This is a genomic window from Affinundibacterium baiyunense (assembly GCF_018139645.1).
Classification (GTDB): Bacteria; Pseudomonadota; Gammaproteobacteria; order Burkholderiales; family Burkholderiaceae_D; genus Undibacterium; species Undibacterium baiyunense.
Genome location: NZ_JAGSPM010000007.1, coordinates 227,303 through 275,995 on the forward strand (window position 1 = coordinate 227,303; position 48,693 = coordinate 275,995).

Genomic DNA, 48,693 nt, shown 5'->3' on the forward strand with positions numbered 1-48,693 from the left:
GTTGATTTGTGGCGACGGAAAGAGTTAGCTTGTGCGCCGGTTCTTGTGGAACGATTTTCATGGTAAGAATGAGTACCTATAAGTCGCATTTCGGACTGCATGAGACCCCGTTTGGGATTACACCGGATACCAGTTTTTTCTTTTCATTTGGTAGCCATTTGGAGGCACTAAATACCTTACTGGTGGCGGCGCAAAATGGTGAAGGGTTCATTAAGATAACAGGTGAAGTTGGCACTGGTAAGACTTTATTGTGCCGCCAGTTTTTGAAGGTGCTCGGCGATGATTTTGTTAGTGCCTATATTCCCAATCCTTTTTTAGAGCCGCGCACCTTGTTACTCGTGTTAGCAGACGATCTCGGAATTCCGCAAGAAAAAGATAGCGAGCAACACGAGGTATTAAAAGCGATCAATTTACATTTGGTGAATTTGGCCAAGCAAGGAAAGCGTGTGTTAGTCTGCATCGATGAAGCACAAGCCTTGCCGATAGAGACGCTTGAGGCAATCAGATTACTAAGTAATCTAGAGACCGAGAAACGGAAGCTGTTGCAAATCGTTTTATTCGGTCAACCTGAATTAGATAGGCATTTGGCTAGAAATGACATCCGCCAACTTGCTCAGCGTATTAGTTTTCATTACCGACTACGATCACTGAATTGGGAAGAAACGAGTTTCTACATACAGCATCGACTTCGTGTGGCGGGCTTTAGTCAAATTCGTTTGTTTTCACGATCTGCGATCTTCGTTCTTTGGTTAGCAAGTGCTGGCGTGCCAAGGATGCTGAATATTTTGGCGAATAAAGCGATGATGCTTAGCTACGGTGAAGGGCGTGCTGAAGTCGGAATGCGACAAGTCATCGCTGCGATTCGAGATACCGAGGCCGCACCTGGATGGAAGCGTATGTCATCAACGCTGGCTCTGTTCAGCCTTGCACTTGTGGTTGGCACTACTTTACTCATTGGGTTTAATTGGAAGTTTGGGCTATGAGTCTGATTAATCAAATGCTGCAGGAATTAGAGAAACGCGGCGATGCTGAAGATCAACAGCCTATTGCTCGGTATACCCAATTAGGTAATCACGCGCCTAATTCTGCATCGAATAAGACTTGGTTTTTTGTTTGCTTTGCTTTGGTTGTGGTGTTCGTCCTGGTTTGGTTTCGTGATTCTCTATTTTTGAAATCCAATGTGGTAAGTCAAAAAACATCGGTGCCGGCACCTGTGGTAGCTGCATCGCAAGCGTCCAGTCCATCTGCTTCATCCAACGTGCCAGCGGATACTATGGCAAGGACGGCAGAAGTGGCTTCAGAAATACAAGCTAACGCTGGACAACTTGGCCTTAGCTTAAAGTTGAGTACGCAAGTAAATGCACTACCGACAGCGAGTTCATCCTCTTCCACCTTATCAAATGCCACATCAGAAAATGCAGCATTAGAAATGGGAAAGCGAGATCAGCGTGCTGAAGCCAGTGACATGTCGAATAATGGGTCACGAAATGCTCAGCAACGCGCAAGTGATCCCTTATTATCGAAAGCGCCAGTGGCGAAAACAGACGAGATATCGAGTGCTGAGTCGCAGAAAACTCTAAAAACCAATACACCCAATTTAGCAAACAAATCGCTCACGCAAGTGGGGGGCCAAGCGTCAGCCAACAACAGTCCAAATTCCCAAACAGTGATGATCAAAGAGGTGTCGGCGCAACAGCGCGCAGAGGGAGAATATAGACAGGCGACAGTCTATCAACAGCAAGGTCGTCAAAACGAAGCGCTACAGGCATTGGAGGCAGCGCTAAAGTCAGATCCTTTGCATAGCGCTGCACGGCAACTCAAAATATCACTGTTGTTAGAGGCAAAGCGCCACGAGGATGCGATACGTGAATTGAAGCAAGGCTTGTTGGTGGAGCCAAGTCAATTAAATTTTTCAATGATCTTGGCGCGATTATTAGTCGAGCGCGCGAAACTTAACGATGCGATTGAGGTGTTACAGAAGAATCAGGGACTGGCACAAGATCGACCAGATTACCTCGCTTTTCTTGCAGCACTTCAACAAAAGACTGGGCATCATAAAGAGGCAGTTCAGCTATATCGCCAAACTTTAAAGAAGCATAGCCAGAATGGCGTGTGGTGGATGGGACTCGGTATCTCTTTGCAAGCCGATGGTATGAATCAGGAAGCGATTGAAGCTTTTAAGCAGGCAAAGATGCAAGGTGGAATTAGCGCGGAGTTGCAAGCGTTTATCGAGCAAAAGATAGAGGCCTTGCAAAAATAGTTGTCTCAGAGGATGGTTAAAAACACTTGGTATTTTAACTTCATGTAAATTTGAATCCCGCTGCAATCCACATAAATTGAGCCGAATTTCTGGCAATTCATCCAAAAAGTCAGTGAAATTGAATAAAAATCGCAAACTATTGCCGTCTGCATGCCTGCAAGTCCGTAAAATAGCGCTTTAAGTTATTTTCGCAAAAGAAGAAAAAGTATGTCTATACAATGGTTCCCCGGTCATATGAATGCGGCGCGCAAAAAAGCGGCCGAGACGATGGAGAATACCGATCTGGTGATTGAAGTACTGGATGCGCGTATTCCACAAGCTAGCTGCAATCCTATGGTGGAGCAACTTCGTAGCTTTCGTCAGCGTCCTTGTCTAAAAATTCTCAACAAAAGTGATCTTGCCGATCCTCATGCAACTAAAGCATGGTTAGCGTTTTATAACGCACAAAAAGGCGTTAAAGCGGTGGCAATGAGTTGTAAAAAGCCCGCCGATGTTGCCAAGGTACCGGGTTTTGCATTGGAGATGGCTCCTCACCGCGGTGTGCCGACCAAGCCTTTGCGTATGATGATTATGGGCATTCCGAACGTCGGCAAATCGACCTTAATGAATGCGCTGTTGAAAAAACGCGTTGCCAATGTCGGCGATGAGCCTGCCGTGACCAAAGTGCAGCAACGTTTGTATCTTGGTAAAAATATGATTTTGACTGATACGCCTGGTATGTTGTGGCCGAAGATTCAGCACCCAACTGATGGTTTAATGCTTGCAGCGAGTCATGCGATCGGTGTGAACGCTTTGATCGAAGAAGAGGTTGCTACATTTTTGGCTGAACTTTTATTGCAACGCTATCCGCAATTTTTAGCGACGCGCTATGGCTTCTCAACCGAGGGAATCGATGCGGTTAGTGTGATTGAGGCCGTTGCTAAAAAACGCGCTTATCGCTTGAAAGGCGGCGATTGGGATTTTGAAAAAGCGGCACATACTTTGTTGCTCGATTACCGTAGCGGTGCGCTTGGTCGCGTTAGTTTAGAGACCCCTACAAGTCGTGAACATTTATTGGCGACTTACGTGCCCCCTGTTTTGCTAGGCCAAGGTAAGAGCGTGGATACTGGCATGATGGAAGATGCACTGGAAGATGAGGACGAATAATCTAGTCAGATAAGTTTCTTCATCATTGCATGACACCACATAACTTCCGAAATTAATTGCCTCGTTGTATTGATCTTTAATCGTTCTCTATGGAAGAAAATAGACTAGCTCGTTTCATCGCTAAACTCATTTTTAGTGCAGGTATTTCTTACCTAGCTTGGCATGGTTTCGAGAAATTATCCCCCGGCTACGGTCCGATTGGCTTGCTGTTGGTTAGTATGATTTGGGGACGTTTATTTCCGCGAGAAATTATTAGTGTATTCTCGTTTATCAAGCGATCCGCCTATAGCTCTGCGCTGTTGCCTTGGCATGGAAAGTATTTTAGTTTTGATGGTCGACAAATTCGATTTTATTTAGTTCTTAGAACTGTTTGGATTCCGATAGCAGATGTTGAGCGTATTCTTGAGCCCAAATTGCAGCCGCATGAAATTGTGGCTTTAGGTCTTCAATACGGGAAAATTCCTGAGCAAAATATGCATGGAGTGACTGAGGGTGGCTTATTAGAACTGCTTAAAACGCGCACAGAAGGTGGGCATACCAACTATAAGATGATTCGTTTTAAGCGCTGGCTTTTATCGAGCGCATTTGTGAATGTCAAACGACTACCGGAGTCGGCGACTAAGAGCATCAAATAAATGTACCTGATTGGTAGTCTGGTTGTGTATATGAAATTGGTACATCAAATAAGTGTGTTAAGGAAGCACATCGAAAAAAATGATAAGGATAATTTATGCGTCTATTAATTAAGTTGACGTTTGCCTCATTGGCATTTTCTGCGCAAGCACAAATGCTGCAAGCGCCCATCGTTAAAGAACCCGTATTGCGAGCACATTTGGCATTCTTAGCCGATGATTTATTAGAAGGGCGAGGAACTGGGCAGCGTGGCGGTGATTTAACTGTCGCTTATCTTGAAACGCAAGCAAAATTAATCGGACTACAGCCGCTGTATCCTCAGCTAACATCACCGTATCGACAAGCAGTCAAGTTGATCGGTTCACAAACATTGCCGTCCAGCCGAGTCCAGTTGTCGGTTGCTGGGCAGACGATTTCGCCTGAACTTGGGACTGAAGTATTGGTGAGTGCAACCAATGGAAGCACCCAAGGAATAATTAAAGCCCCAGTGGTATTTGTCGGCTATGGTGTGCGCGCACCAGAGGAGCAGTGGGATGACTATAAAGGGCAAGATCTGCGCGGAAAGTTTCTGATCATGTTGGCGAATGATCCGCAGCCAACAGCTGAACATCCTCAACGTTTCGCTGGGAAAGCCATGACTTATTACGGTCGTTGGACGTATAAGTTTGAAGAAGCCAAACGACAAGGTGCGGCTGGTGTACTGATTCTACATACAACGGAATCTGCCGCGTATGGATGGAATGTGCCGCAGACTAGTTTTAGTCATGAGCGATTTAATTTGGCGGGTGCAGGAAACGCGGTTGAGGGTTGGTGGCGTGAAGAAAGTGCGAAAAGCTTTTTTCAACTTGCTGGTTTTGATTTGGCAAGTTTGAGAGTGGCTGCTGAACGTAGTGATTTTAATCCTGTGCTATTGCCGGCACAAATTCAGATCAATTTGCTGAGCAAAGTGCGGCAAGTTGAGCAATTTAATGTGATGGGAATGGTGCCAGGCACTGATCCAAAATTAAAACATGAGGCGGTAATTTACTCGTCACATTGGGATCACTTGGGAATCGTTGAAGAGGTCGGCAAACCAGCACAGATTTGGAACGGTGCAATTGATAATGCAAGCGGAACCGCGGCTTTGCTAGCGATGGCGCAAGAAGCTGTGAGACGACCAGCTAAACGCACACAGCTTTTTTTGTGGCCAGCAGCGGAAGAGCAGTATCTACTTGGTAGTCTGGCTTATGTACGTGAACCAGCATGGCCTTTGAAGGATACCATCGCAGATTTAAATTTAGATAGTATGAACTTTGTTGGCAAGACCAAGGATATTGGAATTGCAGGCAGTGAACGCAGCACACTTTATGATAGCGCAGTGAAAGTAGCGAAGAAAATGCAATTGGCAATTGCGCCTCCTGTACTCGATTTGGGTGGTGCTTTTTATCGTGCCGATCATTTTAGTTTTGCGCGGGTTGGTATCCCCGCATTTAATGTTGGTTCTGCAGTTTTTTCTGGTGATGGCCATTTTCACTATCAACACGAACCAGAACAATCGGCAAAGAAAATGAAGCACTTTAAAAATGATTATCACACGCCACGTGATCGTTATGATGCTAGTTGGGATTTAGACGGTATGCAACAACAAGCGCAATTTACACTAGAGCTTGGATATGAATTAGCCAATGCGAAGACTAAACCAAAATGGCGTGTCGGAGATCCATTTGCAAAATTGCGCCCTTAGCGCTTCTCCTTGTCGCTAGTGCTTGCGTGGATTCTAAAGCTACCGCCAGACAAAAAAGCTGCACAAGTTGGAGAACTTGTGCAGCTTTTTATTTAAGTATTTGCTTTGGTCGGTAATGAACTATCTAAGCTCTCGAAGCTAGCTTATCCATTGATCACTTTGCGTGTGTACGACTCTAAGTAGTCCATTAAGTTATCAGCACCTTGTGCCGCAGCGGCTTCATTTCCATCTGCGATACCTTGCGCCAATAGCATATGGCAGCGTGCTGCTTCATGCATATCGCCTTCGTGCTGATACGCGTACCAGAAACGGCGACATTTGATGATCAGTGGGATCACCGCGGAAACTGCTGAGGGATTACGGCAGGCTTCATGAATAACTTGATCTAGTGCCATATCGGCAGCCATAAATTCATCTAATTTGCCATGGCTGGCGGCTAACACCATTTGTTCGCCACAGGACAAAATACTTTCGCGCAATTGCGGATTGGCGCGTCTAGCGGCGCTGCCGGCGATGAGTTTTTCGATCACTCTACGTGTCTCGATCAAGGTCACGTGTTCGGCGGCCTCGATGTCTTTTACAATCAAACCTCGTCTTGGCAATTGCACGATCAAACCATTGGATGACATACGCATCAACGCTTCGCGTAAGGGTGTTCTACCAAGTCCTGTAATTTCAATTAGCTCAGATTCTACAATCGGTGCACCTGGCTTGAGTTGCAGGGTCACGATCATATTTTCTATCGCATCATAAGCGATATCAGCGGCACGCATTTTGGCAGGAGTTGAGGCTTTAGTTGATTGCATACAATGATTGTTGTGAAATTTATCATTGGATTATAAGTTATTCGCCCCATTTTCCTCAATTTTCTTTTGAATTTATCCCCTTTTTTCATACAAAAAAAGCGACAAAGGAGTTTTTCGGTGTAACACAAGCGCTAGATAGCGGTGTTTTAAAGTAAATCTTGCTATTAAAGCAGTAAGTTCATGTAAGTTGGGTGAGATAGACAGATTTTGTAACTGAAGACTCTGACGTGAAGAGTAGAAGAAATTACCGCTAGACTCCATTCGCACTAGCAATATGAAGGAAAGTAGATTCACGAAAGCATTTCAGATAAGCGCTTACATCAGGATGATTGGTATGTGTGTATTTGTCTTAATTTGGCGATGTTTGTTGCATTCAAGTTACTCAATTTAACTAATTTGGGATAATATAAATTGAAATTTAAATAATGATTTGTGCGCTTGGTATTTGCGCGTATTTTATGAATATATGCGTCATATGCGGTACTTATATTAAACTTGGTTCTTATTTATGTCACAAAATACTATGCGAACTAAATTGAGTTTGATTGAAAACTCTGGAAAACAACTTTTAGCCAATCATATTGCGGATGTGTTCTTTGTTGAACCCTTGTTTGATGCAATGCCAGATTTGGTTTTTTTTGTTAAAGACACACAAGGTCGTTATGTGGTGGTCAACCAAACCCTGGTGTCGCGTTGCGGCTTTAAAGATAAAGAGCAACTAATCGGGCGTACCGCAGCAGAGGTTTTTCCTGCATCTTTAGCAGAAAGCTACAGTGAACAAGATGAGCTTGTTTTGCAAAAAGGCTATGATGTTAAAGATCAGCTAGAACTTCATTTGTATCCAGATCGTGATCCTGGCTGGTGCCTTAGCAATAAAATCGCGCTGCGCGACAAAAATCATCAAATTATCGGTTTATGCGGTACTTCACGCGATTTGGGTATGCCAGATCAACGACATCCGGTTTATCACCGAATTGCTGCAGCGGTTCGGCACATACATACGCATTTTGGTGAAAACGTACCGATGGTGGAGTTAGAACAAATTACCAATTTATCGGTGGCACAAATTGAGCGTTACTTCCATAAGATTTTTTCATTAACGCCGCGTCAATTCATGATCAAGGTGAAGCTAGATGCTGCGACGGCAATGCTGGTTGATCGTCAGCGCAGCATTACTGATATTGCCGCAACTTGTGGTTATCAAGATCACAGTGCATTTTCTAGAATGTTTAAATCGACGGTTGGTATGACACCTTCTGAATACCGAGAAGTGTTGTTGTCAACAACAAAGTGCGAGTGATGTTGTATTTTGTTAGTTCCCGCATTTGATCTTTCCGCTCGCCATTGAGCACGCATACAATCAATTTAATTTTCTACATGATGGTTTGGGAAACAGGGAATTTATTCCCTGTTTTTATGTCCAAAGACGCTTTGCAATATTTGGTGATCTAGCTAAATTATTGTTTACGTAGAAAAAATCAAAACGGATCATCGCTCGGTTTCTTCGCCTTGATCTGGCAATTTATTTTATTCATGATTGACTACATGATTCACCCAACACTAAGTTCAGTGAATGGGTTTCGTGATTTTGCTTCCAATTGAGGAGACTATATGCAAGTTCGTTGGCGACTAAAGCCTGTTTCTGTTTTTATTTTGAGTGCACTGAGTTTGGCATCAATCGGTGCCAGTGCCCAAATCTCTACCTCGAGAGTGGAAGGGCTGCGTGAAAGTAATCCGCGTTGGCACGCCTTGACGGGGGCGCGACTGGTGGTCGCTCCGGGTAAAGTGATCGAGAATGGCACTTTAGTGTTGCGTGATGGCGTGATTGTTGCAGCTGGACCCAATTTGCCAGTACCGAATGGTGCAAAGGTCTGGAAATTAGAAGGTAGGACGGTTTATCCCGGCTTTATCGATATGGCGAGCACGGTCGGCGTGCCAGCGGGATTGTTACCTGCGCCAGTCGTCTCTGGACCAGCCGCTGCAGCGCGGCCGCCAGCACAAAGAGTTTTAAATAGTCGCGCGTTAGCCAGTGAGAATTTCCGTGTTCGTCCGGAACAAGATGTTGCTAGTCAATTAGAGCTACGCGCTGATGAAATAAAAGCAGTGCGTGAACTTGGTTTTACCACTGTGTTGGCGGCGCCAAGTGCTGGTATTTTCCGCGGACAAAGTGCTTTGCTAAACTTAAATGGGAACGACAACGCAAAATCAGTCGTGCTCAATGCGCGCGTTGCACAGCACATGGCGAATGAGTTGGAATTTGGGCGTGGTGCGGGTTATCCAGGTTCATTGATGGGCGTAATCGCACAGGTTCGACAAACTTTTTATGATGCTCAATGGTATCAACGTGCGACCGAGAGTAAGTTAAAGCAAGAGCGTCCTCAATTGAATGAGTCGCTAGATGCTTTAAAACCTGTACTCGCAGGCCGGCAACCGATTATCTATGCAACCGACAATGAACAAGCGTATCAACGCGTTGCCAAAATTCGTGATGAATTTAAACTGCGCGTTATTTTGCAGGGCAACGGTTATGAATATCGTCGGACTCAGCATTTGAAATCCGGCGGCATGCCTGTCATCGTTCCTTTGTTGTTCCCGAATGCACCGGAAGTCGACAATCCAGATATGTTGCTTGATACCTCGTTAGAGGCGATGCAGCATTGGGAACAAGCACCAGCAAATCTTGCCATGTTGGATAAAGCAGGCGTTGAATTTGCGATTACCTCAGCTGGCTTAAAAGATCCTAAAAAGGATTTTTGGAATCGTCTACGTCAAGCGATTCGCCGTGGCTTAAGTGTCGAGCAGGCATTGGCGGGTTTAACTACGACGCCAGCGAAATTACTCGGTGAGCAAAAGCGACTCGGTAGTTTGACCCCTGGCCATTTAGCGAATTTGGTGGTCAGCAATGGCGATATGTTTAGTGATGATAAAGCGAATATTGAGATCACTTTTGTTGATGGCAAAGCTTTCGTGACCGAACACTACAATCGATTCGAATTGCGTGGCAGTTGGAATGTCAGCAGCAATGGCAAATCACAAGTCTGGAATATCACAGGCAACGCTGCAAAGCCTATGCTAAATATCGATGGCGTGAATGTTGATCTGAGCTTACGTGATAATCAATTATTGGCACGTTATGGCGATACAGCGATTATCGCCGAAGGACGTGGAGATCAATTGACTGGCACGATACAACAAGGGCAGGGCAAAGCGCTTAGTTGGAGTGCGACACGCGTGAAAGCCGTTACCGCCGACACCACGCCAGCAAAAGTAGAGAAAGCCGCCGCTGCATGGAATCAACTGTATCCAGCTGGACCATATGCAATCAATGCACCAGAACGTCCAGGCGCGGTGTTAATTAAAAATGCAACGATTTGGACCAGCGGAAAAGCTGGCAAGTTAGAGCAAAGTGATATGTTGGTCGTCAATGGAAAAATCAGCGCAATTGGTAAAGACTTAAAGGCACCAGCGAATACTGAAATCATTGATGCCAGCGGCAAACACCTCAGCCCAGGTATTATCGATGCGCATTCTCATACTGCAATGATGCAAGGTGTGAATGAGGGGAGTAGTTCGATTACTGCTGAAGTTCGTGTTGGCGATGTGATTGATGCAAGTAGTATTAATATTTATCGCCAGTTAGCAGGTGGTGTTACGACCGCCAATGTGTTGCATGGTTCTGCCAATACTATCGGTGGACAAAATCAAGTGATCAAGATGCGTTGGGGTTCAGATGCAGAAGGCTTGAAATTGGATGGTGCATTCCCTGGAATCAAATTCGCACTGGGTGAAAACGTCAAGCAATCGAATTGGGGTAATGAGGCAACTGGACGCTACCCGCAAACGCGTATGGGCGTTGAACAAATCTTGCGTAGTGGATTCTTGGCGGCACGTGAATACAAAGCTGAGCGCGAAGCGTGGCGTAAATCACCCACCACGATGGTTGAACCACGACGTGATTTGCAAATGGATACCTTGGTCGAACTGCTTGACCGTAAGCGTATGATCCATATCCACTCTTATCGTCAAGATGAGATTTTAATGTTTGCACGTGTAGCAAAAGAGTTTAATTTATTGGTCGGCACTTTCCAACACGTGATGGAAGGTTACAAAGTGGCTGATGAAATCGCTGCGCTCGGTGCTGGTGGCTCTACTTTCTCCGACTGGTGGGGCTACAAAATGGAAGTGAGCGACTCAGTTCCTTTCAACGGTGCTTTGATGCATAAAGCAGGCGTGGTCACGAGTTTCAATTCGGATAGTGATGAATTAGCTCGACACCTCAACACAGAGGCAGCGAAAGCAGTGAAATATGGTGGCTTGTCTGAAACTGAGGCATTGAAATTTGTCACCTTAAATCCAGCAAAACAATTGAAAATTGATGACAGAACCGGTTCTTTAGAAGTTGGTAAAGATGCAGACTTCGTGATCTGGAACACCAGTCCATTGTCTACCTTTAGTCGCGCTGAACAAACATGGATTGAAGGTCGTCGTTATTTTGATTTGGCAAGTGATGCGCGTCTGCGTCAACAGGCGCAAGAAGAACGTCAACGTATTGCATCTAGCGTTATTGCTGCGCGTACGCCCCAAGCGGCAGCTGCCAATCGCGCCAAAGATGCGATTTCAGAGAAAGTTAGCGCACCAAAATCAGCAGCTGAAATGTTAGAAGCGAATCGCGCTTATTTGGAGTTGCAACATTGGATGCACATGCTCAGTAAGCATCGCACAGGATATTGGGTGGGTGCTGAAGAACACGAATGTACAGGAGCAGAATAATGAATCAATTACAAAATCGTTTCTCTGCCAGTTCAACTCTACAATCAAAAAATATGATGAAGAAAACTTCACTCTCACGTCGTTTCACTATTGCATTTGGTGCTAGCGTATTTTTAGCTTTTAGTTCGAGTATTGCTCAAGCATCCGACAATGTTCCTGCAGCAGCGCAGAAAACACCTTTGTTATTTAAAGGTGCAACCTTGCATACCGTCAGTGGTGAATCGATTGCCAATGGCAATATGTTGGTGGATAAAGGGAAAATTGTCGCGTTAGGCTCACAGCTGACGGTCCCAGCTAATGCAAAAGTAATCGACGTGAGTGGCAAGCATATTTACCCCGGCATGATTGCCGCAAATACGGTGATGGGACTAGCCGAAGTACAGTCCGTTCGCGCAACTTTAGACTATGCGGAAGCAGGTGCAATAAATCCAAATGCACGTGCTTTAGTTGCGGTCAATCCTGATTCAGAATTAATTACCACGGCACGAGCAAACGGCGTATTAGCCACTTTATCGGTACCAAACTCACCGGCGGGCTTAATCAATGGCACATCGGCATTGATTCAATTGGATGGCTGGACTTGGGAAGAAATGTCGGTGCAATCTGAAGTTGGTTTGCACATCAGTTTGCCAAATTTGCGCTTTAATCCTGAGTTGTTTCCTGCACCATTTGATTCTCGCTTAGAGGAAATTCGTAAAGCGAGTGCACAGCGTTTAAAAATGTTGGAAGACGCTTTTGATTCTGCAATCGCGTATCGCGAAGCGCGCGCACAAAATGATGGCACCAAGATTGATGTGCGTTGGGAGGCGATGCTGCCAGCCATTGCAGGAAAACGTCTGGTGTTTTTCCACGCGCAAGATGTGAATCAAATTCGTTTTGCCCTTAATTTCGCCAAGCGCTATCAATTGAAAGCGGTGATTGTTGGTGGTGCCGATGCGCCTGAGTTAGCGGATCTACTCAAGCGACAGCAGGTACCGGTTATTGTGACTGGTATCCATAAATTGCCTATGCGTCGTGGCGCGGATTATGACGCTTACTACACCGTTGCTGCGAAGTTAGCCCAAGCTGGCGTGCAATTTTGTATCGCTAGAGCAGGTACCGATGATGATGCGCCAAATGAGCGTAATTTGCCGTATGAGGCAGCAGTAGCTGCTACTTTTGGTTTGGACGTGAAAGAAGCTTTGAAGGCGATTACTTTGTATCCTGCACAGATACTTGGTGTCGCTGACCAATTGGGTTCCTTAGAGGCAGGGAAGTTTGCGAATTTCTTTGTCACCAATGGAGATCCTTTGGAAACGACAACGCAAGTTGAACAAGTCTATATTCAAGGTCGGGCAGTCGATACAAGTACCAAACAATCTCGTTTAACCGAGAAATATCAGCAGAAGTATTTGCAAAAGATACAGCCTTAAGGTCTTTTCAATAAGCTTAATTAATATGAGTTAGATTCGCTTGATCGTTTGCTTAGATTGGCGATCTTTGCGTTTAAAGCCCCTAGCATTTTTATGGTTCCAATAAATGCTAGGGGCTTTTTGTTTTTTGAGACGGAATGCTCGAACTTTGATTTACTTTCGTGGCGTCTAAAGCTTGTCTGTGAGAAACTATTGAAAATTATATTGAATCCGTATTTTTGAATAGTCAGAATAAACTATCCCGATTTATTTTTGGTATTAAATAAATATGCCAAATTTGCTCTCTAATTTAACTAAGATTATCAATGACAATAGCCTGCATCATGCATTCGCCGAATGTCTGAAGTTAATCTCTTTAGATGGCCGATTATTGCAAATTAACACAGCTGGCTTGGCGATCATCGAAGCTGAATTTTTTGAGCAGGTGCAGAGCATTGAAGTGGCGCAGTTAGTCGACGTGGAGTTCCGTGCTGATTTCATCGAGATGCTTGATTGTGTTTGTAAAGGCGAATCAAGAACACTGTCTTTTCGAATTACTGGCTTGAAAGGGTGTTCAAACTGGATGGAAATGCGCGCCAGCCCAGTACGGTCAGAGACGGGCGAAATCGTCGCTGTGTTTGGTATCAGTCGAAACATCACAAAGAAAAAGGCGATAGAACAAGCGCTGTTAGAGAGCGAGCAAGGCTTTCGTACATTGATTGAAACCATTCCTCAGCAAGTCTGGACGGCAGATGCGAATGGCGAGATCACTTATGTCAACCAGCGAACCGTAGATTATTTCAAAGTTTCAGCCGAAAGTATTTTTGGTCAAGGCTGGGAGCATTTGATACATCCCGATGATTTGCCTGAAGCGAGAAGGCGTTGGCATTTAGCGGTGTCGACTTGTAGTCCCTATGAGGTCGAATTCAGATTGTTGCGCCATGATGGCGAATATCGTTGGCATTTGGCATCAGCATTAGCGCTACGTAATCAGCAGGGTTCGGTGTCGCAGTGGTTCGGTACAAACACCGATATCTCACTGAGCAAGCAGCATGCCGCAGCATTACGCGATAGCGAGCGTAATTTAATAGCGGCGCAGGCTCGTGCAAAAATTGGTAGTTGGCAACGAGACATACAAACTAATACAGCGATTTGGTCAGCCGAGATGTATCGCATTTTTGGCTTTGATGCTGACCATGCTCCGCCAACACTCGAACAATTAATTGCGCGCGTGCATTTGGATGATCAAGCATCGTTTATTCGAATGTATCATCAATATCGAGATCAATTTGAAGCGCATCAATTGGATTTTCGTTATTCACCACGTGAAGGTGAAACCTTATGGATAGAGGCAAAAAGCGAACCTTTGTTTGACGCAAATGGGAACCTGATCGCGTTAACCGGCACTGCACAAGACATCAGTGAGCGTAAGCAGATTGAGCAAGATTTAGAAGTATCTCGACAGTTTCTCGCAGAGTGTCAATCAATCGCCCAAATCGGTGGCTGGGAAATCGATTTGATTTCAAGAAAACTGACTTGGTCAGAAGAGACATATCGCATTCATGACACGCATCCAGAAGAATTCACACCGACCTTAGAAACTGGATTGAGCTATTTTTTACCGGAATCCAGAAGCCGACTAGTCAATGCCTTGGCACGCGCAACCGAGTTTGGCGAAGCCTATGATTTAGAGCTTGAAAAGTTCACCCTAAAGGGGCGAAAGATCACGGTCAGAACGACTTGCCATGTCACGATGAACGATGGAAAAGCAGTGCGTTTAACTGGAATTTTTCAGGACATTACCGAGCAAAAAATGTCTCAGCTCGCGCTAAAAAATGCGTATATCGAGTTAGAGCGTTCAAACGGTATGCTTGAGCATATTGCTCACTACGATGCGTTGACGCACTTGCCTAATCGTGTGTTATTAGCAGATCGTATGCAGCAAGCCATGCTACAAGCGCAACGCCGTGGAAACTCTTTGGCAGTCGCTTTTCTTGATTTAGATGGATTTAAAACTGTCAACGATGTGCACGGTCATAGTATGGGAGATGAGCTGCTGATTGCGATTGCAGCTCGTTTGCGCGCCGCCTTACGTGAAGGCGATACCCTAGCGCGCCTTGGTGGTGATGAATTTGTGGCGATATTGACTGATCTCGAAGATGGTAGAGATTGTGAACCGATTTTAAGTCGGCTGCTGAGTGCTGCCGCAGAGCCATTAAATTTGCATCATATTGAATTACAAGTGAGCGCGAGTATCGGCGTCACGATTTATCCGCAAGATGGAGTTGATGCAGAACAGTTGCTGCGGCATGCTGATCAAGCTATGTATTTGTCTAAGCAGACTGGTAAGAACTGTTTTCATTTATTTGACGTTGCCCAAGATGCGGCGATCAAAGTCCAGCGCGATGATTTGACGCAGATGCAGCGAGCCTTAATGCACCAAGAATTTGTTCTGTACTACCAGCCCAAAGTGAATATGCGTACAGGGCAAGTATTCGGTGCAGAAGCCCTAATTCGCTGGCAGCACCCACAAAAAGGGCTACTCGCGCCCGCGAGTTTTTTGCCGGTAGTGGAAAATCATTTATTCAGTGTCGAATTAGGTGAGTGGGTCATTGCAACCGCGTTGGCACAAATTCACGTTTGGCAGAAACAAGGAATCAATGTTGCAGTGAGTGTCAATGTGGGTGCTATCCAATTGCAGCAAGCTGATTTCACGCAAAGATTAGAGAAGCTGCTATCGGCATATCCGCGTTCGGTATATTCGATGTTGGAACTAGAAATTTTAGAGAGTAGTGCACTGGACGATATCGATAAAGTTTCTAAGGTCATTTATCTGTGCCAAGGCTTGGGAATACGATTTGCCTTAGATGATTTCGGAACTGGCTATTCTTCTTTACGCTATTTGAAAAGACTACCTGCCGAAGTGTTAAAAATTGATCAAAGCTTTGTGCGTGATATGTTGGAAGACGAGGGCGACTTGGCCATTATTCACGGTGTAATCGGACTGGCTTCTGCATTTCAGCGTAGCGTGATTGCTGAAGGTGTCGAGAGTATTTCGCACGGTCAGAAATTATTAGCGATAGGCTGCGACTTGGCGCAAGGATATGGTATTGCAAAGCCTATGCCTGCAGACACATTTCCAACTTGGGTTCGTCAATGGCAGTCGCCGTTTTAATGTTCAGGTTTTAATATAAATTGAAGTGCGATTTGATTAGATCATGGAACAATTGGTAGCTAACAGCTAGCAATTAACACCAAAATGTATCCACACGAAATTTGTTGACGTCAAAATCATGCGCGAATTTAAACGGTGAGAGCAATTTTTGTAAGTGGTGTATTTTGATCAAGTAAAGAGTAAAACAAGGAGCCACAGATCGCCGCAATGCGACTTTCTGTGGCTATTTTTTTTGCGACTGCTTTTCCGTGAAGGGGATGAAAGTTTAGCTGATTTATTTGATCGCCCAAGTAAAACTAATCAGACGTGATGTCATGTTTTCAGGCAGATTGTTTGTATTGTTCGCTTGAATTGGATTGCTGCTATGAAAGCGGCAGTTTTTTAAAGCCGCCATCGACGCGCGATCCAATTTTGCGAAGCCGCTAGATTCTTCAATTTTTGCATCGACAACGTTACCACTGTTATCGGTGGTAAAGCGTAATTTGACGATACCTTTCTCTTCTCCACGCAACATACTGCTGTCGTATTCAGGTGCATTGCAGGCACTATTGGTCCATGGGTTATTCGTTTCGTTTGCGCTTGCAGCGATACTTGTGAAGCTCAGGCATAAAGCAAAGAAAGCGCGAGTGAAGATAGTTGAGTTTTTCATAGTAGCTCCATTTAGGTTAAGAAATAGGACGAATTCACATTAACTTTTGGTTAGGCTACGAGGTATTGTGTAATACATTCGTAGATTTTGTAGAGATCCTTGTGAAGTCGATGGAGCAAATATACGTGTGGATTTTGAATTGAAGAAATGACGATTTCGCATGTAGATTATTCGCAAATCGTATAAAGTGCAGCCTCAGTTATAGCCTGCATTTATCTGGTGCAAAAACAAATTGTCTCGTGGTGGCATTCCCAAAATGTGTGCAAATTTGATGGATATTTGCCCAGTGTTTTTTTGATTTGCGATTTTTTGGTGCAAGTTATTTTTTTTGCGTTTGACTAAATAAATTCAAAAGAATTGTATTTTTTTCGGAACATATTGCGCCTTTGTCTGATTTTAAGTTTAGAAAGCAAGGGCGTTTGTTAAGCGCGATGATGATATCGAAGATAATTTGTAGGTGATTTTGAGATTGGACTGAAAAATCAAAACGAAAAATCAGCACAAAAATTAAAACAAGAATTAAAACAAGAATTAAAACAAGAATTAAAACGATAAAAGAGGATGTGAATTGCAAAAGTATAGAAACCCTTGGCGACAACTCGTCGCAGAAATATTGATGATCATCTTGGCAGCGTTACTGGTGGCGATGAAATCCTACAAAGTCGTCAACGATGAAACGCGCTTAAGACTCACAGGTGAATTGAATTTGGCGATGCTTGAGCAAGTGAAAGCGACTCTACAAAAACGTCCAACGCTGATTAATACCTTGCAGTTTGAAGATTCGCCAGGCGCTGGTGCCGCCGCAACCATTATTCTCGATCAACTTGAGACGTTGATTCGTCGATATGAACTACGCACTGAGGCACAAGGATATTGTGCCTCTGCCTGTGCTGCTGCGTTTTTGCTAGGATCTGGACGAACATTGTTGCCCAGCGACGATGGCAAACCAACTTATTTAATGTTGCATGCGGTAAGACATCAAGGAAATGGTGAAGTAAATTATGGCAAGACCGAGGCGATCATAAAAAAAATCTCACGGAATAGTGGTGGCAAATTCCCTATGGCTTTGTTGAATCGTATTTTTGATGATGTACGTGGCAACGGCGATGGCGAGATTTATATCTTTCGTGTGGCACAACGCACGCCGCAAGGTCGACATCATGTCTTTGTCTGTGATGGGCGACCACGTGTCTTAATTAGCGAATGTGAAGCAATTCCCGATGTCACGCCGCAGAGTTTAGGTATCTTTGTTGAATAAAAAAATATCCCGATGCAAATTGGCTTTGCATCGGGATATTTGTTTTATCCAGCGTTTACTTTGTGTTTAATTCATTTCAAGTAGCTTATTTCTTTAAGCACTTTTCCAAGAATTGATCTTGTTCCCACAATAGATGCAAGATGTTTTCTTTTGCCGCGTAACCGTGACTTTCTTTCGGCAAAATCACCATACGAGCTGGCGCACCTAAGCCTTTTAATGCTTGGAAATAACGCTCTGTTTGCAGCGTGAATGTACCTGGATTATTGTCGGCCTCACCATGAACTAACAAGATAGGCGTTTTCATTTTGTCGGCATTCATGAATGGTGACATCTTAGTGTAGACCTCTGGCACTTCCCAATAATTGCGTTGTTCGCGTTGGAAGCCGAATGGTGTCAAGGTACGATTGTAGGCACCGCTACGCGCAATCCCACAAGCGAATAATTTTGAGTAGGTTAATAAATTTGCTGTCATGAAGGCGCCATAGGAGTGACCACCGACGGCCACACGTTTGCGATCGATATAACCGAGTGCATCGACCGCATCGATTGCAGCTTCAGCGTTATCAACTAATTGCGGTACAAAATTATCGTTCGGTTCGGTGTTGCCTTCACCAATGATAGGGAAAGCGGCATCGTCCAAAACTGCATAGCCACGTGTCGCCCAGTAAATAAACGAACCGTAACTAGGTGCAGTAAATGCGTTTGGATTATGTGTGCTTTGACCAGCTGAATCTTTATCTTTAAATTCTGCTGGATATGCCCAAATCAATAGAGGAAGCTTTTCCTTTTTGCTCTTGTCGTAGCCCGCAGGTAAGTACAAAGTGCCAGACAGTTGTACGCCATCTTTACGTGTGTACTTAATGACTTCTTTGGAAACGTCTTTTAAGCCTTCATACGGATTCTTGAACTGAGTAATCGCATTTAACTGATTGTTCTTGATGTTACGGAAGAAGAAATTTGGATACTCATTCTTTGATTGAATCTGCACCAAGACATCGCCTTTGGCGAAATCTTCTATCGATTGAATGTTTTCAATTTTGTCGGTGTAAGTGGATTGATATAGGCGAGTTTTCTCCAAACTATCAATCTGCATCGCGTCGATGAATGGGAATTGCCCTTTTTTACTGTGACCAGCGCCGATCAAGTAAGCTTTATTATCTTCAATTGCGAGCACACGACGATCATATTGATTGCGTTTGGTTTCGAAGCGACCTGGATTCGCGTAGATGTCTTGTGAATTGCGATCAAATACTAAACGCGCTTTTTCTGCAGGATTTGATGGATTGAAGAAATAAGTTTTTTCATTGCGCGTGTCATACCAAGAATCTGTAATGACGGCTAACTTATCATTGCCCCAGATAATGTTAGAAAATCGTTGTGCTGTTTTGATCAGCGATTTTGGTGCTTGATCGAACGGTGCGTCCCAGCTGAAGACTTCGTCGCGATAATCGACTTTTTTTGCCGGATCACCGCCATCCAGTGCAACCACATAGCTCAAGCTTGCAGGCTTATCTGCACGCCAAACCATATTGCGTTTACCTTCACGTGTCGCGCTAAATCCCTTTGGCATGGTTTCAGTCAGCGGAACTTCATTCACTGTTTTGATAGGTTTGCCTGAAAGATCAGTGACAATTGTTTTACTAGGAAAACGATTGACCGGAACAATATAAGAAAACGGTTTTTGAATCGTAGTCAGCATCACTAGCTTGCCGTCGGGAGAAAAGCTTTCGCCCGAATACATATCTGCTTTCTTCCACAGGCTGCTCGTGCCATTGATATTGACTTTGTGTAATTCAGAGCTGGCGATATTTTCGAAATTAATTTCGTCGTTACGATTCTTTAATAAATCTGGATAAGTACGGTTTTGCGAAACGCTACCATCAGCGTTTGAAATAATCGCACCAGTCGGCAAATCCTTGCTTGAATCAAGCAGAGCAGGACGATTTTTTGGTAATACTTTTACTAAAAGATTTTCACTATCTTTGAACCAGATAAAAGGATTGTCTAAGTTCGCATTCAGTTTCGCAGTACTTAAGCGTTTTGCTTGGGCGCTAGCGACATCAATTACCCATAGCTCAACAGCATTGCTTGTGGTGTGGGTGAACGCGATTTTCTTCTCATTTGGTGACCACGTTAAATTCGTAATAAGCGCATCCTTTGGCAAGCCTTTTACTTGCTGCTCCACGCTATCACTGACTTTGCGCAACTTCAGATTGTTAATGTAGTTGACTGAACTAGAAATATTGGTCACAGGATTAATTCGTAATCCACCCAAACGCATTTCCGATTGATTTAATTCATTGAGCGTTTTGAACGTGCTGCGATACGTCAACAACATGACATTTTTCTTCGAGTCCATACTCACCGCAGGCGCGCGCTCAACGTCAGCTAGCGCAAGAATTGATTGTGGTGGTTTTTGGTAAGGCAGATTTTCTTGTGCAATAACAGTTGAACTGATCCCGATACTGGCGATGCTGCTAGCCAGAATCAACATAGTAAGATTTTTTTTCATAGAGTTTTATCCTAGAAATGTGTGGAATTGATCGTATTCGAGAATATTATTTATCTTTATTAACAAGTCTCAGAGCTCAAAATGTAATAATAGTTCCAAAGAACAATTCAGTTTTACGTAGTTATTTACATGTCCATTGACATTTGGATGGTTTTTGTTAGTCATATTTATATGACTAAATTTAAATTGTTATTCGTTAGCTAAAATCGCGAGGTAGAGTTGGATTTGTAGTGTGTGATTGTGAAGCATATCGGCGCTTAGCGTAGGATTACCCATCTAGGAATGTAAATGTATTCTTGAAAAATAAGTTAATAGCTGTGATACGACACGGCTCGTGGTGTCACGCTATATTGGAGATATGTTTATTCTTTCGAGTTTGAAAGTGAAAACGTTCCAAAAGCATTGTCTATTTCAAAGAGTTTGAAAGTTGGGCTCAGATTTAAGAAACTGAATTAAGAAACTTAATTAAGAAACTGAAAAAAGTGCTTGATCCAGTCGCCACAAAAATTCTCTCGCATTGTCCACGCTAAACACCATCGGTGGTTTGAGTTTTAAGACATTGTCGTAAGGCCCATCGGTCGAAAGTAGAATGCGGTGCGCTTTTAAGAACTCGATGATGGTATTGGCTTCTGCGGTCGCCGGTTCGAGGCTGTGACGATCTTTCACCAACTCGACACCGATAAATAGTCCCATACCGCGAACATCCCCGATTAGGGCATGTTTCTGTTTTAATTCATTTAGCCCTTGTAAAAGAACATCGCCAACTTGCTTGGAGTGGGCTTGTAAGCCTTCTTGTTCAATCACATCCAACACCGCTAAGCCGATCGCGCACGAGACGGGATTTCCTGCAAAGGTGTTGAAGTATTCCATGCCGGTGATGAAGGCTTGAGCGATTTCGGGACGAGTGATGACTGCACCCATCGGATGGCCGTTGCCTATGGGTTTGCCCATGGTCACGATATCTGGCACCACGCTTTGTGCTTCAAACGCCCAAAAGTGATCGCCTGCTCGACCAAAGCCAACTTGGACTTCATCGGCAATGCAGACTGCACCAGCGGCACGTGCATGAGCATATGCTGCTTGAAGATAACCAGCTGGGAGTACGACTTGACCACCGCAACCAAGCACGGACTCACAATAAAAAGCGGCAGGTTTTTCACCACGCGCATGAATTGCTGCAATAGCGCGTTGTAAGTCTTGCGCATAACGCGCACCTGCTTGAGTATCATCTTTACGGAAACGCCCACGATAGTCATCTGGTATTTCTGCCACTTGGATGTGAGCTGGTCGACCGCGCCCACCTTTGCCGTCAAATTTATAAGGGCTCAGTTCTATCATGGTCGGCGAATTGCCGTGATAGGCATGATCGACTACGATAATGTCATTGGCTTGGGTATAGGTTTTGGCGATACGTAAAGCTAGGTCATTTGCTTCGGTACCAGAATTAGTGAGAAATACTACTGATAATTCTGACGGAAAAGTTGCACTAAGCCGTTTCGCGTATTCCACAATATTGTCATGCAGATAGCGCGTGTTGGTATTGAGTTGTGCCATCTGTACTTGACCCGCAGCGACCACCGACGGATGGCAATGCCCGACATGGCAGACATTATTTACCATGTCGAGATAGGCATTTCCATCTTGGTCGTATAAATATGCACCAGCACCGCGCACCATTTTGATTGGTTCTCTATACGACATACTCAAAGTCGGATTCAGATGCTGACGACGCAGTGCGATGATATCTTCAGGGTTGCGATTCGGAATAGGGGCGACAGTTGTAGGCATGATGGGTTATCAGTGAATTTAAAGTACGCTTAAAAATAAGTGTTGTAATTCTTGGTAATTCATGGCATCGAGTTGACGGATCAGACGGCGCACTCCTGTTTGTGAAACTAGAATGTAGTCGTTGTCGGGATTGCGGCGATATGCACGCGTTGCCATCAAAATACTTTGGCACAGACGCGCCATAATTAGTTGATACAAAACACGGATTTCTGCTTCGGTTAAGGGATATTGAGACTGATAACCTCGCAATATCGCTAAGATGCAATTACGTACCTCGGCATCTTCTTCTACATGCTGTAAGGCATAGACGATAGTGATCGCCAGATCAACGATGCGCAGATGTCGACACATATCACCAAAATCGATGATCGCATTGACACGTGGTTGAGTGTTTGTGTTGTTATTCACATCCGCGGCGACGATTACATTAAAGTCGTTAGCATCATTGTGAATCACCGACATCGGTAAAGATTGTTTCCAAGTCGCTTCATGTTCGGCAAAATAATTTGTATGGCGCGTTACTAATTCGCGTAGATCGTGTTCTTCTATGTAAGCAATCTCATCGCGTAGTGCTGGTAAATTGCTGATGCTCCAATCAACATATCTATCCATACTAGGATGTTCAAAATCTTGTAAACCGCGATCTAATTTACCAATTGCCACACCCAAACTGGTTTGTAGAGTTTGCTGATCAAGCTCTTTGCGTTTTGCGACATTTGCATAGATATCACCTTCGACAAAGCTAAGTAGACGCATATGACAAAGTTGTCCGTCTGCTGTGGTGAGTGGCAGAATGTGTAGGCCAGAGTGACTTACCATTACTTGCGGTAATGCCAAATCTGAACAGGTTTTGGCTAGGTGCAGTAAGGCGGCATTTTCAATATCAAGATCGGCATACGACCAATTTGGATTAGCTATTTTAAAAACGTAATTTGCCTGTGGGGTTTGAATCTTAAAATTGCGATCTGCGTAAGAAGGTAGTTCTTTGACGGTGCCTGTAATTTGCCAGTGTTTTTCGACTAAGGCTAATGCTTGTGCTGGGGTGATGGTTTGCATCGTTGGTGAATGGGTTAATGCTGTGGTTACTTAAAATAGCGATAGTCGTGTAAGTTAGAAACTCCCTTCTCCCGTAAGCGGGAGAAGGGCTGGGGATGAGGGGCGTTTTGGTTCGTATAAAGTAATGCAATATGAAAAATTAAAATTTATTGTTATGAGCTATTCAGGCCTTAATGTTTCTGAATCGCCCTCACCCTAACTCTCTCCCGCATGCGGGAGAGGGGATTGCAAACTTCAAGTGCTGTAGGTTTTAAATAAAAATTTCTGCTTACCCCATCATTTGTCGTTCAATTTTCTAAACTACCCCACATTCAAATATCAAAACTAATTCCTTGTGCCAAAGGCAAAGAATGGCTGTAATTGACGGTATTGGTCGAGCGTCGCATATAAGCTTTCCATGCATCCGATCCAGATTCACGTCCACCGCCAGTGTCTTTTTCGCCGCCAAATGCGCCGCCGATTTCTGCACCTGAGGGGCCGATGTTGACATTGGCGATGCCGCAATCGCTGCCTACGTCAGACATAAATAACTCGGCCTCGCGCATGTCGGTAGTGAAGATGCTGGATGATAAACCCTGCGGCACTTCATTGTTCCAGTCGATCGCTTGTTGCAAATCTTGGTAGCGCACAATGTACATAATCGGTGCAAATATTTCATGGTGCATGTGCGCAGTTTGGCTTGGCATTTCTACGATGGCAGGGCGCACGTAATAGCCGCCTTCTGAGCCTATGACGATCACACGATCTCCGCCAAATACAACGCCTTGGTCTGTCTTTGCTGCATTCAAGGCAGTTTGCATCGCTTCAAAGGCGGCTTGATCAACCAACGGTCCAATCAAGGTCGATTTTTCTAGCGGATTGCCAATTGGTAGGCCTGCGTAAATCTTCTTTAAACGTGGCACTAGCGTTTCGTAAATGCTGTCATGCACGAACAAGCGGCGTAAGGTGGTGCAGCGTTGGCCTGCGGTGCCGACCGCCGAGAAGGTAATTGCGCGTACCGCCATTTCTAAATCGGCACTTGGCGCAACGATCATCGCGTTATTTCCACCTAACTCCAAGATCGTGCGTGTCAAGCGTTTGGCGCAGACTTCAGCGACTTGACGTCCCATGCGCGTGCTACCAGTGGCAGAGACCAAAGCGACGCGCTTGTCTTCGACCATTTGTGCGCCGGTGTCGCGCGCGCCAATAATTAATTCTGCTAAACCGTCTGGCGCATCATTGCTAGTCGCATTGAAGCGAGCGACCGCTTTCATAAATAGGGCGTGCGTTGCAAGTGCAGTTAATGGTGTTTTCTCCGATGGTTTCCAAGTCACGCTATTGCCGCAAACAAAGGCGAGAGCGGCATTCCAAGCCCATACCGCAACTGGGAAGTTGAACGCAGAAATCACGCCCACTACGCCGAGGGGATGCCAGACTTCCATCATGCGATGGCCTGGACGTTCCGAAGCAATGGTTAAACCGTATAATTGGCGTGACAGACCAACTGCGAAGTCGCAGATATCGATCATTTCTTGCACTTCACCCAAACCTTCTTGCAGAATTTTTCCTGCTTCCAAAGTAACCAGTTGTCCTAATGCCGCTTTATGTGTGCGGAGTTCTTCACCAAATAAGCGGATCAATTCACCACGACGCGGTGCCGGTACTTTGCGCCACGCTAAGAATGCGTTGTGGGCGCGGTCAATTTTATGTGCAACTTGTGCCGCGTTGTCGGCGCGTAAGCTCGCGAGTGGCAAGCCATTAATCGGTGAAATACTGGCAATATCATTGCCTTCATAGTCAGCAAGCGCAACGCCAAGCTCGGTAAATAAATTTTGAATTGTGGATGTCATAGCGTTCATTGATTATTGATTTTGTAGAATAGTTATAGGATTGAGTTTAAAACCCATTAATAGCCCTTAAATAGCGATTAGATAGTAAATAAGTAGCCACTAAGTAGTCGCTAATTGACCACTAAGTAGTCAGTAGTATCAACATCGTTGTCGCATTACACAATGCAAATGTGTTCGCAGACATTTCTCTACCAGTGTAATCGAGCCTAGGCTTTAAACCAAAGTGTTGTTGATTTCTAGTGTAGCGATTTTAGTGCTTGGCAACAAAGGACATAAAGTTATGACTTGGTGACACAATGGAATTACACTTTTTCTGTTATTTAATCTTGTTTGTAAGGGACGCGACCAGTGGGCACGACACTTGAAGCATGTACACAATGACCATGCTGATCATCAAAAAACATATGCGGCTTGAACGCAGCGAGCACTGCCGATTTGTTGACACCACCCATAAAGAAAGTTTCGTCAATCGCGATATTCCAAGCACGCAAAGTTCGAATCACGCGTTCGTGTGCAGGCGAAGATCTTGCTGTCACTAAGGCAGTGCGTAAAGGTAAAGCGCGTCCATCTGGTGCTTTAAAGTTGTTTTGAATATACGATAGGGCAATTAGTAGGCGAGCGAATGGTCCTTCTGGTAGTGGTTTCTTTGCATTCTCGCGCTCATGTTGTTCAAAGGCTTCGATGCCCTGTGATTGGTAGATTTTTTCCGCTTCATCAGAAAAAATCACAGCATCACCATCGAACGCAATCCGAATTTGTTCAAGATCCACCACATTTTCTGCCAGTTGATACAGCAGCGCTGCTGCCACGCCAGCATTGATCGCCGCTTGTACATCATCTTCGTGCAAAGACAAAAATAGACTGACATTAAACGCTTGCAAATACGAAGATAAAGAAGCGCCACCTGCTAACACGGCACGACTAATATCCAAGCCATAATGTGCGATCGAATTGAAAATGCGCAACGAGGTTTCTGAAGAATTGCGCGACATAATCACCACTTCGACTAGTCGTTTATCCGGTGTCAGTTGATTGAGCTTTAATAATGCTTTCACCAAAGCGAAGCCAGCACCTGGTTTGAGGATTTCGTTTTCGTGCGCTAACTGGTGTTGGCGATAAGCGTCCAAACCTTGATCTTGAAAGATCGCTTCTTCGACTTCCAAATTAAACAAAGCCCGTGAAGAAATTCCGATCACTAATAATTTGTCGAGTGAATAAGGCATGCGTGTATTTGCTTAGGTAGTGGGAAGTATTTTGGTCAGATGAGAAATCAATAAATCGATTTCTTCGACGGTATTGTAGTGTGCAATTGAAACGCGTACGACGCCACCATGCTTTTCTAAATCTAGAGCAGTGATCAGATGGCGAGCATAAAAATCACCAAACCGTATGCCGATATGAAATTGATCGATATACCGAACAATACTCTCCGACGGCGTATCACGAACGACAAAGCTAATCGTCGGAACGCGCGTGTTTTCACCTTCATGAACTTGACGCATACCGATGATGCGCACACTCGATTTGGTGTTTAAAAAATCTAATAATCTTTGCGCTAAATAATTTTCGTGCGCCTCAAACTTATCGAAGGCGAATTGCATCAATTGACGACGATTACCTACACCACCAAATCGTTCGCCCATCGCGACCAAATAGTCAGCGATGCCTTGACAGCCATATGACAATTCAAAATTTACATTGCCTGGTTGTAGTTTGTAAGGCAGATTGTCTGCGGTGATAAAGAAATGGTTGAGATTGGAGAGCTTGAGTAAGAGATCATATTTTCCCCACAAAACGGCATAGTGCGGTCCAAATACTTTGTAAAAGCTAAAAACTACGACATCAGCGCCACTTGCTTGTACATCGACCAAACGATGTGGCGCATAGGCGACCGCATCGACACAGACACGTCCGCCAAGCGCATGCACGCGGCGCGCAACTTCGGCAATTGGATTGATTGTACCTAATACGTTCGATGCAAAAGTCATCGCCAACCATTTCGTATTGGCGCTAAGTAGTTTATCTAAGTCAACTAGATCGAGTTGCAATGTGTCGGTGTTCACTTGCCAGATTTTGATGACCGCACCAGCTTCTTGTAAGCGTTTCCAAGCGCCGATATTTGCTTCGTGATCGGTATTTGTGACGATGATTTCATCGCCAGTTTGGATGCTTGGTTGAATCGCGTGTATCAGTTGAAACATGAGGCCGGTAGTTGAACCGCCCATCACTACTTCGCGATCGTCTGCGGCGTTGATGAATTCAGCAATTGCCTTTCTCGCCTCTAACACTCTTGTGCTGGCAAGGCTTGAGGTTGCGTAACTAGCGCCTAGTTGCACGCTGCTACTTAATAAATAGTCGTGAATTCGATCTGCGACGATTTTTAAAACTTGAGAGCCGCCGGCGTTATCGAGAAAAACGCATTGTTCTGGAATTTGAAGCGCACGAAACTCTGCGCGAACAGCCTTGATTTCGTTCGGGGTAAATGCTTGCATGTGCTTGTCGATGCCAAAGTAGAAACGGGCATAAACATACCATGATTCAGCCAGCGAATGGAATCAGCGGAAATCGTTAGCAAGCATTTGCGATCAATAGCAATTATTCATAATCACGAAGGGAAGGGATAGCCTGATGGTTAACCCGCTTGCCCATCAGCTCTCGCCTTGATATAGATAGGCAACATCAAGCCAACCCAAGTAAGCAAAAGTAGTAACCAGACGCTAGCGGATAAGTTCATCATATAGGGAATCGTCGTCACACTCGCGGCGACCCGCAACAAAGCGGCAAGATGCAAGCAAATGTAAATCGCCCACAATAAATTATTCACTTGCAGCGGACGGCCACCATGCCCAAAGCTCACACGGCTAACAAAGCCAACTAACATAGTGCCCATAAACCCCAATGCCAAGGCATGTACCATTGCTGAACCGATTTGTGCACCGAACGCGCTTGCTGCCTGCAAGGCGAACACAATCGCAAGCCAAGCAAAGGATAAATGCAGCATCGCCAATAAACGATTATGCAAGCTGCGGAATAAACCCCAACGCCACGAAGTATTGGCAAAACTAAAGCTGAGCAAAGTCGCGATCATCGCTTCGATTACGTGAAGGCCTAAAATTCCAGCAATCGCCAAGCCCCAACAAGCAACGATCCAAGAACCTAATAACCAGTATGGACGCCACATGGTGTAAGGCTTGATCACATTGCTACTAAAGAAGGGCAGCATACGATGGCAGACTGTCAAAAAAACCGGTAACAAGAAGGCAAAAAAAGCTAACTGACGCGCTGCGATCCAAGCATCACTTGAACCAGCACTCCACAACAAGGCTGAGAATATCGCCGACACGCCGCCACCCATTGCCAACAATAATGCTTGTGGATGGCGTTTATCTTTTACTTGACTATGGATTACCAGCCGCGCCCAACGTAGAGTGACCGCGCACCAAGCCGCCAACATCAAGGCAAAGCCCGACATCCGCAAAGGTGGCAATTCTAAAGTGGATGCAATTAAGACCAACACTAGGCCACCAAAGTAAGTACCGCCATGTAATAAAAAGTTATGCGGTGGTTCATCTACAGCTAACCACTTTGGCCCAGCAGTGAATGTAAAACCCAAAATGAATAAAGGGAAAACGCCTAAAGGCATCAACAAGGCATGCAAAGGCACAGCTAAGTTTCGACCACTTTGTAGATGTAGCCACCACCATGAAAATAAAATTAATACGGCGATCGCGCCGAGAAAAAAATACAAACGGTGAGGGGCTAGGGCTAGGCGTTTCATGACGGTCTCTTGAGGCTAAGGTGATGCAAATAGAATGACGATCAGCATAATCTCAAATGCTCAGTCGAATTTTGACGGAGAACAAGAGAGATGTTGAAAGTGTAGTCCTCGTGCGGGGGAGTGCTAGAGACTGCGCGCTTGGGCGTGGATAAACTAGATGTTGGTCAAGTTTTGTTGAATTGTGTTTGATTTGCAAGTCGATGCAATTCGATGTAATTCGATCAAGCCTTGGTCGATCACCTTGCTGATATGGGCACGTTCATCCGGATGCGCTTCGGTATGAAAGCGTTTGCGCACGCCCTCTTGATTCAGAATCAAATGCACGGTGGCAGTCACTCCAGCTTGTTGCAAGCAGGCTTTGACGCAAGCAAGTGCGCAGCCGTCTAAAGCCAAAATTGGGCGACCTGAGCGAGCTAGCTTTTGCAAGGATGGAACGCCTCCACCAACGCCGCTAATGCAAGACATTTGCGCACGGCCAGTTCTATCCAAATCGAGTGCGCAATCGTTGGCGAGTTGTGCGACGCTAGAACAGCCGGAACAGGAATAGACCAAAGGTAGTTGCGCTGAGTTGGATGTGTTGCTTGACATGGGCGTGCAATTGAATACTTGTCGCTTAGGTCGCGCTCGCAGTCAATTTCTCTGCAAGCCGATTTAACCATGCCGGGCGTTCACTCGCGTCTATCCAATATTTCACCGCAATCCCCAATTCTGTGTCACCTTCGATTTTTAGGCGGCGGCGGAAGAATAGTGTATCTGCATCTTCCAATGCAGTGGCAAGTTTTAAGAAATCCATGGCACAGGCGCTGAGGCTAACGTCAGTAGTTTGAAATGGTATCGCCTTAAAACGGCCTTGGTCGCAACGGAAGCATAGACGTAAGCCGAGGTCTTCGACCTGAATTTGAAAGGTTCTGCCGTAGAGATTTTCTGGAGCGATCAGCCAACTACGTTGGCGCGCAAGTTCTAGCATCAACATCAAAGGCGCGCCCGCAATAGGCGAGGGCAGACGTTGACCGATTTTTTCGAAGACGGTGGGAAAGCGAAATTCAGTGAGGTTCATCATAAACTCGAAATTAAATTGCTTGAATCGGTATGGTTTGCCATTGCATGCCAGAGCTGCCGTTCCAGTATCCATTGCAGCGTTCTGCTTGTGGCGGTAAAAACTGCGCGTCAATTACAGCTGCTTGTTCGCGCCGGCGCGCGGTGTCGAAGGCGTGAACGATTTGTTCCATGTTTTTGGATTGAACTTGTAGGCGCAAAATATCCACCTGCAAGTTTTTCAACGTAGGAATTTGCAGGCTTAGATCGAGACAATTCGCACTTTGGGTTTGTATGCCGTTTATCGTTAAAAAATCGCTGTGCTCGCGGGTTTGCAAGGCCAAACCATCGGGATAATGTTCACAGCGAAATTCACAATTGTCTTTGCGCAGACGATGATGACGTGCAGTAAAACAGCGTGAAGAATAGGCCAGCGCCATGCGTCCCCAAACTTGTACTTCGGTTTCTAAACCTTCTGGACGTTGCGCCTGTAAAGCCGCAAGATCAGCACCACTAAGTTCTATTGGTGGCGTAAAACGCATTGCACCTAATTCACGTAGCCATTGTAAAGTGCCAGTGTGGTACACATTGAGATGTGGTCCTGCAACAAATTGTCGTCCTTGCATAGCACGTACGGCACTGAAATCATTCGCTTCGATCAATAAATCTTCTGCCGCTGCAGCATCGATTAATTTATGCATGGCACGCCGATCCGCTTCGTTATCGATTAAGGTCAAGGTAGAGAGAACAACCTGTTTCCCCGCATCACGACAAGCTTTCGCCAAACTAATCCAATCCAGCAAACGCATGACATGCCGACGCGAACACACCACTTCGCCTAGATAAATAATATCCACAGGCCAGTGCATCGCCTCCACATAAAACCGCATCGTGGCTTCTTTAGACCAGTAATAAGATAGTGGTGCGAGGGAGAGTTTCATAGGTTGTTTCGATTTATATTTTCAAACAAAAGACGGTGTATGGGGCGAAATAGTATTCTTTTTTAGGGCGGGTTTTACCCGTCCTACGATGTTTTGTGGATCTTAAAAACCGTGCATTTTCTGAATCACCCTCACCCTAACCCTCTCCCGCTTGCGGGAGAGGGGATTTCGAGTTCTCAATGAGCTTACAGCAGTACCAAGAGTAGTTTAGAAATTCAATGTCAGGGATGCAGTACAAGGCGCCAAGCGCAGCAATACGTCGGTATTGCGAGCATTGGCAACGCAGTAATGCGCCCTGAGATTGGATTTATAAACTGGCTCTTACTTCCAGGGACGTTCGAACGCCCCTTGCGTCACCTGCGCCCCCTCAGCATGTTTGGCCAAGGTCGCATTCCAATCCGGTCGTGCGGTATAACGTTCAGGATCACGCTCGGCAGAATCTAAAGCTGCACGCAGGGTGCCGACTACTTGTGACACATAATTCGGACTACGCTGACGACCTTCGACCTTGATTGCTTTCACGCCCATTTTGAGCAACTGTGGTAATAGGCCAATCGCATTTAAACTCGTCGGCTCTTCCAAGGCGTAATCCACTTGACCCTCAACCTCAAAGCGCCCCTTGCACAAAGTCGGATAGCCTGCCGCTTCATTTGGCGCATAACGATCAATCAAGGTACCGCTCAAGCGTGCGGATAAGACCTTATCTTTTTCTTCCCAACTGACTGCGTGACCGGGCGAGCAGACGCCTTTATTATTCGGTGAATCGCCCGTGACATAACTTGACAACAGGCAACGTCCTTCGGCCATCACACACAAGCTGCCAAAGCCAAATACTTCAATTTCCACCTCGGTCTGGCGTATGATTTTTTCGATTTCTGTTAGCGTTAACACGCGTGGCAATACGGCACGGCGTATACCAAATTGTTCGCGCATTAATTCAATCGCATCGACGGTGGTGGATGAACTTTGTACCGATAAATGCAAACGTACGTCGGGATAACGATGGCGTGCATAGGCCATCAAACCGGGGTCGGCCAAAATAATGGCATCGGCGCCAAGTAAAACCGCGGTGTCAATCGCAGCGCGCCATTCTTGCGCTTTTTGTGCTTGCGGATAAGTATTGATCGCGAATAGCACTTGCTTGCCGCGTTGATGTGCGTATTCGACACCAAGTCGGATATCTGCATCGGTAAAATTGAGACCACCAAAATTACGTGCATTGGTGGCATTGCGTAAGCCTAAATAAACGGCATCAGCACCTTTGTCTATGGCGGCTTTGAGAGCAACTAAGCTGCCAGCGGGCGCTACGAGATCGATTGTTTTCATGCGCAAGATGGTAGCGATACGCTGTAAGCCCGTCTTTGTCTTAGGTCAATGAAATGATGGATGCTTGGTGGTTCTGTTGTTCTAAGTGCAGTCTGCTTTATCGATAGTGTAGACAGATCTATAGCTTTGCCTATTTTTTAGGCTATGATGAAGTGCTTACTTGGGACGAATGTGTCGCCATATTTCTCACCGCATAGGCTGCGTCCATTTTGCAGTCATAGTTTGTTCAAAGTTCGTCACATCATGAAGTTTGTCGTTTGCCAACTTGAATGGAGTCAATGATGAAATCTAGCCGTTCTAATATTCGAATTCCGTATCGCATGACCACGCTCAGTTTATTTTTTATTGCTGCTGGTTTGTCGACTTTGTCACAGACGAGTTTGGCGCAGACAAAAAATAAAGCCGCCGCTCCGGTCAAATTCTCTGCTGCTAAAGAAGTCTCCCAAGTTGTGAAGCCGCCAATTGCGTTGGCGTATATCGATGTTGCTACTAGTGCGAGTGATATGCCTGGTGGTAATTTGATGGCTGGTGCTGCGCAGGGAGCGCAATCGGGTGGTGGATTTTTTGGTGCTTTGACTGGCATGGCGAAAGGAGCAATTGGTGGAGCCAGCGATCGAGGCAATGTATTTGGTAATACACATGGACTGGGTTTCGCTGGTGGCAAGTTCATTGATATTTCGGTCTATACCAGTAAAAATCCCGGATTGAGTGAAGCGAAGCAACTTATTCCTAGTGTCATGAGTTTAGGTGAGAGTTTGCAATTAAACGCACCAGTGCCAGAGAAGCCAGTGCACGTGCCGGTCGATGAAAATCCTATCGAACCGACTTACGAAAAACCGAAAGGGAAAATTTCTGTTTATTGGGGCTGCGGTGACACTATCCGTCAAGGTCAGCCACGTAGTTTGGATATCGCGACCGCATCATTAGACGATTACGCAAAATTTTTCGTATTGCGCGGCAAAACCACAAAAGGCGCGCGCTCGCAGCCGGGACATCCAGCTTGGCCGAATAAGGTCGATGACAGAAAAGTGCCCGATACCGCATCGTTGATTGGACAGCATCAGTTTGTCGGTAATGGTATTCCTGAGAGTTTTAAGGTGAATCTAGGTGCACCACAAGATTTGATGCCTGCGATAGAACTAAAGCAAATTAAAAAAGATGGTGCAATTGCTCTGGAATGGAAATCGATTCCGCATGCGCGTGGTTATTTTTTCGCAGTGATGGGTGGCAAATCGGATGGCAACACGGGTGAAGATGCCAGCGGTGAAATGATTGTTTGGACTTCGAGTGAACTTGCCGATTTTGGCTTTGGCTTGTTGGATTATCAATCGAATCAAGATATCGATAAATGGATTAAAGAAAAGGTCATTTTGCCAGCGAATGCGACGCAGTGTGCGGTGCCAAAGGGAATTTTTCCTGATGGTGGTGGCGGAATGTTGCGCATGATCGCTTATGGTTCCGATGCCTATTTCGCCTATCCACCACGTCCAGAAGATCCTAAGATTGCTTGGGAGCCAGATTGGCAAACTAAGGTGCGAGTGAAGTCGACGTTTATTTCGATTTTAGGCGGTATGGGTGACGTGGGCGAGAAGTCACAGCCAAAGAAAGAAGAAAAGAAAAGCAAGGCGACTGATTTGCTAAAGAGTTTATTTGGTAATTAATTAGGAGCGACTTTGAGCTTAATGCCAGTACCAGCATTGGTCTTAAACTCAACGTCAGACTCAAACTCAACGTCAAACTCAGAGCCATGCGCGCTGGATTTTCGATACTCCGTTTAGTCATCGCAACTGTTTATCTTCGGGTTCTATTTTCAGCGTGAGGTATGCTTCAAAAGCATACCTATCTTGAGTGTTCGTCGACGGTTTAGCTGGACGGCTTTTATGTCAGCCTCATGTATTCACTGACATGGTGAAAATAGTCGCGTCCAGCAAACTTTTATTTTTGGGCTCATAATCCACAGTCTCAAATTCTAGCCAAACACCATCGTTTGCAATTGGCATGATTTAGTGTCATTACCGTTTTCATCAACCTAATTTGGAGAGTGATTATGAAATTTCGTTTATCTAGTGTAGCTTTTGCTTTGGCAGCGTTGACTGCTGGCATGACTGTGGTAAGTGCGCCAGCCTTGGCTGATGCGCCGATGGCGAAGTCGGCAGCACCTGGTTATTACCGTGTGATGTTGGGTGATTTCGAAGTTACCGCTCTGTCTGATGGCGTAGTCGCTTTGCCTGTCGATAAATTGCTGACGAATACACAGCCTGAAAAAATCATCAAGGCGCTACAAAAACATCATCTGAGTACGCCAACAGCAACTTCGGTGAATGGGTATTTGATTAATACAGGAAGTAAATTAGTTTTGATTGATACTGGTGCGGCGACCTTGTTTGGGACAACTTTGGGGCGTTTGGCGAATAGCTTAAAAGCTGCTGGTTATATGCCGGAACAAGTCGATGAAGTCTATATCACGCACATGCATGGCGATCACGTTGGTGGTTTGATGAATGGTGATCAATTAGCGTTTCCAAATGCGATCGTCAGAGCTGATCAACACGATGCGGATTTCTGGTTGAGTCAAGCAAATATGGATAAAGCGCCAGCAGACGCGAAGGGCGCTTTCCAAGGAGCGATGGCATCGATAAATCCTTATGTCAAAGCAGGAAAGTTTAAAACCTTTAATGGCGATACGGAGTTGGTTCCCGGCGTAAAAGCAATCGCAGCGCGTGGTCACACACCAGGACATAGTGTTTATGCTGTCGAGAGCAAAGGGCAAAAGCTGATGCTATGGGGTGATTTGATGCACGTTGCGGCGGTGCAGTTTGAAAATCCAACTGTGACAATTTCATTTGATAGCGATAGCAAGGCCGCCATGGCACAGCGACTCAAAGCCTATGCTGACGCGGCGAAACAAGGCTATATGGTCGGGGCGACGCATTTATCATTTCCAGGTCTGGGCTATGTACGCAAAGAAGGAAAAGCTTACGCATGGGTTCCAGTTAACTATGTGCCTGTGAAATAAATCTAACAATTAATTTTTGCGTTAGCAAAGTTCGTATTTCTTAATTGAGTAGCGGCAGATATGATCTATATCTGCCGTTTTTTTATTTGCTGTTTTTTGCTCTCTTTTATTTCTTAATTATGACAAGTGCTTCAACCATACCAAATCAAGATGTTCCATTCATTCGTGAAATCCAAGAACAAGACAATGCTGCAATTGCGCGCGTGATTCGTAGCGTGTTGCTTGAGATGGAGGTACCCAAAGTCGGATCAGCCTATGCTGATCCATCTTTAGACTATATGTACCAACATTATCAGCGAGATAAAGGCAAGTATTATGTTGTCGAGCTAAACGGAGAAGTTGTCGCGGGTGGTGGATTTGGCAGCCTGCTAGGTGCACCAGCGGAGGTTTGCGAATTACAAAAAATGTATTTGCTACCCCAAACGCGTGGTTTAGGATTGGGGCAAAAACTAATCGAGCGATGCATCGAAGACGCCAAGAAAATGGCCTATACCCAATGCTATTTAGAAACCTTGCCCAATATGCTGGCAGCACAAACCTTGTACAAAAAAATGGGATTTGTCTATATTGATCAACCGATGGGAAATACCGGTCACTGCGCTTGCCCGGTATGGATGCTAAAGAAGTTTTAGTCGCTAGTTACGGCAGTCGCAAGCTAAAGCGCGCGCCTTGGTAGTTGGATAAAGTTATCTCGCCAGTGCGTCCTTGATTTGTATGCAGCGCCACAATCTTATGCGCTAGACGAAGTCCTAGACCAGTGCCAGCGGCACTGACTGGAACGTTTTCTATTGCCGTTTCTAGCATGGTAATCGGATAGCCATCACCATCATCCTGCAGACAAATTTCAAGATAATCGTCTTGCACGTTGACGCTGATGATAATTTTTTTCTTCGCGTAGCGTAGCGCATTTTGTAAGGCGTTTGCTAATACCATTTGAATCAGATTGGCATCGTAGAACCACAGTTCTGGCGCATGCGAAAGCTGGGTTTCGATTACGCACCCAGTCGGAACTTGATGTTGACTCGCATAGAGTCGAACGAGATCGGCAATCAACTCTTGTGGATCTTGCGCTTCGATTTGTAAGTGCAAGCTGTGAGTTTCCGAACGATAAAAGCACAGGAGTTGGGTCAGCGTTTGTGAAGAACGGAGGGCGAGTTCACGATTCTTCAAATCGCCACGAGCATCCGCTTCTGCGGCTAATTGCGCGAGATTATTTTTAACATCGTGAATATATAGAGCGGCGATTTCAGAAAAAATATCATGCTTAGTCATTCGCCAATTTCCTGTCGATATTTGCTTTGAATTTTAATTTGAAACGCGTTAATTTCAGCGAGCTTGGGATACTGATCATTTTGCGCGACGACCGCGTCTTGAAATTCCTTGGCGCGAGTAAACTTAGTTAGATCAAATCCATTTGTGAACACATCCATCAAAATCGATAGTGCTGCGTTGGATAAAATCTGTAAATTATTGGGTAAGCGCAGCGCCGCCTCTGTAAGCATCGCTGCAGCTTCAGTATATTGACCTGCACGTGCTTTTTGTACTGCATCATTGTTCAGGTTAATCACTTCTTTGACGGAACTCTCGATCAATTGTTTCGCGACATCTGCGCCGCCATGATCTTTAAAAATAGCACTGATATCGTCTTGCAGTTTGTTTGAGTCGGGATTGTTTTGCACCGCTGCTTTGAGGATGTTAAACGCCAGTTCTTGTTTGTTCTGTGCCAAGCAGGCTTTCGCCAATGCCAAGCTAGTTGCTTCGGTGGGAATGCTACCATCATCGGTTAGTGCAAGCTCTAAGGCTTTTTCTGCCAAATCTTTATTGCCCAATTTGCTCTGTGCAACCGCTTCGTAAGCCGCTAAAAATTTCATTTCTGTGGTTTCTTTGAAATGATCTTTTGCTTCTTTAATCACACTAACTGCACGCTCTAATTCGCCAGTTTCTGTTAGAGCATTGCACAGTTTGGCGTAATCTTTTGTGTCACGTAGTGGTGAATTCTTGGTTTGCTTGACGACTACGCTGAGCGCTTTATCTACTTTCGCAAAATCGCCCGTTGATTCTGCTAGATTCGCGATAGAGCGTTGGCGAGCGAGTGAGTGGGGAGCTATTTTGCAGGCACTGTCGAGTACGCTTAAGGCCTTTTCTGTATCGCCCGATTCGCTATGAATTTTGCCTAGCAAATCATAGGCCGCTAGTAATCGTGGATTCTCGGTTATCAGACCTTCCAATAATTGCCCAGCTTGTTCCCCGTCACCCTTGAACTTGAGTGCGCGCGCTAAACCAAGTTTGGCCCACGGCATTTCACGTATCTTTAATGCGTTTTGATAGAACAGAATTGCTGCATCGATTTGATGCAGCATTAGTAAGGCATTTCCTTTAATTCGCATCGCATCAACGATGTACTTATCTTTGCACGCAATAATTTCGTCACATGCTTTGATGATTTCTGGCCACGCGCCTTTGTCTTGTAATTTATCAATCGCGGCAAGTCTTGTTTTACGTTCCAATAAGCGTTCTAGCCGTAGCTTTAAGGTTTCACCCGTAAATGGTTTAAGCAAGTAATCATCGGGCATACATTCCGCTGCTGTGATGACGCTATTAAAGCCGGTTTCGGCGGTGATCATGATGAATAAAGTGGCGCGGCTAATCGCATTATTAGTGCGCAAATATTCTAAGAACTGCTGACCGTCAGTTGCTTCACCGAGGTAGTAGTCACAAAAAATAATGTCAAAACTCCTTTGTTGAATTTGATTCAGCGCTTCTTTGACATTCGAGGCGAGGCTAACATTGCTTACACCGAGTGATTGCACTTGATTACGCATAGTGGTGCGCATATCGGGCATATCATCGAGTATCAATACCTTTTTATCCGAGAAGGAAACGACTGGAGATTGGTTTGCTGTCGTGGTAAGCATTTGGTCTCATCTCGCCTTTACTATCTGTGTCGATTCGCGAATGCGCGCATCAACTATGATTCAATAGAGCGTCAACAAAAACACATCATCGCTGGTGATATAACGAACTACACTAGCTGGTGCAAATAGAATGATCAGCCAGGCAGTTGTGGTTAAAAGCATTTGCTTGGTTACAAGATATTAGTCACGATCAATTAGCCGAGCTAGGTAGAGTGCATTAAAAAGCAGTTAGAAATAATTGAAAACATTAGCATATAAACTGATTAGGTCAATAGGCAAGAGTTATCTTTGTAGAAACTTGCACAATTTTTTTTGATCAAATCAAGTTAAACGGTGTTTGGCTCAATCTTTTCGCATTTTGTCGTATGAATTGTTCTGCATCTTCTGCAAGTAAGGGTCTGCTAAATAAGTAACCTTGTAGTTCGTCGCAGCCTTGTTTTAGCAAAAAGTCTCTTTGTGCTTCAGTTTCTACGCCTTCGGCAATCGTGATGAAGTCGAGACTATGTGCGAGTTGAATAATCGCGCTGACAATCGCACTGTCATCTGCATCGGTCGCAATATCACGCACAAATGATTGATCAATTTTGAGTTTATAGATATTGAATTTTTTGAGATAGCTAAGTGAAGAATAACCGGTGCCGAAATCATCGATTGACATTCTGATCCCGCGTGAATGCAAGTCATCCATGATACCGATGGCATGCACAGGATCGCCCATCGCAACACCTTCAGTGAGTTCGAGCTCAAGATATTCAGGGGCAAGTTGCGCTTGCTCGAGTATGCTCGATACTAATCCCGGCAAATCTGGATGCTTAAATTGAATCGCAGATAGATTCACCGCCATCACCATCGGCGGTAAACCGTTGTCTAACCACTGTTTGAGTTGTTTGACCGCGGTTCGTATCACCCAAGTGCCAATCGCAATAATTTGCCCGCCATTTTCAGCAAGCGGGATAAACTCGGCAGGTGAGATCATGCCCAGTTCGGGATGTTTCCAGCGAAGTAAGGCTTCAACCCCAATCACACGATGATCTTTGATCGAGAGCTGCGGTTGATATTGCAAATAAAATTCGTTTCTATCTAATGCTTGGTGCATCGCGTTTTCGAGTGCGAGAACACGTGCAGTACGTAATTGCATATCGCGATTAAAGAAGCGGAAATCGTTGCGTCCTTCATGCTTCGCGTTATACATCGCAATATCAGCATGCTGGTACAAAGTTTCAAAGTCGTCGCCATCCCGCGGGAAACTGGCAATCCCGATCGATGCTGTCACAGTTAGGTTATGTTTTTCGAGTTGGTAGGGTTTAGAAACTTTGTTGAGCAAACGTTCGGCAATGCGGCTCAGCTCTTGATCATCGCAATGATTGATGATGACGACAAATTCGTCACCACCCATGCGCGAGATTACATTTTCTTTGAATAAGGTATCTCGCAAACGCTGGCTAATTTCTACCAATAATTCGTCACCGGTACGATGGCCCAAGGTATCGTTAATGTTCTTAAAGTGATCAATATCTAAGAACAGTAAGCCAAGCTGTACCGCATCTTTTTGCGCTTGAATAATTGCAGTTTGAACGGTTTCTTTGAGTAAGTGACGGTTAGGCAGCCCAGTCAAGGAATCAAAATAAATCAGTTGACGTATTCTGCGCTCAGATTGCAGTTGACTCGTTATGTCCACAATAGAAGCCAGAATATAGCGGCTTTCCTCTTTGAAGATCGGCGTTAAGCCAATTTCTACACGGAACTCGTGACCATCTTTATGTAAGGCGAATAGTTCTCGACCTTCCCCCATTTTTCTTTCGTTAGCATGCTTGAGATAGCCTTGAATATGTAGACCATGTTGATCTCGTAATCGACTCGGAATAAGTTCTTCGATTGACTTTCCTAGTAGACTTGAACTGGCATAACCGAACAGCGTGTCAGCCTCGGTATTGGTCAATACGATGAGCCCATTTTCATCGGTCATGATCATTGCATTTGGTGAGGCTTGAAGTGCGCTGCGGAAGCGATCCTCAGCGCGTTTAAATTCGGTTAGGTCGGTATGCGAGCCGACTAAACGTTGCAGACGGCCACGATGATCATATTGTTTTTCGCCACGCGCTAAAATCCAGTGATAGCTACCGTCTTTGTGTCGTAAGCGGAATTCACTTTCATAGATTTTCATATAATCGAACGCTAGAAAATCTTGCACTCTTTGTTGCGCGAGCTTTTTGTCATCTGGATGCAGCAGCGATTCCCATGTGTTGAAATGATTGTCGAGCTCAGCATCGGTGTAACCTAGTTGGGCTTTCCATACGCTGGAGTAGATGGTTTGTCCTGTTTGGATATTCCAGTCCCATAAACCTGTATTCGATGCTCGTACCGCCAATTCCAAATTTTGTTGTGCGACTTCTAGTTTTAAGTAGGGTTGCTCAATCGCTTCAACAACCACTGCGCGATAGATGAAGTAGTAACTAATGACCTTGTAAATATGCCCGAGCACATTGTAGGCACCGGTTAAGGTTGCATACAGCGTAAAAAAGAATTCACTCATCGCCATCGTACAAACCGCTGCAAATAATAGCGAGGCTTTAAACGACTGTGGTTGCCGCATCTTGATCCACAATACGATGGCTGTCGCTATGTTCATCAAGATGAAGACGTATTCGAGTAGTTTCTTCAGTGGTGTTAGACCTTGACTTGGGATAAACCAATGCGGAAACAAATCTTGGCGATAGACGACCAATGCAGCGAACAATGTTGTAACGGTGCAGGTCGCAGAAAACAAGGCGTATTGAAATTTCTTTGATACGCTAGTTTCCCAAGAACAGATACTTACAACCAGCAATGCGAGCGCCGCCACAAAACGCGCAGAGAGCCAAAAGTTTAAGTGTTTATCTGTATCGTTATGACTTAAGAATTCAGGCATGCCGGGATACGACACCATGTGCAAAAAATCCAGAATGCCGACCGCGAAAAACAAACAAGCAAGCAAGACCAAGTTCTGTGTATTACGCGATTGTCGATTGTTCCAACCAACCGCAACTACCATCATCGCCACTGCAATCGAAAGCGTCTCCATTAAAGTATGGAGCGATAAGTAGTAGGGAATGCCTTGATGATTAGGTGCGCTTGGAATTAACCAAGATAAAAACTGGATGAAGGCGAGGAGGGCAAGAAAAAGAACTAATTTGTAGGTTATAACTTCGTGCGATGGATGCAGTCGCCACCAATGATCTTGATGAAAAGACTGAGACGTTTCGAACTTGTTCATTCAATACCAAATCCTATTAGCTGTGCTGTCATATAAATTAGTAACTAATTTATTGTTTAATGATAAATTTCCATGTGGAAATATTTTATCATTGCTTGGGCGTGCGATAATAATTTTTGATGAGTAGAAATTTAACTGATTTTCTCTCGATGAGGATAAAAAATTAATTGCTTGGTTGCTATGGAAACTAGGAGAGCTAAGTCCGTTAAGCGTTTCGACAATAGTTGACTATACAAGGTGAGCGTCGGCTAAGTTGTTTCTTGAGAAAAGAGGTATTAGACCAAAAGAAGTTATCACACCAATGCAAATAAACACATGGAGCACTTAATTTTAAAAAATATTTCTTATATTTATGCAATTAATCTGTGTGGCTATGCGAGCTTGTGTTGTTAAAAGCCAATTTTTTAAATACACTTTGTTGTTATTTAGTTACTTATGACTGGATGCGTAATAAGTGGTGAGTTATGGTCATATTGAATGACGGGCTAGGTTTAAAACCAAACGAGATCAATACATTGATAATGTAAGTAGATTCTAGAGTATTGCTAATTCTCATGAACTACACTCGAGGAGGATGTCATCAAGGAAAGGTCACTCAATAAAGCGCAAAATTTTTTGGTTGCAATTTTGAATTATTAAGTTGGTATTTTTGGAGGATTGTTCCAAGATTGAATTTCTTATTAATTTGTTGAACGACCCCAGCCAACTTTGTCTTAGTTTTGCTTAAATTAAAGATAGTTGTTACATATGTTGCATATTACAATTGTTGTGTGATTTCGCATGTTTTCGATATGCTTATATACAAAATTTAAGAATCAATAACTGTTGTATCAGAAAGGTAATCAACTTCATATTTTTAATGAATTAATAGATATGACTCATTAAGTAATCGGAATATCCCGTGTGGAATTTTTCATAACAACATTTCAACCCCAACTCACATTTGATCTTATGAGTTGCTACAATTAGTTTACGGAAATTCGATTTTGTCACTAGTCGAATTCTGTTTAGTTCTTGATATTTTCGAACATGAATCGAAATTTAATGGAGTTACATGTTCAATGTCTATTCGAATTAGCTAACCACATTCTATATAGAGGTGATTCTTTGTTTGGTTTTGCTATAGAACTGATAAATTTGAATATTCAGTCCGAATGAGTAGAAAAGCTACGTTATATTGCTGTTTTGCGTAGCAACTTACAACCATATATGCAATCACTATCCCCGCTTATTCTTAATTTAGCACCGACCGGTATGATTCCTCAGCGTAGCCAATCACCTTTGGTGCCTTTAAATCCAGACGAAATAATTCTTTGTGTTTTGGAGTGTATTCAATATGGCGTTAGTATGGTTCATTTGCATGCCCGCGATAAATCCGGAGCTGCGAGTGAAGATCCAGCTATATACCGTGACATCATTCAAGGTATTCGTGCTGAAGCACCGCAAATAGTAATTGTTACGACTACCAGCGGACGCAACACACAAGATATCGAGCGAAGATCCAGTACTTTATATTTACATGAGTTGTGTAAAAATTCCCATCCAGATATGGCGAGCTTAACTCTGGGATCTATGAATTTTAGTCGGTCAAGCAGTGTCAATTCACCTAACGATATCATGGAATTGGCACGCATTATGCAGGCAAATGGCATAAAGCCAGAATTAGAAATCTTTGATCTAGGTATGGTCAATTTTGCCAAAATTTTGATAGATAAGGGACTCATCAGTGCCCCGTATTATTTCAATATTATTTTAGGAAACCCAGGAACTGCGCAGCTTCAACTTTCGCATCTCTCTAATATCGTGACAGATTTGCCTCCACAGTCAATCTGGTCGGTTGGGGGTATAGGTCGTTTTCAAACTCGCGCTAATTTGCTCGGAATGACTATGGGGCACGGTATTCGCATTGGTTTGGAAGACAATTTATGGTTCGATGATCAACGCACTCAACTGGCAAGTAACCAGCAGTTAGTGCGAAGAATGCATGACCTCGCCACTACCATGGGAAGAGATATTTCCACGCCCGATACGACTAGAACTCTGCTTGGACTAACACCTGCATGCCACACATTATGACGATGCCAGCTAATCCGCTTAATCATGTGCTAGTTATTTTTGGTGCCAGCAATATTCTCTCCGATCTATTCGATTGTGCTTTTGCAAACGGTTTAGGTATAAAAAAAATCGTTTTACACATGCCAGAACCTGAAGGTGATCGTGATCGGCCTTTGAAAGATCGGATTCAAAGTTGGGCGGCTTTTGGCGTTGTGCCGGAAATTATTTCGATCGACGCATTCCAGCCGGAACCAGGTGAGATGTATTTGCTTGGGCCAACGACTCCAGAGCGGATCAAGATTGTTGAATCATTAGAGAAAAAATTTACCCTAGAGTATACCGTTCTGATTCATCCGCAAGCTTATGTTTCGCCACTAGCCAATCTATCGCCAGGAGTCTTTATTGGTGCTAAAAGCGTTATCGGTCCAGGAGTGAGTTTGCATAATCACGTCTTTATTAACCGTGGCGTGACGATAGGCCATGATACTGAAGTTGGCGCATATTCGCGGATACAGCCAGGTAGCAATATTGGAGGGTTGTCGAAAATTGGTCACAGCGTTACCGTCGGTATGGGAGCAAGCTTATTAGAACGTCTCATGATCGGAGATCGTGCATTTATTGCAGCAGGTGCTGTCGTTACCAGTGATGTTGCGAGTTCTTCTTTGATGGTTGGTGTACCAGCAAAGTTTAAAAAACTGGTGAGTTCGTAAGTTGCATTTTGTTAGCGATTTTGCGCCTAACATTTTATTTTTGAAAGTTAAATCTTACTAGCGCTAACTCGCATGCCCTCTGTAAGCTCGGTGTAGCATGCGTTAAATCTAAAATTTGATTGAAGTGTTGTTCCTGTTGAATGCCTAGAGTTTCGCGATATTGAGAGTCTTGAATTAAACGTTGTAATAGGTCAAAGTATGCTCTTAAATCTGAAACAGCATCACTGCCTAATTTATCGCCCCCATCGGTATCACGCATACTTATTGCTGGTACACCTGCTGCCATTGCCTCAGCCACAGAAAAGCCGCCTCCCATCATAGGCGGATTGACATAAATATCGGTGCAACTCAAATATTTCAATACATCCTCACAAAATGGTAGGCACTGCACTTGCTCTGATACGTCTTGCAACGAGCTAGGTAGTTGCCCACTACCACCGACGATCAACCAACGCAACTTTGGAAAGTATTTTAGAGCATGACACATGCCACGTGCCCAAACACCACTTATTCTGGCTTCCGCTTCACTGACAAAAGTGCTAAGCACGATATGGTCACTAGTCCAATTTGAATTTACGGTACTCATGGCGTTTTGAATCGGTAACGCTTTGAGTGAGGACGGGCGCTCCAAACGATAAGGGTAATAAAAAGCGATACCACTATCGGTAGCCGAACCCCAAGGAGTTAAAGTACTTTCATGTAATTCTTCTTGTGCCGTTAACCACACGTCAGATGGTGTGATTGGTGCAAGAGAATTTACACCTAGGCTCAGCACTGGCCTTTGTTGATACATTAGAGCTGATAAACCACTATATAGACCAACCTGCATCACCAAGTCTGGGTCAAATTGCGCAATGTGGCGCGCTAATCCTTGCCAACGTTTGCAAATGAGATGCTGGGTATTTCCGGTGACTACTTGGTTATCTTCATCTAGGTAATTCTCCCACCCCTGTAGGGTGAATATTGGAGCCTGATGCACTATGCCATTCCCCAAATACTGTTGGCTATTTGGCCCTAACATTTCCTGCGCTGAGTATAAATTTACTTCGTATCCACATTGACGTAAACAACGAGCTTGCTGCAAAGCCATTAATGTTGGTGGATGTTTTAAGTTGCTTAACAAAGGTGCGATCAAGGCAACTTTTCGAATCGTTTTGATATCGCGAATAGGTAGCTTAATTTCTGTCGAAGCCAGTAAGTTTTTTATTGTATTTTGATGTAGGCGACCAGCGATTTCGGGTAAAGCAATCGCAGATAGTCTTGCGTAAAATGAGGTTCGATCAGGAATATCTATCAATACTCTCTGCCAGCTACTCTGCAAGAAAATTATCGCTCGATCTGGATCAAACTCAGGTAAGCCTAACAATGCTTTTGCTGCTTGAATTAAATACTCGGGACGTCCGGTTAATATATCCAAAAAGCCAGCACGCAAAAAACCAGCATAGCCGAACTGAGGTACCTTGGACAAAATGATTTGTTCTATCTGTAAAGATACTTGAGGATTGGCTAATTGGCGCAATAAAAAAACCATTTTGTGCCATCCAAGACTGCTGGAGGGGGTGTGTAGCGTCTGGGCTAGTGCATTTTCTAAAAGATGCAAATTTTCTTGTTGGGTGTCGGTCATGTAATTTAGCTCACATGTGAAGATGGTACGATGGGCTAATAGTGAAATTAGTTACTTGTTGAATATACTGTATGCAGATAAAAAAACCCACGTCTTTACAGGCGTAGGTTTTTTATTTGGCACAATAAAGGAGAATGTTGTCTAGTAACTGTTCCGCTTATTTACTTTCCAATTTGGCTTACTCCATCTTGTTAAGCAACAAAGTCGCCAACGACAATTGATCCAGTTATACCTATTAACTGAACAATAAAATCGGTGGCATCCACCGCGCCAACTGTACCACCGATATTCTGGAAGACGTAAGTGCCTGCTGCGGTACCGCCATTTACCGTGATGAGATATGCTTGAGTATTCGCGGCAAACGCAGCGCCGGCAGCAGTTGCAGCTGTTGTGATCGCCCCTGGTAAAGTTGCAATGTCGGCGAAAGCGATAGTTAGCGTATCTAATGTGGTAGCAGCTACACCAGTTTTAAATTGGTCAGAGCCGACCGCTTTGAAGTTACTAACTGTGTCAATAGCAGCGATGGTAGAGCCTGCCATGATGGTATCGCTGCCCAATGTGCTTGTAGAAAGATTGATAGTATCTGCGCCAGAACCACCCGTAATAGTTATAGCACCACTACCCGTGCCAATAACATTTAATGTTTGTCCACCTGATCCGAGCAAGACATTGTTGAGTGCAGTGGTCGCTGATTTGGTGAGATTCAAAATAGTACCAGCACCATTTGCATTCGTGATAGTCCAGAAAGCATTGGTACCCGCAGTTACATTAATTGTTTCGACACCAGTCACTTTGTTTGACATATCTAGAGCAGCAATGACGGCTCCAACATTAAGCGTGTCTCCTGGACCTGTACCGCCATCAATCCCATTCGGCGCGATGGTCATAATGATGTCGAAACTACCAACGTTGAACGTATCTGAACCAGTGCCACCTATTACTGAGACGATGCCAGCAGTACCTGTAAAATTATTTGAACCATTCGCCAGCGTGTAGTTTTCTACGGTTGAGTTGCCAACAATGTTACCTGCAGTTGCAAATGTGATGTTATTGGTTGACAAAGCATTAATTGATGAAAAGGCAGAATATTGCGCAGCACTCAAAGTAATACTGCCATTCGACGAAACTACGAGACTCTCGAATCCTGTTACAGTTGCACCACTAATGTCTGACGAGTTAACCATGTTAAGGATATCTGAAGTGCCAGCTCCAGCTCCAAAAGTGCCTGTATATGTTTTTCCTTCCAGGGATAGCTGATTATTGCCTGCACCTAAATTGATATTGCCAGCTAACATTGAGTTACCAGAGTTTGCTAAGTACACGCGATCATTGCCAGTGCCACCGTTAATGGTGTTAATCCCTGCAGTCGAAACAACAAAATAGATGTCGGTAGATGTATTGTCTGTAGCGAGGGTTTTGATATTCGTAATGGTATTGCCTCCGCCAATGACAATGCTGCCGCCGCCAGTGAACGTGATCTTATCAGTATCACTGCCGTTCCCATTAATAGTCGTACCAACGAACGCAGCACTTACTCCTGTAAAGTTTTCAGCGATGCTAGTGGTGCCGTTGAAAATGCCACCTGCGGTAAGGTTAACGTTTGTTGATCCCCCTCCATTATTGGAAGGAGTAGTACCAACGGTTCCAGCGATTGCTGCGCCAGTACCAGATACATTGACAGCGTTGGAGGTGGTTATGTTGTTAGTGCCGCCGCCGGTAGCATTGGATGCGGAAGTAACATCATAGAGCAAAGTACCACCACTAACGGAGATATAAGACAAGTCGATGTTATTGATGCCACCAACGTCGTCAACAATAGTTAATTGATGCGGTCCTGTGCCAGAGAATGTTAATACAGGGCCACTTAAGCCAAGTGAAGCACGTGCTGCGATTAATGCATTGTATTGCGATGCAGTAAGGACGACAGCGGAGTTATTGGTGATGTTTTCAATACCAGATAAAGTGGCGCCACTTAAATCGATCGCACCATAGGTAACCAGTGTATCGTTACCGCCGCCAAGGTTGATGGTGTCGTTGACGACGCGTGCTACCGCGCCTGCCGTCGATTGACCATTAATGGAAACGCCGTTTTCTGTTGCTGTGTAAGTACCAGCAACGTAGTTACCTAATAACACCACACGGTCAGAGCCAGCGCCTAGTTGCAAGTTATTAGCACCGCGACCTAAGGTCACATCGAGTGCAGAAGCTGCTGTCAAAGTGGCAGCGTCCAGCGTAACACCCACAGTGGCGGTAGCGAAGTTGGTATTGCCTAAGGCGCGAATCGTTAAGCGTTCTACGTGTGTTGTTGTATTCGCTGCTTGATAGCTGTCTACCATCGCGTTAACGATATTATCGTTGAGCTGAATTTGTGATACTTGGGATACAGCAGTGTCGTTGGTTAATTCGATGGTGCCAATATTGCTAATGCCAGAGAAGTCACCCATCGAGGCATTTGTCGCATTGCGCAACTCTAAAACGTCGTCATTCTTTTGACTGTTATTGGTCGCGTCGTTATCAACTGCGCCACCATTGATGTTGTGTGTACCATTCAAACTTACATCAGATAGGATGATACGGTCAGTAGTGCGGCTAGCACCTTCTTCACCGTTGTAGTTGAAACGACTAACGTTGCTCAATGCACGAGCGTCGATTACAACAGCGCTTTCGTTAGAAACGCCAGCTGTGTCAGCAGTTGCTGCTGAATCATTTGCTGTGTCATTGTCGTTCACGATTGACAATACGCCAGAAGCATTGTTCTTAGAGATCAATGTGTCTGTCAATGTCAATGAGTAAGAGCTACCTGCACCAGCATTTACCAAACGGATTGTTTCGAAGTTAGAAACGTTAGTCCATTCAGATGCGCCCAAAGCGATCACACCAGCAACTGACAAGTTACCATCGATAACCAATGTGTCAGAACCTGTGCCACCGTCAACTGTGTCAGAGATAGTCAAGCCAGCACGGTTGTCGTCCAATGCATCAAAAATCACTGTGTCGTTACCAGAACCAGTCGTGATTTTTTGTGCGCCAACTGCAGACGCTGC

The 48,693-nt window shown here is 44.6% G+C and carries 33 protein-coding genes; 15 read left to right on the forward strand and 18 right to left on the reverse strand.

Annotated elements, in window-relative coordinates:
- Positions 1–68 precede the first annotated feature (68 nt).
- The 5 genes from KDM92_RS13050 to KDM92_RS13070 all read left to right on the forward strand — a co-directional run bounded on the left by KDM92_RS13050 (position 69) and on the right by KDM92_RS13070 (position 5,762).
- Positions 69–983, forward strand: a complete 915-nt coding sequence (locus tag KDM92_RS13050; protein ID WP_212684897.1) for an ExeA family protein — start codon at positions 69–71, stop codon at positions 981–983.
- A complete protein-coding gene (locus KDM92_RS13055; protein WP_212684898.1) occupies positions 980–2,260 on the forward strand; it encodes a tetratricopeptide repeat protein in 1,281 nt (426 codons plus the stop codon). The genes KDM92_RS13050 and KDM92_RS13055 overlap by 4 nt, the downstream gene beginning before the upstream one ends.
- Positions 2,261–2,467: 207 nt before the next feature.
- Positions 2,468–3,406, forward strand: coding sequence for a ribosome biogenesis GTPase YlqF (gene ylqF, locus KDM92_RS13060; RefSeq protein WP_212684899.1), 939 nt, complete (start codon positions 2,468–2,470; stop codon positions 3,404–3,406).
- Positions 3,407–3,495: 89 nt separating this feature from the next.
- The gene (locus tag KDM92_RS13065) at positions 3,496–4,041 is read left to right on the forward strand and encodes a BRO-N domain-containing protein (protein ID WP_212684900.1); all 546 of its coding nucleotides are present in this window, start codon (positions 3,496–3,498) and stop codon (positions 4,039–4,041) included.
- A gap of 95 nt (positions 4,042–4,136) precedes the next feature.
- Positions 4,137–5,762: a M28 family peptidase gene (locus KDM92_RS13070; protein WP_212684901.1), complete on the forward strand. Its 1,626-nt coding sequence runs from the start codon at positions 4,137–4,139 to the stop codon at positions 5,760–5,762.
- 143 nt (positions 5,763–5,905) lie between these two features.
- Here KDM92_RS13070 and KDM92_RS13075 read toward each other — a convergent pair whose 3' ends face one another.
- A complete protein-coding gene (locus KDM92_RS13075; protein ID WP_212684902.1) occupies positions 5,906–6,568 on the reverse strand; it encodes a GntR family transcriptional regulator in 663 nt (220 codons plus the stop codon).
- A 523-nt stretch (positions 6,569–7,091) separates the two neighbouring features.
- Between KDM92_RS13075 and KDM92_RS13080 the strand changes: the two genes are divergently transcribed.
- The 4 genes from KDM92_RS13080 (at position 7,092) to KDM92_RS13095 (ending at position 15,904) form a co-directional block, all read left to right on the forward strand.
- The gene (locus KDM92_RS13080; RefSeq protein WP_212684903.1) at positions 7,092–7,868 is read left to right on the forward strand and encodes an AraC family transcriptional regulator; all 777 of its coding nucleotides are present in this window, start codon (positions 7,092–7,094) and stop codon (positions 7,866–7,868) included.
- A gap of 311 nt (positions 7,869–8,179) precedes the next feature.
- On the forward strand, positions 8,180–11,338 hold the full coding sequence (locus KDM92_RS13085; RefSeq protein ID WP_212684904.1) for an amidohydrolase family protein: 3,159 nt from the start codon (positions 8,180–8,182) through the stop codon (positions 11,336–11,338).
- Positions 11,338–12,750 (forward strand): amidohydrolase family protein, encoded by a 1,413-nt coding sequence (locus KDM92_RS13090; RefSeq protein WP_212684905.1) that lies wholly within the window; start codon positions 11,338–11,340, stop codon positions 12,748–12,750. The genes KDM92_RS13085 and KDM92_RS13090 overlap by 1 nt, the downstream gene beginning before the upstream one ends.
- Positions 12,751–13,018: 268 nt before the next feature.
- Positions 13,019–15,904 (forward strand): bifunctional diguanylate cyclase/phosphodiesterase, encoded by a 2,886-nt coding sequence (locus KDM92_RS13095; protein ID WP_212684906.1) that lies wholly within the window; start codon positions 13,019–13,021, stop codon positions 15,902–15,904.
- Positions 15,905–16,178: 274 nt separating this feature from the next.
- On the opposite strand, the gene KDM92_RS13100 is transcribed toward KDM92_RS13095, so the two are convergent.
- The gene (locus KDM92_RS13100; RefSeq protein ID WP_212684907.1) at positions 16,179–16,553 is read right to left on the reverse strand and encodes an energy transducer TonB; all 375 of its coding nucleotides are present in this window, start codon (positions 16,551–16,553) and stop codon (positions 16,179–16,181) included.
- Positions 16,554–17,121: 568 nt separating this feature from the next.
- Between KDM92_RS13100 and KDM92_RS13105 the strand changes: the two genes are divergently transcribed.
- Positions 17,122–17,811 (forward strand): hypothetical protein, encoded by a 690-nt coding sequence (locus KDM92_RS13105; RefSeq protein ID WP_212684908.1) that lies wholly within the window; start codon positions 17,122–17,124, stop codon positions 17,809–17,811.
- An 85-nt stretch (positions 17,812–17,896) separates the two neighbouring features.
- On the opposite strand, the gene KDM92_RS13110 is transcribed toward KDM92_RS13105, so the two are convergent.
- The 11 genes from KDM92_RS13110 to ubiU all read right to left on the reverse strand — a co-directional run bounded on the left by KDM92_RS13110 (position 17,897) and on the right by ubiU (position 32,076).
- The gene (locus KDM92_RS13110) at positions 17,897–20,323 is read right to left on the reverse strand and encodes an alpha/beta hydrolase family protein (RefSeq protein ID WP_212684909.1); all 2,427 of its coding nucleotides are present in this window, start codon (positions 20,321–20,323) and stop codon (positions 17,897–17,899) included.
- 465 nt (positions 20,324–20,788) lie between these two features.
- A complete protein-coding gene (locus KDM92_RS13115; RefSeq protein WP_212684910.1) occupies positions 20,789–22,111 on the reverse strand; it encodes an aminotransferase class III-fold pyridoxal phosphate-dependent enzyme in 1,323 nt (440 codons plus the stop codon).
- Between the two features lie 18 nt (positions 22,112–22,129).
- Complete coding sequence (locus tag KDM92_RS13120; RefSeq protein ID WP_212684911.1) at positions 22,130–23,167, reverse strand: phosphotransferase; 1,038 nt, start codon at positions 23,165–23,167, stop codon at positions 22,130–22,132.
- Positions 23,168–23,478: 311 nt separating this feature from the next.
- Entirely contained in the window at positions 23,479–25,005 is a 1,527-nt protein-coding gene (gene amaB / locus KDM92_RS13125) for an L-piperidine-6-carboxylate dehydrogenase (RefSeq protein ID WP_438947468.1), read from the reverse strand.
- Between the two features lie 311 nt (positions 25,006–25,316).
- Complete coding sequence (locus KDM92_RS13130; RefSeq protein WP_212684913.1) at positions 25,317–26,219, reverse strand: 5'-nucleotidase; 903 nt, start codon at positions 26,217–26,219, stop codon at positions 25,317–25,319.
- A gap of 12 nt (positions 26,220–26,231) precedes the next feature.
- Entirely contained in the window at positions 26,232–27,488 is a 1,257-nt protein-coding gene (locus tag KDM92_RS13135) for a cysteine desulfurase-like protein (RefSeq protein WP_212684914.1), read from the reverse strand.
- A 140-nt stretch (positions 27,489–27,628) separates the two neighbouring features.
- Positions 27,629–28,774: an NnrS family protein gene (locus tag KDM92_RS13140; RefSeq protein ID WP_212684915.1), complete on the reverse strand. Its 1,146-nt coding sequence runs from the start codon at positions 28,772–28,774 to the stop codon at positions 27,629–27,631.
- Between the two features lie 153 nt (positions 28,775–28,927).
- Entirely contained in the window at positions 28,928–29,362 is a 435-nt protein-coding gene (locus KDM92_RS13145; protein ID WP_212684916.1) for a putative zinc-binding protein, read from the reverse strand.
- 25 nt (positions 29,363–29,387) lie between these two features.
- On the reverse strand, positions 29,388–29,831 hold the full coding sequence (gene ubiT / locus KDM92_RS13150; RefSeq protein WP_189345080.1) for a ubiquinone anaerobic biosynthesis accessory factor UbiT: 444 nt from the start codon (positions 29,829–29,831) through the stop codon (positions 29,388–29,390).
- Positions 29,832–29,844: 13 nt separating this feature from the next.
- On the reverse strand, positions 29,845–30,750 hold the full coding sequence (gene ubiV / locus KDM92_RS13155; RefSeq protein WP_212684917.1) for a ubiquinone anaerobic biosynthesis protein UbiV: 906 nt from the start codon (positions 30,748–30,750) through the stop codon (positions 29,845–29,847).
- 321 nt (positions 30,751–31,071) lie between these two features.
- The gene (gene ubiU / locus KDM92_RS13160) at positions 31,072–32,076 is read right to left on the reverse strand and encodes a ubiquinone anaerobic biosynthesis protein UbiU (protein WP_212684918.1); all 1,005 of its coding nucleotides are present in this window, start codon (positions 32,074–32,076) and stop codon (positions 31,072–31,074) included.
- Positions 32,077–32,357: 281 nt separating this feature from the next.
- Between ubiU and KDM92_RS13165 the strand changes: the two genes are divergently transcribed.
- The 3 genes from KDM92_RS13165 to KDM92_RS13175 all read left to right on the forward strand — a co-directional run bounded on the left by KDM92_RS13165 (position 32,358) and on the right by KDM92_RS13175 (position 35,724).
- Positions 32,358–33,737: a hypothetical protein gene (locus tag KDM92_RS13165; protein ID WP_212684919.1), complete on the forward strand. Its 1,380-nt coding sequence runs from the start codon at positions 32,358–32,360 to the stop codon at positions 33,735–33,737.
- Positions 33,738–34,123: 386 nt separating this feature from the next.
- Positions 34,124–35,092, forward strand: a complete 969-nt coding sequence (locus KDM92_RS13170) for an MBL fold metallo-hydrolase (RefSeq protein WP_212684920.1) — start codon at positions 34,124–34,126, stop codon at positions 35,090–35,092.
- 119 nt (positions 35,093–35,211) lie between these two features.
- Entirely contained in the window at positions 35,212–35,724 is a 513-nt protein-coding gene (locus KDM92_RS13175; RefSeq protein ID WP_212684921.1) for a GNAT family N-acetyltransferase, read from the forward strand.
- Positions 35,725–35,731: 7 nt separating this feature from the next.
- On the opposite strand, the gene KDM92_RS13180 is transcribed toward KDM92_RS13175, so the two are convergent.
- The 3 genes from KDM92_RS13180 to KDM92_RS13190 form a co-directional block, all read right to left on the reverse strand.
- Complete coding sequence (locus tag KDM92_RS13180; RefSeq protein ID WP_212684922.1) at positions 35,732–36,364, reverse strand: sensor histidine kinase; 633 nt, start codon at positions 36,362–36,364, stop codon at positions 35,732–35,734.
- A complete protein-coding gene (locus KDM92_RS13185) occupies positions 36,361–38,007 on the reverse strand; it encodes a response regulator (protein WP_212684923.1) in 1,647 nt (548 codons plus the stop codon). The genes KDM92_RS13180 and KDM92_RS13185 overlap by 4 nt, the downstream gene beginning before the upstream one ends.
- 316 nt (positions 38,008–38,323) lie before the next feature.
- Positions 38,324–41,260, reverse strand: coding sequence for an EAL domain-containing protein (locus tag KDM92_RS13190; RefSeq protein WP_212684924.1), 2,937 nt, complete (start codon positions 41,258–41,260; stop codon positions 38,324–38,326).
- A gap of 1,209 nt (positions 41,261–42,469) precedes the next feature.
- On the opposite strand from KDM92_RS13190, the gene KDM92_RS13195 reads away from it, so the two are divergent.
- Entirely contained in the window at positions 42,470–43,336 is an 867-nt protein-coding gene (locus KDM92_RS13195) for a beta-keto acid cleavage family enzyme (RefSeq protein WP_212684925.1), read from the forward strand.
- Positions 43,321–44,025 carry an acetyltransferase gene (locus tag KDM92_RS13200; protein ID WP_212684926.1) on the forward strand — a complete coding sequence of 235 codons (705 nt, stop codon included), beginning with the start codon at positions 43,321–43,323 and terminating at the stop codon, positions 44,023–44,025. The genes KDM92_RS13195 and KDM92_RS13200 overlap by 16 nt, the downstream gene beginning before the upstream one ends.
- Positions 44,026–44,059: 34 nt before the next feature.
- On the opposite strand, the gene KDM92_RS13205 is transcribed toward KDM92_RS13200, so the two are convergent.
- The gene (locus KDM92_RS13205) at positions 44,060–45,649 is read right to left on the reverse strand and encodes a glycosyltransferase (protein WP_212684927.1); all 1,590 of its coding nucleotides are present in this window, start codon (positions 45,647–45,649) and stop codon (positions 44,060–44,062) included.
- Positions 45,650–45,840: 191 nt separating this feature from the next.
- A partial coding sequence (locus KDM92_RS13210) for a beta strand repeat-containing protein (RefSeq protein ID WP_212684928.1) occupies positions 45,841–48,693 on the reverse strand: 2,853 nt, incomplete at its 5' end.

Excerpts from the sequence above, each read along its gene's own strand:
- ubiV (WP_212684917.1), bottom strand. The coding sequence starts at position 30,750 with ATGAAACTCTCCCTCGCACCACTATCTTATTACTGGTCTAAAGAAGCC.
- ubiT (WP_189345080.1), bottom strand. The coding sequence starts at position 29,831 with ATGAACCTCACTGAATTTCGCTTTCCCACCGTCTTCGAAAAAATCGGT.
- KDM92_RS13195 (WP_212684925.1), top strand. The coding sequence starts at position 42,470 with ATGCAATCACTATCCCCGCTTATTCTTAATTTAGCACCGACCGGTATG.
- KDM92_RS13165 (WP_212684919.1), top strand. The coding sequence starts at position 32,358 with ATGAAATCTAGCCGTTCTAATATTCGAATTCCGTATCGCATGACCACG.
- ubiU (WP_212684918.1), bottom strand. The coding sequence starts at position 32,076 with ATGAAAACAATCGATCTCGTAGCGCCCGCTGGCAGCTTAGTTGCTCTC.
- KDM92_RS13185 (WP_212684923.1), bottom strand. The coding sequence starts at position 38,007 with ATGCTTACCACGACAGCAAACCAATCTCCAGTCGTTTCCTTCTCGGAT.
- KDM92_RS13070 (WP_212684901.1), top strand. The coding sequence starts at position 4,137 with ATGCGTCTATTAATTAAGTTGACGTTTGCCTCATTGGCATTTTCTGCG.
- KDM92_RS13130 (WP_212684913.1), bottom strand. The coding sequence starts at position 26,219 with ATGCCTTATTCACTCGACAAATTATTAGTGATCGGAATTTCTTCACGG.
- KDM92_RS13110 (WP_212684909.1), bottom strand. The coding sequence starts at position 20,323 with ATGAAAAAAAATCTTACTATGTTGATTCTGGCTAGCAGCATCGCCAGT.
- KDM92_RS13170 (WP_212684920.1), top strand. The coding sequence starts at position 34,124 with ATGAAATTTCGTTTATCTAGTGTAGCTTTTGCTTTGGCAGCGTTGACT.
- KDM92_RS13100 (WP_212684907.1), bottom strand. The coding sequence starts at position 16,553 with ATGAAAAACTCAACTATCTTCACTCGCGCTTTCTTTGCTTTATGCCTG.
- KDM92_RS13085 (WP_212684904.1), top strand. The coding sequence starts at position 8,180 with ATGCAAGTTCGTTGGCGACTAAAGCCTGTTTCTGTTTTTATTTTGAGT.
- KDM92_RS13175 (WP_212684921.1), top strand. The coding sequence starts at position 35,212 with ATGACAAGTGCTTCAACCATACCAAATCAAGATGTTCCATTCATTCGT.
- KDM92_RS13075 (WP_212684902.1), bottom strand. The coding sequence starts at position 6,568 with ATGCAATCAACTAAAGCCTCAACTCCTGCCAAAATGCGTGCCGCTGAT.
- KDM92_RS13190 (WP_212684924.1), bottom strand. The coding sequence starts at position 41,260 with ATGAACAAGTTCGAAACGTCTCAGTCTTTTCATCAAGATCATTGGTGG.
- KDM92_RS13090 (WP_212684905.1), top strand. The coding sequence starts at position 11,338 with ATGAATCAATTACAAAATCGTTTCTCTGCCAGTTCAACTCTACAATCA.
- KDM92_RS13065 (WP_212684900.1), top strand. The coding sequence starts at position 3,496 with ATGGAAGAAAATAGACTAGCTCGTTTCATCGCTAAACTCATTTTTAGT.
- KDM92_RS13205 (WP_212684927.1), bottom strand. The coding sequence starts at position 45,649 with ATGACCGACACCCAACAAGAAAATTTGCATCTTTTAGAAAATGCACTA.
- KDM92_RS13145 (WP_212684916.1), bottom strand. The coding sequence starts at position 29,362 with ATGTCAAGCAACACATCCAACTCAGCGCAACTACCTTTGGTCTATTCC.
- KDM92_RS13135 (WP_212684914.1), bottom strand. The coding sequence starts at position 27,488 with ATGCAAGCATTTACCCCGAACGAAATCAAGGCTGTTCGCGCAGAGTTT.
- KDM92_RS13200 (WP_212684926.1), top strand. The coding sequence starts at position 43,321 with ATGCCACACATTATGACGATGCCAGCTAATCCGCTTAATCATGTGCTA.
- KDM92_RS13180 (WP_212684922.1), bottom strand. The coding sequence starts at position 36,364 with ATGACTAAGCATGATATTTTTTCTGAAATCGCCGCTCTATATATTCAC.
- KDM92_RS13050 (WP_212684897.1), top strand. The coding sequence starts at position 69 with ATGAGTACCTATAAGTCGCATTTCGGACTGCATGAGACCCCGTTTGGG.
- KDM92_RS13140 (WP_212684915.1), bottom strand. The coding sequence starts at position 28,774 with ATGAAACGCCTAGCCCTAGCCCCTCACCGTTTGTATTTTTTTCTCGGC.
- amaB (WP_438947468.1), bottom strand. The coding sequence starts at position 25,005 with ATGAACGCTATGACATCCACAATTCAAAATTTATTTACCGAGCTTGGC.
- KDM92_RS13120 (WP_212684911.1), bottom strand. The coding sequence starts at position 23,167 with ATGCAAACCATCACCCCAGCACAAGCATTAGCCTTAGTCGAAAAACAC.
- KDM92_RS13095 (WP_212684906.1), top strand. The coding sequence starts at position 13,019 with ATGCCAAATTTGCTCTCTAATTTAACTAAGATTATCAATGACAATAGC.
- KDM92_RS13080 (WP_212684903.1), top strand. The coding sequence starts at position 7,092 with ATGCGAACTAAATTGAGTTTGATTGAAAACTCTGGAAAACAACTTTTA.
- KDM92_RS13115 (WP_212684910.1), bottom strand. The coding sequence starts at position 22,111 with ATGCCTACAACTGTCGCCCCTATTCCGAATCGCAACCCTGAAGATATC.
- KDM92_RS13055 (WP_212684898.1), top strand. The coding sequence starts at position 980 with ATGAGTCTGATTAATCAAATGCTGCAGGAATTAGAGAAACGCGGCGAT.
- ylqF (WP_212684899.1), top strand. The coding sequence starts at position 2,468 with ATGTCTATACAATGGTTCCCCGGTCATATGAATGCGGCGCGCAAAAAA.